The sequence below is a fragment of the Streptomyces sp. NPDC054783 genome (assembly GCF_053611725.1).
The window spans coordinates 56358-112489 of the sequence record NZ_JBSHAY010000003.1; the positions used below are offsets into that span (position 1 = coordinate 56358).

The 56132-nt window shown below is 71.1% G+C and carries 51 protein-coding genes (2 of these 51 cut by a window edge); 13 read left to right on the forward strand and 38 right to left on the reverse strand.

Annotated features, from left to right (window positions below):
- Nucleotides 1–601 carry the 5' end (the start) of an adenylosuccinate synthase gene (locus ACWGJ5_RS07195; RefSeq protein WP_453308772.1) on the reverse strand. The gene continues 683 nt to the left of window position 1, outside the view, so 601 of the gene's 1284 nt are visible here — the first part of the coding sequence; its start codon is at nucleotides 599–601; its stop codon lies off the left edge, out of view.
- Between the two features lie 196 nt (nucleotides 602–797).
- Here ACWGJ5_RS07195 and ACWGJ5_RS07200 point away from each other — a divergent pair, with 196 nt between their 5' ends.
- Nucleotides 798–1643 carry a diacylglycerol kinase gene (locus ACWGJ5_RS07200; RefSeq protein WP_453308773.1) on the forward strand — a complete coding sequence of 282 codons (846 nt, stop codon included), beginning with the start codon at nucleotides 798–800 and terminating at the stop codon, nucleotides 1641–1643.
- Between the two features lies 1 nt (nucleotide 1644).
- Here the strand turns inward: ACWGJ5_RS07200 and ACWGJ5_RS07205 are convergent, their stop codons facing one another.
- Nucleotides 1645–2253, reverse strand: coding sequence for a Uma2 family endonuclease (locus tag ACWGJ5_RS07205; RefSeq protein ID WP_453308774.1), 609 nt, complete (start codon nucleotides 2251–2253; stop codon nucleotides 1645–1647).
- A gap of 211 nt (nucleotides 2254–2464) precedes the next feature.
- On the opposite strand from ACWGJ5_RS07205, the gene ACWGJ5_RS07210 reads away from it, so the two are divergent.
- Entirely contained in the window at nucleotides 2465–3976 is a 1512-nt protein-coding gene (locus tag ACWGJ5_RS07210) for an APC family permease (protein ID WP_453308775.1), read from the forward strand.
- 6 nt (nucleotides 3977–3982) lie between these two features.
- Here ACWGJ5_RS07210 and ACWGJ5_RS07215 read toward each other — a convergent pair whose 3' ends face one another.
- A complete protein-coding gene (locus ACWGJ5_RS07215) occupies nucleotides 3983–4483 on the reverse strand; it encodes a GbsR/MarR family transcriptional regulator (RefSeq protein ID WP_453308776.1) in 501 nt (166 codons plus the stop codon).
- 73 nt (nucleotides 4484–4556) lie between these two features.
- On the opposite strand from ACWGJ5_RS07215, the gene ACWGJ5_RS07220 reads away from it, so the two are divergent.
- The gene (locus ACWGJ5_RS07220) at nucleotides 4557–5459 is read left to right on the forward strand and encodes an ABC transporter ATP-binding protein (RefSeq protein WP_453308777.1); all 903 of its coding nucleotides are present in this window, start codon (nucleotides 4557–4559) and stop codon (nucleotides 5457–5459) included.
- Nucleotides 5456–7057 carry an ABC transporter permease gene (locus ACWGJ5_RS07225; protein WP_453308778.1) on the forward strand — a complete coding sequence of 534 codons (1602 nt, stop codon included), beginning with the start codon at nucleotides 5456–5458 and terminating at the stop codon, nucleotides 7055–7057. Before ACWGJ5_RS07220 ends, ACWGJ5_RS07225 begins: the two co-directional genes overlap by 4 nt.
- Before the next feature lie 84 nt (nucleotides 7058–7141).
- Here the strand turns inward: ACWGJ5_RS07225 and ACWGJ5_RS07230 are convergent, their stop codons facing one another.
- The 19 genes from ACWGJ5_RS07230 to ACWGJ5_RS07320 all read right to left on the reverse strand — a co-directional run bounded on the left by ACWGJ5_RS07230 (nucleotide 7142) and on the right by ACWGJ5_RS07320 (nucleotide 27327).
- Nucleotides 7142–8365, reverse strand: a complete 1224-nt coding sequence (locus ACWGJ5_RS07230) for a cytochrome P450 (protein ID WP_453308779.1) — start codon at nucleotides 8363–8365, stop codon at nucleotides 7142–7144.
- 119 nt (nucleotides 8366–8484) lie between these two features.
- Entirely contained in the window at nucleotides 8485–9150 is a 666-nt protein-coding gene (locus tag ACWGJ5_RS07235; RefSeq protein WP_453308780.1) for a response regulator, read from the reverse strand.
- The gene (locus ACWGJ5_RS07240) at nucleotides 9147–10484 is read right to left on the reverse strand and encodes a sensor histidine kinase (RefSeq protein WP_453308781.1); all 1338 of its coding nucleotides are present in this window, start codon (nucleotides 10482–10484) and stop codon (nucleotides 9147–9149) included. The genes ACWGJ5_RS07235 and ACWGJ5_RS07240 overlap by 4 nt, the downstream gene beginning before the upstream one ends.
- A gap of 97 nt (nucleotides 10485–10581) precedes the next feature.
- Nucleotides 10582–11262: a response regulator gene (locus ACWGJ5_RS07245; RefSeq protein ID WP_453308782.1), complete on the reverse strand. Its 681-nt coding sequence runs from the start codon at nucleotides 11260–11262 to the stop codon at nucleotides 10582–10584.
- Nucleotides 11259–12776 (reverse strand): sensor histidine kinase, encoded by a 1518-nt coding sequence (locus tag ACWGJ5_RS07250; protein WP_453308783.1) that lies wholly within the window; start codon nucleotides 12774–12776, stop codon nucleotides 11259–11261. The genes ACWGJ5_RS07245 and ACWGJ5_RS07250 overlap by 4 nt, the downstream gene beginning before the upstream one ends.
- Nucleotides 12769–14097 (reverse strand): acyltransferase family protein, encoded by a 1329-nt coding sequence (locus ACWGJ5_RS07255; protein ID WP_453308784.1) that lies wholly within the window; start codon nucleotides 14095–14097, stop codon nucleotides 12769–12771. Before ACWGJ5_RS07255 ends, ACWGJ5_RS07250 begins: the two co-directional genes overlap by 8 nt.
- Nucleotides 14090–15325, reverse strand: coding sequence for an alpha/beta hydrolase (locus ACWGJ5_RS07260; protein WP_453308785.1), 1236 nt, complete (start codon nucleotides 15323–15325; stop codon nucleotides 14090–14092). Before ACWGJ5_RS07260 ends, ACWGJ5_RS07255 begins: the two co-directional genes overlap by 8 nt.
- Before the next feature lie 279 nt (nucleotides 15326–15604).
- Entirely contained in the window at nucleotides 15605–16489 is an 885-nt protein-coding gene (locus ACWGJ5_RS07265; RefSeq protein ID WP_453308786.1) for an alpha/beta hydrolase, read from the reverse strand.
- Nucleotides 16490–16745: 256 nt separating this feature from the next.
- Entirely contained in the window at nucleotides 16746–17930 is a 1185-nt protein-coding gene (gene kynU, locus ACWGJ5_RS07270) for a kynureninase (RefSeq protein WP_453308787.1), read from the reverse strand.
- Nucleotides 17923–18771, reverse strand: a complete 849-nt coding sequence (locus ACWGJ5_RS07275; RefSeq protein ID WP_453308788.1) for a tryptophan 2,3-dioxygenase family protein — start codon at nucleotides 18769–18771, stop codon at nucleotides 17923–17925. Before ACWGJ5_RS07275 ends, kynU begins: the two co-directional genes overlap by 8 nt.
- A 159-nt stretch (nucleotides 18772–18930) precedes the next feature.
- A complete protein-coding gene (locus tag ACWGJ5_RS07280) occupies nucleotides 18931–19344 on the reverse strand; it encodes a DUF3151 domain-containing protein (RefSeq protein WP_453308789.1) in 414 nt (137 codons plus the stop codon).
- A gap of 80 nt (nucleotides 19345–19424) precedes the next feature.
- On the reverse strand, nucleotides 19425–20879 hold the full coding sequence (locus tag ACWGJ5_RS07285) for an MFS transporter (RefSeq protein ID WP_453308790.1): 1455 nt from the start codon (nucleotides 20877–20879) through the stop codon (nucleotides 19425–19427).
- Nucleotides 20880–20948: 69 nt separating this feature from the next.
- A complete protein-coding gene (fbaA, locus tag ACWGJ5_RS07290; protein ID WP_453308791.1) occupies nucleotides 20949–21971 on the reverse strand; it encodes a class II fructose-bisphosphate aldolase in 1023 nt (340 codons plus the stop codon).
- A gap of 140 nt (nucleotides 21972–22111) precedes the next feature.
- A complete protein-coding gene (gene pyrE / locus ACWGJ5_RS07295; RefSeq protein ID WP_351209770.1) occupies nucleotides 22112–22660 on the reverse strand; it encodes an orotate phosphoribosyltransferase in 549 nt (182 codons plus the stop codon).
- 10 nt (nucleotides 22661–22670) lie between these two features.
- Complete coding sequence (locus tag ACWGJ5_RS07300; protein WP_453308792.1) at nucleotides 22671–23477, reverse strand: aldose epimerase family protein; 807 nt, start codon at nucleotides 23475–23477, stop codon at nucleotides 22671–22673.
- 64 nt (nucleotides 23478–23541) lie between these two features.
- On the reverse strand, nucleotides 23542–24333 hold the full coding sequence (locus ACWGJ5_RS07305) for an SRPBCC family protein (RefSeq protein WP_453308793.1): 792 nt from the start codon (nucleotides 24331–24333) through the stop codon (nucleotides 23542–23544).
- 54 nt (nucleotides 24334–24387) lie between these two features.
- A complete protein-coding gene (locus ACWGJ5_RS07310) occupies nucleotides 24388–26025 on the reverse strand; it encodes a polyamine aminopropyltransferase (protein WP_453308794.1) in 1638 nt (545 codons plus the stop codon).
- A 98-nt stretch (nucleotides 26026–26123) separates the two neighbouring features.
- Entirely contained in the window at nucleotides 26124–26648 is a 525-nt protein-coding gene (locus ACWGJ5_RS07315; protein WP_453308795.1) for a DUF2617 family protein, read from the reverse strand.
- Between the two features lie 319 nt (nucleotides 26649–26967).
- Nucleotides 26968–27327, reverse strand: a complete 360-nt coding sequence (locus ACWGJ5_RS07320; protein WP_453308796.1) for a hypothetical protein — start codon at nucleotides 27325–27327, stop codon at nucleotides 26968–26970.
- A gap of 118 nt (nucleotides 27328–27445) precedes the next feature.
- Between ACWGJ5_RS07320 and ACWGJ5_RS07325 the strand changes: the two genes are divergently transcribed.
- Complete coding sequence (locus tag ACWGJ5_RS07325) at nucleotides 27446–28630, forward strand: pyridoxal phosphate-dependent aminotransferase (RefSeq protein WP_453308797.1); 1185 nt, start codon at nucleotides 27446–27448, stop codon at nucleotides 28628–28630.
- Nucleotides 28631–28703: 73 nt separating this feature from the next.
- On the opposite strand, the gene ACWGJ5_RS07330 is transcribed toward ACWGJ5_RS07325, so the two are convergent.
- Both ACWGJ5_RS07330 and ACWGJ5_RS07335 read right to left on the reverse strand, forming a co-directional pair.
- Nucleotides 28704–32426: a trypsin-like peptidase domain-containing protein gene (locus tag ACWGJ5_RS07330; RefSeq protein WP_453308798.1), complete on the reverse strand. Its 3723-nt coding sequence runs from the start codon at nucleotides 32424–32426 to the stop codon at nucleotides 28704–28706.
- Nucleotides 32402–32770: a CU044_2847 family protein gene (locus ACWGJ5_RS07335; protein WP_453308799.1), complete on the reverse strand. Its 369-nt coding sequence runs from the start codon at nucleotides 32768–32770 to the stop codon at nucleotides 32402–32404. The genes ACWGJ5_RS07330 and ACWGJ5_RS07335 overlap by 25 nt, the downstream gene beginning before the upstream one ends.
- Before the next feature lie 867 nt (nucleotides 32771–33637).
- Here ACWGJ5_RS07335 and ACWGJ5_RS07340 point away from each other — a divergent pair.
- Entirely contained in the window at nucleotides 33638–34831 is a 1194-nt protein-coding gene (locus ACWGJ5_RS07340; RefSeq protein ID WP_453308800.1) for a mannosyltransferase family protein, read from the forward strand.
- A 7-nt stretch (nucleotides 34832–34838) separates the two neighbouring features.
- Here the strand turns inward: ACWGJ5_RS07340 and ACWGJ5_RS07345 are convergent, their stop codons facing one another.
- On the reverse strand, nucleotides 34839–35369 hold the full coding sequence (locus ACWGJ5_RS07345; RefSeq protein WP_453308801.1) for a YbjN domain-containing protein: 531 nt from the start codon (nucleotides 35367–35369) through the stop codon (nucleotides 34839–34841).
- Between the two features lie 171 nt (nucleotides 35370–35540).
- Between ACWGJ5_RS07345 and ACWGJ5_RS07350 the strand changes: the two genes are divergently transcribed.
- Nucleotides 35541–35978 (forward strand): hypothetical protein, encoded by a 438-nt coding sequence (locus tag ACWGJ5_RS07350; protein WP_453308802.1) that lies wholly within the window; start codon nucleotides 35541–35543, stop codon nucleotides 35976–35978.
- 3 nt (nucleotides 35979–35981) lie between these two features.
- Here ACWGJ5_RS07350 and clpB read toward each other — a convergent pair whose 3' ends face one another.
- Nucleotides 35982–38591 carry an ATP-dependent chaperone ClpB gene (gene clpB, locus ACWGJ5_RS07355; protein ID WP_453308803.1) on the reverse strand — a complete coding sequence of 870 codons (2610 nt, stop codon included), beginning with the start codon at nucleotides 38589–38591 and terminating at the stop codon, nucleotides 35982–35984.
- A 146-nt stretch (nucleotides 38592–38737) separates the two neighbouring features.
- Here clpB and ACWGJ5_RS07360 point away from each other — a divergent pair, with 146 nt between their 5' ends.
- Complete coding sequence (locus tag ACWGJ5_RS07360; RefSeq protein ID WP_453308804.1) at nucleotides 38738–39130, forward strand: pyridoxamine 5'-phosphate oxidase family protein; 393 nt, start codon at nucleotides 38738–38740, stop codon at nucleotides 39128–39130.
- A 157-nt stretch (nucleotides 39131–39287) separates the two neighbouring features.
- On the opposite strand, the gene ACWGJ5_RS07365 is transcribed toward ACWGJ5_RS07360, so the two are convergent.
- Together ACWGJ5_RS07365 and ACWGJ5_RS07370 are read right to left on the reverse strand one after the other, a co-directional pair.
- Nucleotides 39288–39623, reverse strand: coding sequence for a Rieske (2Fe-2S) protein (locus ACWGJ5_RS07365; protein ID WP_228621393.1), 336 nt, complete (start codon nucleotides 39621–39623; stop codon nucleotides 39288–39290).
- A complete protein-coding gene (locus tag ACWGJ5_RS07370; RefSeq protein ID WP_453308805.1) occupies nucleotides 39620–39859 on the reverse strand; it encodes a hypothetical protein in 240 nt (79 codons plus the stop codon). Before ACWGJ5_RS07370 ends, ACWGJ5_RS07365 begins: the two co-directional genes overlap by 4 nt.
- Before the next feature lie 143 nt (nucleotides 39860–40002).
- On the opposite strand from ACWGJ5_RS07370, the gene ACWGJ5_RS07375 reads away from it, so the two are divergent.
- The 3 genes from ACWGJ5_RS07375 to ACWGJ5_RS07385 are packed head-to-tail and all read left to right on the forward strand — an operon-like array spanning nucleotide 40003 to nucleotide 42990.
- Entirely contained in the window at nucleotides 40003–40986 is a 984-nt protein-coding gene (locus tag ACWGJ5_RS07375; RefSeq protein ID WP_453308806.1) for a helix-turn-helix transcriptional regulator, read from the forward strand.
- A 19-nt stretch (nucleotides 40987–41005) separates the two neighbouring features.
- Entirely contained in the window at nucleotides 41006–42004 is a 999-nt protein-coding gene (locus ACWGJ5_RS07380; protein ID WP_453308807.1) for a helix-turn-helix transcriptional regulator, read from the forward strand.
- On the forward strand, nucleotides 42001–42990 hold the full coding sequence (locus ACWGJ5_RS07385) for a helix-turn-helix transcriptional regulator (RefSeq protein WP_453308808.1): 990 nt from the start codon (nucleotides 42001–42003) through the stop codon (nucleotides 42988–42990). Before ACWGJ5_RS07380 ends, ACWGJ5_RS07385 begins: the two co-directional genes overlap by 4 nt.
- Here the strand turns inward: ACWGJ5_RS07385 and ACWGJ5_RS07390 are convergent.
- The 7 genes from ACWGJ5_RS07390 to ACWGJ5_RS07420 form a co-directional block, all read right to left on the reverse strand.
- Nucleotides 42953–43999, reverse strand: coding sequence for a LuxR C-terminal-related transcriptional regulator (locus tag ACWGJ5_RS07390; RefSeq protein WP_453308809.1), 1047 nt, complete (start codon nucleotides 43997–43999; stop codon nucleotides 42953–42955). The two genes, ACWGJ5_RS07385 and ACWGJ5_RS07390, sit on opposite strands and share 38 nt — an antisense overlap.
- A 346-nt stretch (nucleotides 44000–44345) precedes the next feature.
- Nucleotides 44346–45449, reverse strand: a complete 1104-nt coding sequence (locus ACWGJ5_RS07395) for a sugar ABC transporter substrate-binding protein (RefSeq protein ID WP_453308810.1) — start codon at nucleotides 45447–45449, stop codon at nucleotides 44346–44348.
- A gap of 386 nt (nucleotides 45450–45835) precedes the next feature.
- The gene (locus ACWGJ5_RS07400; RefSeq protein ID WP_453308811.1) at nucleotides 45836–46282 is read right to left on the reverse strand and encodes a heat shock protein transcriptional repressor HspR; all 447 of its coding nucleotides are present in this window, start codon (nucleotides 46280–46282) and stop codon (nucleotides 45836–45838) included.
- A gap of 5 nt (nucleotides 46283–46287) precedes the next feature.
- Nucleotides 46288–47460 carry a molecular chaperone DnaJ gene (gene dnaJ / locus ACWGJ5_RS07405; RefSeq protein ID WP_453308812.1) on the reverse strand — a complete coding sequence of 391 codons (1173 nt, stop codon included), beginning with the start codon at nucleotides 47458–47460 and terminating at the stop codon, nucleotides 46288–46290.
- A gap of 36 nt (nucleotides 47461–47496) precedes the next feature.
- Nucleotides 47497–48162, reverse strand: a complete 666-nt coding sequence (gene grpE / locus ACWGJ5_RS07410; RefSeq protein ID WP_453308813.1) for a nucleotide exchange factor GrpE — start codon at nucleotides 48160–48162, stop codon at nucleotides 47497–47499.
- Complete coding sequence (gene dnaK / locus ACWGJ5_RS07415; protein ID WP_453308814.1) at nucleotides 48159–50003, reverse strand: molecular chaperone DnaK; 1845 nt, start codon at nucleotides 50001–50003, stop codon at nucleotides 48159–48161. Before dnaK ends, grpE begins: the two co-directional genes overlap by 4 nt.
- 94 nt (nucleotides 50004–50097) lie before the next feature.
- Nucleotides 50098–51117, reverse strand: coding sequence for an MraY family glycosyltransferase (locus ACWGJ5_RS07420; RefSeq protein WP_453308815.1), 1020 nt, complete (start codon nucleotides 51115–51117; stop codon nucleotides 50098–50100).
- 191 nt (nucleotides 51118–51308) lie between these two features.
- Between ACWGJ5_RS07420 and ACWGJ5_RS07425 the strand changes: the two genes are divergently transcribed.
- On the forward strand, nucleotides 51309–53576 hold the full coding sequence (locus ACWGJ5_RS07425; RefSeq protein ID WP_453308816.1) for a (Fe-S)-binding protein: 2268 nt from the start codon (nucleotides 51309–51311) through the stop codon (nucleotides 53574–53576).
- 63 nt (nucleotides 53577–53639) lie between these two features.
- On the opposite strand, the gene ACWGJ5_RS07430 is transcribed toward ACWGJ5_RS07425, so the two are convergent.
- Nucleotides 53640–53804 (reverse strand): hypothetical protein, encoded by a 165-nt coding sequence (locus ACWGJ5_RS07430; protein WP_453308817.1) that lies wholly within the window; start codon nucleotides 53802–53804, stop codon nucleotides 53640–53642.
- 129 nt (nucleotides 53805–53933) lie between these two features.
- Here ACWGJ5_RS07430 and ACWGJ5_RS07435 point away from each other — a divergent pair, with 129 nt between their 5' ends.
- Nucleotides 53934–54671 carry an SDR family oxidoreductase gene (locus ACWGJ5_RS07435; RefSeq protein WP_453308818.1) on the forward strand — a complete coding sequence of 246 codons (738 nt, stop codon included), beginning with the start codon at nucleotides 53934–53936 and terminating at the stop codon, nucleotides 54669–54671.
- A gap of 361 nt (nucleotides 54672–55032) precedes the next feature.
- Here the strand turns inward: ACWGJ5_RS07435 and sigJ are convergent, their stop codons facing one another.
- Nucleotides 55033–55947: an RNA polymerase sigma factor SigJ gene (sigJ, locus tag ACWGJ5_RS07440; protein ID WP_453308819.1), complete on the reverse strand. Its 915-nt coding sequence runs from the start codon at nucleotides 55945–55947 to the stop codon at nucleotides 55033–55035.
- Between the two features lie 116 nt (nucleotides 55948–56063).
- Nucleotides 56064–56132, reverse strand: the final stretch of a protein-coding gene (locus ACWGJ5_RS07445) for an antibiotic biosynthesis monooxygenase family protein (protein ID WP_453308820.1). 258 nt of this gene lie beyond the right edge of the window; only the last 69 of its 327 coding nucleotides appear in the window; its start codon lies off the right edge, out of view; its stop codon occupies nucleotides 56064–56066.

Sequence of the window (56132 nt, forward strand, 5' to 3'; positions counted from 1 at the left end):
CGACGTACGGCTTGATCTGCTCGGCGTAGCCCAGCAGCTCCTCGACCACCTGGTCGGCGCCGATGGCGCGCCGGTTGTACAGCTTGGTGAGGATCTGGTTCTTGACGTCGAGGGCCGCCTCGACCTTCTGCTGCAGGATCGACTCGTCGTACAGGTCCTGGACCCGGATGCCGACGCGGTTGATCTTGTCGGCGTAGGTCGGGCCGATGCCGCGCCCCGTCGTCCCGATCTTCCGCTTGCCGAGGAAGCGCTCCGTCACCTTGTCGACGGTCACGTTGTAAGGCGTGATGATGTGCGCGTTACCGCTGATCAGGAGCTTGGACGTGTCGACGCCACGCTCGTTCAGACCGCTCAGCTCGGAGAGCAGTACCGACGGGTCGACGACGACGCCGTTGCCGATGACCGGGACACAAGTAGGTGAGAGGATTCCGGAAGGGAGGAGGTGGAGCGCATACTTCTGGTCGCCGACGACGACCGTGTGGCCGGCGTTGTTGCCGCCCTGGTATCGCACTACATAGTCCACCGAGCCACCGAGCAGGTCGGTCGCCTTTCCCTTGCCTTCGTCACCCCACTGAGCACCGAGCAGCACAAGTGCGGGCACGCGCGTACACCCCTTCCGGGTGGGGCATGTCCAAGGTCGGGGGCGTGGGCGTAAGGTTCACCGCCGCGTACCACAGCGACCGCCTTTGGTCGCCGACCGTCGGACCGGATGCCCCGGAATAGACGAAGCCCCTGGCGCAATAGCGCAAGGGGCTCTTGCACAAAGATGCTACCCGAGGAAGCGAGGCAGGACCGAGGTGGCGACTTTCGCGACGTCCGAACAGCTGCTGGTGATCATCGATCCGGCGGCACGGCAGACGGACGGGGAGTCCGTACGGATCGCGAAAGACGTGCTCAGCGCGGGTGCGGCGGCCAAGGTGTGCCTGCCGGACGGGCCGGAGGAATTCGCCCGCGCACTGGGCCGGCGGGGTTCGAGGCGGCCGGTCGTGGTGGGCGACGGTCACGCTCTGGTACGGGCCGTGACCCTGCTGCACCGGGCGCGCGAGCTGGCCGGATGCGCGCTGTCGGTGGTCCCGGTGGGCGACACCGGGCTCGCCGAGTCGCTCGGAGTGCCGGGCGGGGCGGTGGCGGCGGCGCGGGCCGTGCTGGACGGGGCCGAGCGGCGCCTGGACCTGCTGGTCGACGACAGCGACGGGGTCGTCCTGAGCGGGCTGGGCATTCCGCCGCGGCCGGTGGTGCGGGCGGCGGCCGCCGTGCCGGTGACCGCGTCCTCGGGCCGGGCCTGGTACCGCTCCCTGGTCCGCACCCTCGCCCCCCGCCCGCCGCGCCTCGCCGCCGTGCCGTCCCCCGGCCCCGCCCGGCTCCGGGTCGAGGTCGACGGGCAGACGGTGCTCGACCTGGACCAGCCCGTGGAGACCGTGTCGGTCACACCGGGCACCGGCGGGCTCGCGGCGGTGGAGGTACGGCCGCTGTCGGTGGGCGCGGAGGCGACACCGGTACGGGCGTCCGGGCGGACGGTGACGGTGGCCGGCGCGGACTTCCGGTACCGGGCGGACGCGGGGGTGTCGGGGCCGGTACGCAGGCGGACGTGGCGGGTGGTGGAGGGGGCTTGGGGGTTGGTGTTGCCGGAGTCGGCGGGGTGAGTCAGTCCTCGTCGTCCGGCGGCGCCTGGAAGCCGTCGGTGTCGAGCGTGCAGCCGATGGGGTCGGGGATGTAAAGCTTCTCACCGAAGGACTTGCTGAGGCGCCCCTGGTAACCGTTGGGCGTCGGCTCCCAGAAGACGGTGGCCTGCTCTTCTTGCATGTCGAGGAGAAGGTAGATGGGCACGCCGACCTTGCTGTACGCGTCGAGTTTGTCCGTGCGGTCTTCGTCTCGTGTGGCGGGGGAGGTCAGCTCGGCCACGAACGAGAGGGCCTGCCCGTCAAGGCGGTTGCTGGTGGAGCGGCGGGCACGCCGGTGGGCCGCGTGGATGTCGGGGCCGTAGGCGCGCTCGACGCCCGGGAACACGTACAGCAAGGGACCCCAACTGATGCGGTGCTCCTCGGGCAGATGAGGACGCAGCTGATCGCAGACCATGTCCATCACGTCCGCGTAGTACGCCTTCGACCACGGCGACACGACGATGCTCCCCCTGATGATCTCGGCCTTGTAGCCGTCGGGCACGTGCAGCTCGTCGAGGAGGTCCAGGAGCTCCTCGAAGCTGCCGCGGGGTGCGGCGTCGTTCATCACCGGTCGCTCTGCCATCGACGTCATGATGCCCCCTCCCTCCGATGCGAACCAGCGGCCACTCAGCGTATCCGATCAGCTACACATCCGGAGCCTGATCCTCAAAGCCCGATCCGCCAATGGTCTGGTGACAAATATTTAACCGGCCCGACCCCTTCCCGCGCCCCTCCCCCGTGCACCATCCTGCTCCATCAGGACCCACCAGAACCCAGGGACCCGACACGGAAGGGGCCACCCGATGGCAGTGGACGAGGGCGTTGCCCCCGCGGCGGGCACGGCGGACGAGGAGACGGTTCATCGGCTGAAACCCAATGCCGTGGGGCTGCTCGGGGTGGTCTTCATGGCCGTCGCCACCGCCGCGCCGATCACCGCGATGACCGGCAACGTGCCCTTCATGGTGTCGTCCGGCAACGGCATCGGGGCACCCGCGAGCTATCTCGTCGCAATGGTCGTCCTGGCAATCTTTTCCGTGGGTTTCACATCGATGGCGAAGCACATCACATCGACCGGGGCCTTCTACGGCTTCATCTCCTACGGCCTCGGACGTACCGCCGGCCTCGCCTCCGGGCTGCTCGCGACCTTCGCGTACGTCGTCTTCGAACCGGCGCTGATCGGCATCTTCTCCACCTTCGCCACGACCACCCTGAGGGACCAGACGGGCCTGCACGTGCCCTGGTGGGCCTTCGCCGTCCTGATGCTCGCGATCAACGCGACCGGCACCTGGTTCGGGATCAGCGTCGCCGAGAAGCTGCTGGTGGCGCTGCTGGCGACCGAGGTGACCGTGCTGGCGGCCATGGCGGTCTCGGTCGCCTTCCACGGCGGCGGCCCGCACGGGTTCACCTTCGCCCCGGTGAACCCGGTCAACGCCTTCAAGGGCACGTCCGCCGGGCTCGGGCTCTTCTTCGCCTTCTGGTCCTGGGTCGGCTTCGAGTCCACCGCGATGTACGGCGAGGAGTCCCGCGATCCGAAGAAGATCATCCCCAAGGCCACGATGATCAGCGTCCTGGGCGTCGGTGTCTTCTACGTCTTCGTCTCCTGGATGGCCATCACGGGCAACGGCGAGGCCGAGGCCGTGAAGGCCGCCTCCTCCGCCAACCCCCTCGCCCTGTTCTTCGGCCCCACCGATCGGTACGTCGGGCACTGGGCCGTCGACGTCATGCAGTGGCTGATGATCACCGGCTCGCTGGCCTGCGGCATGGCCTTCCACAACTGCGCCGCCCGCTACCTGTACGCCCTCGGGCGGGAGGGCGTCCTGCCGTCGCTGAAGAACACCGTCGGCCGCACCCACGCCCGGCACGGCTCCCCGCACATCGCGGGACTGGTGCAGACGGTGGTGAGCGCCGTACTGATCGCCGCGTTCTGGGTCGCGGGCAAGGACCCGTACAACGCGCTCTACGTCCTGCTGGCCATCCTCGGCACGATGGCGATCCTGGTGGTCCAGGCCGTGTGTTCCTTCGCGGTCCTCGTCTACTTCCGCAGGCACCACCTCGAGAGCCGCCACTGGTTCCGGACCTTCACCGCCCCGCTCGTCGGTGGCATCGCGATGCTCGGCGTGGTCGTCCTGCTGGTGTCCAACATGGGGGTCGCGGCGGGGGCGGAGTCCGGCTCACTGCTGCTCAAGGCGACGCCGTGGCTCGTGGCGCTGGTCGCGGCGACCGGCGTGGGCTACGCGCAGTACCTGAAGCGGCGGGCGCCCGAGCGGTACGCGCTGCTGGGGCGGACGGTGCTGGAGGAGACGAAGGAACGCTGAACGGGCTCAGCGGCCGTACTTCTGCTCCCGATGAGCCCGCCAGCGCTCCATCATCTGCGCCACGTCCTGCTCGATGAACTCGAAGAAGTCCAGCGTCTCGGCCATCCGGCGCCCCGCCGGGGTGTCGGCGCCGAGGCCGGCCACGCCCTCCCGCAGGGCCTCCTCCCAGCGCTTGATGACGGCCTCGCGGCTGGTGAGGGCCTCGTACCACTGGTCGCTGTGCACCCGGTACCGCTCCCGGCGCGAGCCCGGCTCCCGTTCCCTCGACACCATGTGGACCTGCGCGAGATAGCGCACGGCACCGGAGACGGCGGCGGGGCTGATCTGCAGCTGCTCGCCCAGCTCGGCCGAGGTCAGGGCGCCGGTGTCGGAGGCGAGGAGGGCGGCGAAGACCCGGGAGGGCATGCGTGCCATCCCCGCCTCGACCAGCTGCGCCGCGAAGTGCTCCACGAACCGTGAGACCGACTCCGGGTCCCGCTCCGGCGTTCCTGTCCTCGACTCCGTCATGCCCTCACCCTAACCGGGATTCATGGACTTCCTTAACTTCACAAATTTCTGAAAGAAGCGTACGTTCGGATCCATGACGAAGGCAATCACGGTCTCCGGGCTCCACAAGTCCTTCGGCCGTACGCGCGCGCTGGACGGCCTCGACCTGGACGTCGAGGCCGGAGAGGTGCACGGCTTCCTCGGCCCGAACGGCGCCGGCAAGTCGACCACGATCCGAGTGCTGCTCGGGCTGCTGCGCGCCGACGCGGGCGCCGCTCGGGTGCTGGGCCACGACCCGTGGCGGGACGCGGTGGAGGTGCACCGCAGGATCGCCTACGTGCCCGGCGACGTGACGCTGTGGCGCAACCTCTCCGGCGGCGAGGTCATCGACCTCTACGGCCGCCTGCGCGGAGGACTCGACACCCGGCGCCGCGCCGAACTCATCGAGCGCTTCGAGCTGGACCCGGCCAAGAAGGGCCGCACCTACTCCAAGGGCAACCGGCAGAAGGTCGCCCTGGTCGCCGCCTTCGCCTCCGACGTGGACCTGCTGATCCTGGACGAGCCGACCTCGGGCCTGGACCCGCTGATGGAGGAGGTCTTCCAGCGCTGCGTGGAGGAGGAGCGGGAGCGCGGCCGTACGGTCCTGCTCTCCTCGCACATCCTGAGCGAGGTCGAGGAACTCTGCGACCGGGTCAGCATCATCCGCAAGGGCCGCACGGTGGAGAGCGGGTCGCTGGCGGACCTGCGGCATCTGACCCGGACCAGCGTGCGCGCCGAACTCGCCGGGCCGCCCGACGGACTGGCCCACCTGCCGGGCGTACACGACCTCGACGTGCAGGGGCACCGGGTCCGCCTCCAGGTGGACACCGACCGACTGGACGCCGTACTGCGCTCGTTGACCGCCTCCGGGGTGCGCTCGCTGACCTCGACGCCGCCGACCCTGGAGGAGCTGTTCCTGCGGCACTACCAGGACGAGCCGGGCGAGGTGACGGTGTGACGCGCCAACTGACCGGCACCGGGACCTTGTTGCGGTTCGCGCTGCGCCGCGACCGCGTGCTGATTCCGGTCTGGGTCGCGGTGAACGCGCTGATGGTCCTCTCCATGCCGAAGACCCTGAAGGGCCTGTACGGCACCCCGGCCGCCCGCGCCGACCTGATGCACCAGGTGGCGACCAACACCTCCCTGCGCGCCATGGTCGGACCCGTCTTCGACGACTCGCTCGGTGCGCTGACGGCCTGGCGGGTCGGGGTGTACGCGGGCGCCCTCGCCGCCGTGACGAGCCTGCTCGTCGTCGTACGGCACACCCGGGACGAGGAGGAGAGCGGGCGGCAGGAGCTGGTGTCCTCCGGAATGGTGGGGCGCCGGGCTCCGCTCACGGCGGCCCTGCTGACGGCGGCCGTCGCGAACGCGGCCCTGTGCGTCCTGCTCGTGGCGGGACTGGCCGGACAGGGCGCACCGGGTGCCCTGGCCTTCGGGCTCGGAGTGGCGGGCGTGGGCATGGTCTTCGCCACGATGGCGGCGATCGTCGCCCAGCTCACGGAGAGCGCCCGGCTGGCCCGGGGGCTGACGGCGGCCGTGCTGGGCGCGGCGTTCGTGCTGCGCGCGGCGGGCGACTCGGCGTCGGATGGGGGCACCTCCCAGGCCTTCGGCACTGGGAGAGGTGCGTCGGTACTGACCTGGCTGTCCCCGCTGGGCTGGCTGGAGGACCTGCGCGCCTTCGCGGCCGAACGCTGGTGGGTGCTGCTGCTGTTCGCCGCCGCTGCAGCCCTCCAGGCGGTGATCGCCTACGAGTTGGCCGGACGCCGGGACATCGGCATGAGCTTCCTGCCGACCCGGCCGGGACCGGCGGCCGGCCGCCTCGGCACGGCGGCCGCGCTGGCCTGGCGCTTGCAACGCGGCAGCGTGCTCGGCTGGTCGATCGGCTTCTTCCTCGCCGGGGTCGTCTACGGCGGAATGACGGACGGCGCGGCCAAACTCGTCGGCGACAACGCCAAGGCGCGGGAGATCTTCCAGCGGATGGGCGGCCAGTCGGGGCTGACGGACGCGTTCCTCGCCGCGATGGTCGGCATGCTCGGTCTGGTCGCCGCGCTCTACGTCGTCTCCTCCGTGCTGCGGCTGAGCGGTGAGGAGACCTCCGGACGGGCCGAACCGGTGCTGGCCGCGGCCGTGGGCCGGCTGCGCTGGGCCGCCGGCCACCTGGTCATCGCCTTCGGCGGCTCGGCCCTGCTGATGCTCCTGGTCGGCCTGGGCTTCGCCGTCGGCTACGGCCGGCAGATCGGCCCGGTACTGGGGGCCTGCCTGCTCCAGGTGGCCGCGGTATGGGTCATCGGCGGCATCGCCGTCCTGCTCTTCGGCGTCCTGCCACGGGGCGCGGTCGCGGCGTGGGGCGTGGCCGGTGCGGTCCTGCTGATCGGCTGGATCGGCCCCGCGCTGAACGCGCCACGAGCGGTACTGGACCTGTCCCCCTTCGGGCATCTGCCGAAGTTGCCGGGCGGGGGGATGGAGTGGGGGCCGGTGCTGGTTCTGCTGGGACTGGCCGTGGTGCTGGTGGCCGGCGGGCTGGCGGGCGTGCGGCGCCGTGATCTGGCGGGCTGAGGCTCAGTCGACGTACTGCTTCAGCTCCTCGGTGTCGAGCTCGATGCCGACGGGATCGGGGAGTGCGATCATCCGAACGAGAGGTCAACCCACCTCGACGCTCAGCCCCTCCAGCCCCCGGATCACGAAGTTCGGCTTGCGCCGCGGCTCCGCCGCCAGGGCCAGCGTGGGGGCCTGCCGGAGGAGGGCCGTCATCGAGGCGGCCAGCTCGATGCGGGCCAGCGGGGCGCCGATGCAGTAGTGGATGCCGGCGCTGAAGGAGATGTGCGGGTTGTCGGTGCGGGTCAGGTCCAGTCGGCCGGGGTCGGCGAAGACGGCCGGGTCGTGGTTGGCGGAGCCGAAGAGCATCGCGATCTCCGAGCCCCTCGGGACGGTCGTGCCGTCGATCTCGATGTCGTCCAGCACCCAGCGTTCGAAGAGCTGGAGCGGGGTGTCGTAGCGCATCAGCTCCTCGATCGCGGACGGGACCAGGGAGTGGTCGGCGCGCAGGGCGGCCAGCTGTCCGGGGTTGCGGAACAGCGCCCACCAGCCGTTCACCGTGGCGTTGACCGTGGCCTCGTGACCCGCGTTGAGCAGCAGGACCGCCGTGGAGATCATCTCCTGCTCGGTCAGCCGGTCGTCGTCCTCGTCGTGCGCCGCGATCAGGCCGGAGACGAGATCCTCGCCCGGCTCCTTGCGACGCGCCGCGATCAGCATCCGCAGATACTCCGAGAACTCCACCGAGGCCCCGACCGCCTGCGCGGCCGTCTCCTCCGACGGGGTCAGCTCGTACATCCCGCAGATGGCCGCCGACCAGGGGCGGAGCTGGGCGCGGTCCGCCTCGGGGATGCCGAGCATCTCGGCGATCACGGCCACCGGCAGCGGCTCCGCGACGTCGGTCAGCAGGTCACCGCCGCCGTTGTGGACCAGCCCCGCCACCAGGTCGTTCGCCAAACCGTGCACATACGGCTTCAGACGTTCGACCGTGCGCGGTGTGAACGCCTTCGACACCAGGCGCCGGATCCGGGTGTGGTCCGGCGGCTCCAGGTCGAGCATCCCGTGGTCGTTGAGGGTGTGGAAGGGCTCGTGCTCCGGCGGGGGCGACGTCCGCCCGAACTCCTCGTGCGAGAACCGGTGCTGATACGTCCGCCCCAGCCGCCGGTCCCGCAGCAGCGCCGAGACATCCGCGTGGTGCGGCACCAGCCACTGGTCGGTCGGCTCGTACCGGATCACCCGGCCCCGCGCCCGCAGCTCCGCGTAGGCCGGGTACGGGTCGGCCACGAACGCCGGGTCCCAGGGGTCGAAGGTCAGGTCGGTGGTGCCAGCCATGCGGGGACGCTAACGCGCCGGGCCGAGGTCTGACCAGGGGGAGCGGCGCGACTCCGTGTGGCGGGTCGAGCAGGAGATCCATGGCCTTGGTGTTTCCGGTCCTGCCTGCTCGGGCGCCGTCAGCCCGGTGTCACCAGGCGTGCCTCGTACGCGAACACCGCTGCCTGGGTGCGGTCTCTGAGGCCCAGTTTGACCAGGATGCGGCTCACGTGGGTCTTGATCGTCGACTCGGCCACCACCAGGCGCTCGGCGATCTCCGCGTTGGACAGGCCCTGGGCGATCAGGATCAGGACCTCCGTCTCCCGCTCGGTGAGTTCGCCGTAGGCCGCTTGGCCCGACGGGACCAGGCGCGGGGGGTCCGAGAGGCGGGAGAACTCGGTGAGCAGGCGTTTGGTGACCGAGGGAGCCAGGAGGGCCTCGCCCGCGGCCACCACGCGCACGGCGTCCGCCAGCTGGCGGGCCGAGGCGTCCTTCAGCAGGAAACCGGAGGCTCCCGCGCGCAGCGCCTGGTACACGTACTCGTCCAGGTCGAAGGTCGTCAGGACCAGCACCTTCGCGGTCGCGTCCGCCGCCACGATCTCCCGGGTGGCCTCGATGCCGTTCAGCTCCGGCATGCGGATGTCCATCAGGACGACGTCCGGGGCGAGTTCACGAACCCGGTCCACCGCCTCCCTTCCGTTGACGGCCTCGCCGACGACCTCGATGTCCGGCATCGCGTTCAGCAGGACGGAGAAGCCCTCGCGGACCATCATCTGGTCGTCCGCGATCAGTACGCGGATGGTCATGCGTCCCCTTCACTCGCGGTGACCGCCGGCACCGGCAGGAACACCGTCACCTCGTAGCCCCCGTCCTGCGAAGGGTCCGCCGTCATCTCGCCGTTCAGCATCGACACGCGCTCCCGCATACCCGTGATGCCGTGCCCCGCGCCCGGCGAGGGCTTCACGAGGTGCGGCGCGGGCGGCGGGGTGTTGAGTATGCGCAGGCCCAGGCCGCCGAGAACATAGCCGATCTCCACGCGGGCGCTCGCTCCCGGCGCGTGCCGCAGGGTGTTGCTCAGGGCCTCCTGCACTATTCGGTACGCCGACAGCTCCACGCCCTGCGGCAGTTCACGCACCGCTCCGGTCACCGCCTTGTCCACCGTCAGGCCGGCCTCCCGCACATTGGCCAGCAGCCCGTCGAGATCGGCCAGGGTCGGCTGGGGGGCGTCCGGCGCCTCGTAGTCCTCCGCGCGTACGACCCCGAGGACCCGGCGCAGCTCGGTCAGGGCCGCCACCGCGTTCTCCCGGATGGTGGCGAACGCCTTCTCCAGCTCCTCCGGCGGGTTCTCCACCCGGTAGGGCGCGGCCTCCGCCTGGATGGCGACCACCGACATGTGATGGGCGACCACGTCGTGCAGCTCACGGGCGATCGTCGTGCGCTCCTCCAGGAGGGTGCGGCGGGAGCGTTCGTGCTCGGTGACCGTCTGCTGGGCGGTCACCTCCTGCTGGGCCTGACGGCGGATGTGCCGGAGCGAGACGGCCAGCAGGATCAGGGCCGACACGAGCAGCATCGGGGGCACGTTCGTGTCGTAGCGGCGCCAGCCGAAGAGGCCTCCGGCGACGAAGCCGTAGACCGCGGTCATCACCCACATCGAGGCCGCGGTGCGCGGGCGGGTGCGCAGCGCGACGACCGTGAGCACCACCAGGTGGGACAGGAAGCTGCCCGGCAGCCAGGGCCAGTCGCTCCCGTCGCCCCGGCCGATCACGGCGGCGACCGTGCTCGCGCCCAGCGAGAACCAGAAGGCCCCCACCGGACGCGCCAGCGTCAGCAGGACCGGCGCCAGGGCCAGCAGCCCGCACAGCAGGGCGGCCGGCCCGGAGTCGGAGCTCGCCATGGCCAGGGAGAACGCCATCACGCCCAGCGCGGCCACCACCGCGTGCGGCAGCCGGCCCACGCCGGACAGACGACGGGTGCGCGGGCCGTCGGTGCTCAGGCGGGGCAGCGGGCGATAGGCGAAGGCGTCGTCGAACAGGTCCTGCCGCAGGCCGCGCAGGGCGTCCGCGGCGAGCCGGAACTCCGGGCTGCGCGGCCGGCCGGCCGGGCCGGGCGGTGTCGTCTGCGTGTGCGTCGTCTCGGTCACGAGGAAAACGGTAGGCGGGGCCGGGGGCGCGGTCGTCACCTTGGAGGCGGGTTCTCGCACATCCCCCTCAGGTACTACGGGTCGCCCCTTGCGGGTGTCACCGTCCACCGGGGCGAACCACGCCGGACTCGTAGGCGAAGACCGCCGCCTGGGTGCGGTCGCGCAGGCCCAGCTTCACCAGGATCCGGCCCACATGCGTCTTCACGGTCTGCTCGGCCACGACCAGCCGCTCGGCGATCTCCGCGTTCGACAGGCCCTGCGCGATCAGCGCCAGCACCTCCGTCTCCCGCTCGGTGAGGTCGCCGACGCGCTGCTTGAGCGGGGCGCGGCGGCTGCCGTCCAGACGGGAGAACTCGGCGATGAGACGGCGGGTGATGCCGGGCGCGAGCAGGGCGTCGCCCGCGGCCACGACCCGGACCGCCTCGGCCAGCTTGTCCGCGGAGGCGTCCTTCAGCAGAAAGCCGGAGGCCCCGGCCCGCAGCGCCTCGTACACGTACTCGTCCAGGTCGAACGTGGTCAGCACCAGCACCTTGACGGCGGGATGCTCGGCGGTGATCCGGCGGGTCGCCTCGATGCCGCCGAGCTCGGGCATCCGGATGTCCATCAGCACCAGGTCCGGGGTCAGTTCGGCGGTCTGCACGATCGCGTCCAGACCGTCCACCGCCTGCCCGACCACCTCGATGCCGGGCTGGGCGCCGAGCAGCACGCCGAGACCCTGCCGGACCATCTGCTGGTCGTCGGCGATGAGTACGCGGATGGGACCGGCGCCGCTCGTCATGTGTCCTGTTCTCCTGTCGGGGGCTCGGGCGGGTACGGATCGGGGGTGGAGCCGGATGGCAGCTGCCTCCGCAACGCGGCGGGCAGGGCGAGGTCGGTCGGGACCGGGGTACCGTCACGCGGGAGGAACGCGCTCACCCGGAAGCCGCCTTCCTGCTCCCCCGTCGCGACGACGTGCCCGCCCAGCATCGCCGCCCGCTCCCGCATGCCGAGCAGACCGTGACCGCTGCCCGGGGACGGCGGGGCGGGCCGGCTGGGCCGGGAGTTGGTGATGTCCAGGCACAGCCCGTCGGCGTGGTGGACGACCACCACGTCGGCCTTCGCGCCCGGGGCGTGCCGCAGCACGTTGCTCAGGGCCTCCTGGACGATCCGGTACGCCGACAGCTCCACGCCCGGCGGATAGCCGCGGGGCTCGCCCTCGACCGACTTGACCACGTCCAGGCCGGCCGCCCTGGTGTTCTCCAGCAGGGCGTCCAGACGGGCGAGATTCGGCTGCGGGGCGTCGGGGGCCGGGCCGGTGCCGGGGGCGGACAGCCGGTGGGTCTCCTCGACGGCCTCGGGGTCGTCCGGGCCCTCCGACCGCAGCACGCCGAGGACCCGACGCAGCTCGGTCAGGGCCTCCAGGGCGTTGTTGCGGATGCCGGCGAGGTTCTCCTTCAGCTCCTCGGAGGGGCTCTCCACCAGGTGCGGGGCCACCTGGGCCTGGATCGAGATCACCGACATGTGGTGCGCGACCACGTCGTGCAGCTCGCGGGCGATACGGCTGCGCTCCTCCAGGAGCGTGCGCCGGGCCCGCTCCTCGGCGGTGATCGTCGTCTGCTGGACCAGTTCGGTGCGGGCCTCGCTGCGGCTGCGCAGGGCCCCGCCGATGGCGGCGGCGATCGCGAACAGGCCGACGGCGACGACGCCTGTCGGGGAGTAGCGCACGGCTCCCAAGCCGCCCTCCACCACGGCGGTCACCAGGGCGGTCGTGACAAGCGCGGCGACCGTCCCGCGGAGCCGGACGCGCAGGGCCAGGAGCAGCAGTACGGCCATGTGGGCCAGCAGGACGGGTGTGGTCCAGGGCCAGTTGGGGCCGGGCGGCCTGAGTCCCGGTGTCGCCAGCTGCTGGCGGGCGAGCAGCGCGGTGGCGACGGCGCCGGTCAGGGACACGGCCCAGGCGGGTACCGGGCGCCACAGGGCCAGGACGACGGCGGCGGCCTGGAGGAACGTGCTGAAGTACGCCACGGCCGGAGTGAAGCCGTGGCTGTTGGCCAGCTCCTCGCCGCCGCCGAGGGCGATGCCCAGGGCGAGGTAGAAGGTGAGCAGGTAGGTGAGGAGGCGGACCCAGCGGTGCCGGGAGAAGGGGGGTGAGTTCGGCGTGGGGTTCTCGCCGAGCCAGGTACGCAGTCTGCGCCGGCGGGTCCTGGGGGTGAGTGCACCGGCGGTCGCGGGTGCGTGGTCGGGTGCGGATGGCCCCTGGGGGGCGTTCTCACCGTCGGCGGCCGCGGGCTTCACGGAGTCAACACTAGGCATTGCGCGGGTTCTTTGCTGGGGGCAGATGGTGGCGGACCACATGGGACCTGCGGTTTCGGGGGCGGCGGGGACCCTGTTCGTGGTGGCGGAAGGCCGTCAGGCACAGGGCGAGGGTCAGGGTGAAGACCGGAAGCCAGGCGAGGCGGTACGGCACCCAGCCCAACGAGTCGGGTGAGGTGTGCAGTCCGGGCAGCCGGCCGGCGAGGAGGCCCGTGGCCGTCGTGGCCATCATGGCCGTCTGGTGCCACAGGTAGATCGTCATCGCGGAGAGGTTGACCAGGGCCACCGCCGCCCAGAGCAGCGGGCGGGCCATCGCACGGCGGAGCCGGTCGCGAAGGAGGAGGGCGAGCCCGCACTGGGCCAGGCCGAAGGTGACGGCCGCCAGGGTCGGGGGGTCGAGGTTGGAGATCCGCGCGCCGGGGACGCCGACCATGGACGCCGGGTATCCGGCGCAGCCGACGAGGACGGCCGTGGCGGCCGTACCGCCGAGGAACAGGACCCGGGCCGCGCGGCGGGTGTCCAGCTCGCCCCGCGTCCACGCCGCGCCCAGGGTGTACGGGACCAGCCAGCCCGCCGGGAGGTTCAGCCAGCCGAGCCAGGACGGGCCGGTGTGCAGGCCGAAGCGGAGCAGGTCCACGTGCAGGACGACGGCCAGGGGCCAGAGCGGGTTGAGGCGGGTGAGGAGCGGGGTGGCGGCCGTCAGCCCGGCGAAGACCAGCAGGAACCACAGCGGTGACAGGGCCAGCTTGAGCAGGGCCTCGATCGTGGCGAGAGGGGTGCCGGTGAGGAGGAGGGCCGTGGCGGCCACCGCCCACAGGCACAGGAGTGCGGCCACCGGGCGGAGGAGGCGGGTCAGGCGGGCGCGCAGCCAGGAGCCGTAGGTCTCGCCTCTGTCGCGGGCGGTGGCGAGGCTTCGGGTTGCCACATGACCGCCGACCAGGAAGAACACGGCCAGGGTCTGGAACAGCCAGGAGATCGGGGCCAGCCAGGGCATGTGCTGCAGCGGGCTCGTGGTGTGCAGTCCGCCGTCCTTGGCCACGAGTGCCGTCACCAGCCAGTGGCCCAGGACGACCCCGAGGATCGCTGTCGCCCGGAGGGCGTCGACGGCTCGGTCCCGGGAGGCGGGGGTGAGGGTGTCGAGGTGGCGGGCGGATCGGCGCAGGGCATGGAGGGGGCTGGTGGTGTGGGGCGCCTTCGACGGGATCCGGGTTCCCACCGGCACCGCCCGTGACGGTTTCGTCGTCGGGTGCGGGTGGCCCTCGGCCGGGGGGCTGGGATCAGTGGTGCGGTGGGGGGTGTGGGGTGCGGTCGGGTCAGGCATGGGGCACCTCCGAGGTCTCGCCGAGGGTGATCCGGGCGAGGTTGGCGAGGGCCGCCGAGCCCGGGGTGAAGTAGCCGCTGTGGTCGGCGTCGCCCGCGTCGAAGACCCGGGCGCCGAAGGCTCGGGAGACCGGGTCGGCGCCCAGACCGACGGTGGTGCCGAAGAAGGTGGCGCTGACGTGCGGCACATTCGCGATCCAGTCCTCGCTGCCGCGGGCCGCCCACACTCTTGCGCGGGTGTGCAGGGCCCCGACGGAGTCCGCGCCGGTGCCGGGGCTGCCGACGAGGGCGATGTCGTCGGCGTCCAGGCCATGGGCGGCTCGGCCGCAGACGGCCGTTCCGTAGGAGTGGCACAGCAGGGAGAGGTGCGCCTGCGGTGGGGTCGCGGTGCGCAGGTCGCGTACGAAGGCGCGCAGGCGGGGGCCGGCTTCCTCGGCTCGGGTGGTCGTGGTCACCGTGGTGCTGACGGTGGCCGGTGTCTCGTAGCCGAGCCAGGCGACGACCGCGGTGCGGGTGCCTCGCGGGGCGCGCTGGGTGAGGTCCGTGTACAGGGCCGAGGCCGCCTTGTGGAAGCGGGCGTAGGTGTCCAGGGAGGTGTCCGAGCCGGGGACCAGGACGGCGATGTGGTCGGCGTGGGCGAGGTCGCCGAGCACCTCCGTGGCCCGGCCGGCGCCTCGGCCGTCGAAGGTGAGGAGGTGGCGGGACGGGGCGGCCAGGGTGCGGTCGGCGGCGGCGCGGTGGGTGTCGCCGTGTGCGGCGGCCATGTCGGCGGCGCGGGTGGCGTTGGCACGGTTGGCCGCGTAGGCCGACTGGAGGGTGGTCGCCGTGAGCTTGGGGAGGGCAGCGGGGGCCGGGGCCGGAATCTGACGGCGGGCGGCGCCGGAGAGGGGGACGGCTATGGCTGCGGTGAGGAGGGTGGCGAGGAGGGCGCGGCGCCATTTTTGAGTGCGGGTGCGCGGTGGCTTCGGCGGGATTCGGGTCCCCACCCGCACCACCCGTGACAGTTCCGTCGTCCGGTGCGGAATCGCCGTCGGCGGCTGCGGGTCGGTGGGCACGGAGTCCATGACCGTGGGCACGGAGTCCATGACCGCGGGCAGGGAGTCCATGACCGTGAGCAGCTGCCGCTCCGTGGAGGAGGGGTCCGTGCCCGTCGCCCGTACCCCGGCCGCGGAGCCGGACGGTGTGTTCGTCGGTGGGTTTGAGGGTGTGGTGCGTCGGGTGTGCCCCATGGGCGGGCTTCCTTTCAGATTGCCCGGCCATCGGGCTTGTCCGAGAAGGAAGTTATGGATCGGGGCGTGTCGTCGGCGTCCCGCCAGGGAGCCGTTCTGCGAGGTAGCTCTCAGGTATTACGGGTATCACCGGGGCGGACCCGCAGGGGTCGGCCCCACGAGTCGGCCCCACGAGTCGGCCCCACGAGTCGGCCCCAGGAGTCAGCCCTACGAGTCGGCCCCACGAGTCGGCCCTACGAATCGACCCCATGAATCGGCCCACGCATCGAACGCCCCCTGTCACCAGGCCAGTTGTGCGATCTCCTCCGCGACCACCGCACACGCGTCCGCCGCCGGGTCGATGAGGGGGAAGTGGCCGACGTCCTCCAGCAGCGTCAGGCCCACCACCTCGCCGGCCTTCGCCGCCGCGGCCGCGTAGGACTCGGCCACCGCCTGGGGCACCACCAGGTCCGTACAGCCCTGGACCAGCGTCGTCGCGATGCCCGTCGGGAGGAGCAGAACCGGGTCGGCGCAGGGGCGGCGCTCGGCGAAGGTGTCGTGGCCGCCGAGGAGTTGCAGGCTCGCGTTGCCGCAGACGTCCAGCTTCTCCGCCACCTCGAAGTCCGCGATCGGCGCGAGGGCGACGACACCACGCAGCGGGGCGGGCTCGTCGATGCGCCAGGGCGCGTCCGCGGGCAGGACGTGGCGGGCGGCGGCCCACAGGGCGAGGTGGCCGCCGGCCGAGTGGCCCGTCAGCACCGTACGGCCGCGGTCGGCCTGCGGGAGCGCCTCCCGTACCAGGGCGGGCAGCGCGTCCAGCGCGGCCGCGATGTCGTCGAAGGTGTCGGGCCAGCGGCCGGCCGGAGGGGTGGTGTCGCCGGTCTCCTCGGTGAGCGGGTCACCGCCGCGGCGGTACTCGACGTTGGCCACGGCGAAGCCCCGGCGGGCCAGATAGTCCGCGAAGGGGGTGATGTGGCGGCGGTCGTAGCGGGCGCGCCAGGCACCTCCGTGCAGGACCACCACCAGGGGGGCCGGGGCGTCCGGGGCGGTCCGGGGAGCGTAGAAGTCGATCACCTGGTCGGGGTGGCTGCCGTAAGCGGACGTGACGTCGGGGTCGACCGGGGGGTGCGAGAAGGCCGACTCCTCTTCGGCGGCGGCGCGGGCTCCTGCGGCGTCGTCCGGCATGCTCCAACCTCTCAGCGACGGAACCTGTTTGGCGTCTGGCGGACCAAGGGGTGGCGGACCAGGTGGGGGATTCCCGTTCGCCGTTGGCGGGACGGTATCAGGCCGGTGACGTGCGGGGACATGGGGATGTCACGCAGGGTGAGGAATAAACGGTTCTGTAGGGAAAGGCCAGGGCCGGGTCTGAGCGGGATACCCCCTCCCAGACCGGCCCTCGGCCCCTCGCCCACGCCTCGCCTATGCCTGGTCCACGCCTCCCCTACGCCAGCTCCTCGCCCAGGATCCGCGCCGCCCGCTCGGTCTCGCCGAAGCCGACGTAGAGCGGGGTGAAGCCGAAGCGGAGGATGTCGGGGTGGCGGAAGTCGCCCACGACGCCCCGGGCGATCAGGCGTTTCATCACCTCACCCGCGTCGTCACAGCGCAGGGCGACCTGGCTGCCGCGCTCCTCGGGGCGTTCCGGGGTCACGGACTCCACGCGCCCCGGCCCGGTGTACGCCCGCACGCACCGCAGGAAGAAGTCCGTCAGCGCGAGGGACTTGGCGCGGACGGCGGAGACGGACACGTCGTCCCAGACGTCCAGGGCCGCTTCCAGGGCCAGCATCGACAGGATGTCCGGGGTGCCCACGCGGCCACGCAGGGCGCCCGGCGCCGGGGCGTACGACGGGCTCATGCCGAAGGGGTCGGTGTGCGAGTTCCAGCCGGGCAGCGGGGAGTCGAAGCGGGGCTGGAGCTCCTTGCGGACGTACAGGTACGCCGGGGAGCCCGGGCCGCCGTTCAGGTACTTGTAGGTGCAGCCGACCGCCAGGTCGACCCCGTGCTCGTCCAGGCCCACCTCCAGCGCGCCCGCGCTGTGGCACAGGTCCCAGACCGCGAGGGCGCCCGCGGCGTGGATCGCCGAGGTGAGGGACGGCAGGTCGTGCAGGCGTCCCGTGCGGTAGTCGACGTGGTTCAGCAGCACCGCCGCCGTACGGTCGCCCAACTCCCCAGGCACCTCCGCCGGCGTCACCGCGCGCAGCGTGCGGCCGGTCAGGCGGGCCGCCGACTCGGCGATGTAGCCGTCCGTGGGGAAGGTGGTGGCGTCGACCAGGATCTCGGTTCGGTCCTCGCCCGCCATCCGTACGGCGGCCACAAGTGCCTTGAACACGTTGACACTTGTGGAGTCGCCCACGACGATCTGCCCGGCCGCCGCGCCGACCAGCGGGGCGATCCGGTCGCCGATCCGTTCCGGCGCGGTCCACCAGCCGCTCTCCTCCCAGGAGCGGATGCGCAGTTCGCCCCACTGCCGGCGCACCACGTCGGCCACGCGGTCCGGGACACCCGTGGGGAGCGCGCCGAGCGAGTTGCCGTCCAGGTAGACCACGTCATCGAGGACGAAGCGGGAACGCAGCGGGGCGAGCTCGTCGGCCGCGTCCAGCTTCTCTGCCTCCAGGGCGAGTTCAGACATGGGACCTCGCCGTCCAAAGCTCCGGGAACACGTTCTTGCGGGCACGCTTCTCCAGCCAGGCCACGCCGGCCGAGCCGCCCGTGCCGGGCTTGGCCCCCATGGCTCGGCGGGTGGCCACCAGGTGGTCGTTGCGCCAGCGCCAGACCAGTTCGGCCACGTCGGTCAACGCCTCGCCCAGCCGGGCGAGTTCGGCGTCCTGGTCGCCGGAGTAGATCGCCGCCCAGGCCCGCTCGACCCCGTCGGAGGGCTCGTAGCGCTGGGACACGTCACGGCGCAGGACGGACGCGGGGACCGGATGCCCGCGCCGGGCCAGCAGCCGCAGCACCTCGTCGTACAGGCTCGGCTCGTGCAGCGCCTTCTCCAGCTCCGCGTGCGCGCGGGGGGCGCCGCGGTGCGGTACGAGCATGGACGCGGACTTCTCGCCGAGCAGGAACTCCATGCGGCGGTACATCGCCGACTGGAAGCCGGAGCCCTCGCCGAGGGCGGAGCGGTACGAGTTGAACTGCGCCGGGGTGAGCTGGCCGAGGGGCGTCCAGGAGGCGTTGAGGGCCTCCAGTTCCCGTACGGAACGCTTCAGCGCGGCGATCGCGGTCGGTACGTCGTCGCCGCGCACGGCGGCCGCCGCGGTCTCCCACTCATGGACGACGACGGTGAACCACAGCTCCATGACCTGGGTCGTGACCAGGAAGACCATCTCTCCGGGATCGTCGGAGAGGGTGTGCTGGAGGTGGGTGAGCACGTCCGCCCTGACGTAGTCCTCGTACGGCGTCGTGCCCGCGAAATCGAGATGCGGAGTCTCGGGCTCCTGAGTCTCCAAGGACTGCTGAGCCGGTTGGGACATCGCTGTCTCCTGTTGTAGCTCCGGGTAGCGGTCCGCCCCTGCCGATGCCGGCACGGGGGCCCCGGTCCCCACCGGCATCCTCCGCAATCGACCCGGATCCGGCAAGGCCCGTCCGCTGCCAGACGGGCCACACCGGTCACTGCCGTCGCTCCGGCCGGGCTAGCCGAGGCTCTGGGCCGCCGTGGGCGAGGAGTCGTTCAGGAACTGCGTGCAGCGCTCGTACTCCTCCTGCTCGCCGATCGCCTGGGCGGCGCGGGCGAGGGCGTGCAGGGCGCGCAGGAAGCCGCGGTTCGGCTCGTGCTCCCAGGGGACCGGCCCGTGCCCCTTCCAGCCGCTGCGGCGCAGGGCGTCGAGGCCGCGGTGGTAGCCCGTGCGGGCATAGGCGTACGACTCCACGACCGCGCCGCGCTCGAACGCCTCGTCGGCCAGCTGGGCCCAGGCGAGAGAGGAGGTCGGGTACTTGGCGGCGACGTCCGCGGGAGCGATGCCGGCCGCGAGCTGTTCGCGGGGCTCGGGCTCGTCGGGGAGGTGGGTGGGGGGCGGACCGCCGAGGAGGTTCTGGTGAATCGTCATGGGGTCCAGTCTGGCTCACCCCACGGTTTCCCGTGCTGGTGGCATGTGCCCCGTGCCGCCCCGCACCACGAGCGCGCCGGCTAGGTACGCCGCTCCCCCTCCAACGGCGGCGCCGTCACGCAGCCGTGTACGTGGCATTCCGGGTGGCGGCAGTCGGGGGGCGGGCGGCGGACCATGGTGAAGGCCAGCAGGGATCCGGCCACCAGCACCCCCGCACAGATCGGCATCGCACGGTTGAACGCCGCGTCGAAGGCCGACGGGACCCGGTACGCCTCCGGCCCCATCCCCGCCAGCAGCGGCAGCGCGGCGACCGCGATCAGGCCCGCCGCCCTCGCCGCCGCGTTGTTGATGCCGCTCGCCAGGCCCGCACGCGCGCTGTCGACCGAGGCGAGCACCGTCGCCGTCAGAGGGGCTACGAGAGTCACCATGCCCGCGCCCATGACCAGCAGGGCCGGAAGCACGTCGGTGAGATAGTCGGCGCCCTTGCCCACCCGCAGCATCAGCAGCATCGCCGCCGCGCAGAGCAGGGGACCGACCGTGAGCGGAAGGCGCGGGCCGGTACGGTCGGCCAGGGCGCCGGAGCGGGCGGAGAAGAGGAGCATCAGGGCCGTCGTCGGCAGCAAGGCTGCGCCGGCCTGCAGCGGTGAGTAGCCCGCCACCACCTGGAGCTGCAGCGCGGTGAGGAAGAAAAAGCCACCGAACGCCGCATAGACGCACAGGGTGACCAGGTTGACTGCCGTGAACTGGCGCGAGGCGAAGATGTCCGGCGGGAGCATCGGGTCCGGGCGGTGCCGTTCGACGTGGACGAAGGCCACCGCCGCGAGCACACCCGCCGCCCCGGTCAGGGCCACCGCCAGACCGCCCGCCCGCGCCTCGATCAGCGCGTACGTCACCAGGGCCAGGGCCAGGGCGCCGAGGGCCGCGCCGAGGACGTCGAAGCGGCCGTGCTGTCCGCTGTCCCTCGACTCCGGGACGTGCCGCAGCGCCACCGGCACGCACAGCAGCGCCAGCGGGACGTTCAGCAGGAACACCCAGCGCCAGCCGGGGCCGGCCACCAGCCAGCCGCCCAGGAACGGGCCGACAGCCGCGCCGATCCCGCCGAAGCCGGACCACAGGCCGACGGCCCGGCTGCGGTCGTCGCGGTGGAAGGACGCCTGGATGATCGCCAGGGAGCCGGGGGTCAGGAGCGCACCGCCGATGCCCTGCAGGGCACGAGCGGCGATCAGCACCGGCGGGTTCGGCGACAGGCCGCACAGCAGGGACGCGGCGGCGAACCACACCACCCCCAGCACGAAGATCTTCCGCCGGCCGTAGTGGTCGCCCAGCGAGCCGCCCAGCAGGATCAGCCCGGCCAGCGTGACCATGTACGCGTTGACCGTCCATTGCAGGGCGGCCAGGCTCGCGCCCAGGTCCTCGCCGATGCGCGGGAGCGCCACGTTGACGACGGTCGAGTCCAGCAGGGCCATGCTGGAGCCGAGGACCGTGGTGAGCAGGATCCCCTTGCCCTGGGGCGAGGCCAGCCGGACGTCGGGCACGTCCCCAGGTATACAGCGGCCCGGCGACCGAGAACAGCCGCCGGGCCCCTTGCGGATCGGACGTACCGCTTACTTGATCTTGTTGCCCGCCGAGCGCAGGTTCTGCGTGGCCTCGACGACACGCGCGGCCATGCTCGCCTCCGCCAGCTTGCCCCAGGTGCGCGGGTCGTAGGCCTTCTTGTTGCCGACCTCGCCGTCGACCTTCAGGACGCCGTCGTAGTTCTGGAACATGTGGGCGGCGACCGGACGGGTGAAGGCGTACTGGGTGTCCGTGTCGAGGTTCATCTTCACGACGCCGTTCTCCAGCGCGGTCAGGATCTCCTGCTCGGTGGAGCCGGAGCCGCCGTGGAAGACGAAGTCGAACGGGGAGGCCTTGCCGAACTTGGCGGCGACGCCGTCGTTCAGCTCCTTCAGCAGGTCGGGGCGGAGCACGACGTTGCCCGGCTTGTACACGCCGTGCACGTTGCCGAAGGAGGCGGCCAGCAGGTAGCGGCCCTTCTCGCCGAGGCCCAGGGCCTCCGCCGTACGGATCGCGTCCTCGACGGTGGTGTAGAGGGAGTCGTTGATCTCGTGCGAGACGCCGTCCTCCTCGCCACCGGTCGGGGTGATCTCCACCTCGAGGATGATGTGGGCGGCGCGGGTGCGCTCCAGCAGTTCCTGGGCGATGGCGAGGTTGTCGGCGAGGGTCTCGGCGGAGCCGTCCCACATGTGCGACTGGAACAGCGGGTTCCGGCCGGCCTTCACGCGCTCCTCGGAGACCGCGATCAGCGGACGTACGTACCCGTCGAGCTTGTCCTTCGGGCAGTGGTCGGTGTGCAGCGCGATGTTGACGGGGTACTTCTCGGCGAGGATGTGCGCGTACTCGGCGAGGGCGACCGCGCCGGTGACCATGTCCTTGCTGTACTGGCCGCCGAGGAACTCGGCACCGCCGGTCGAGATCTGGACGATGCCGTCGCTCTCCGCCTCCGCGAAGCCGCGCAGCGCCGCGTTCAGGGTCTGGCTCGAGGTGACGTTGATGGCCGGGTAGGCGAACTTGCCTGCCTTCGCCCGGTCGAGCATCTCGTTGTAGACCTCGGGGGTTGCGATGGGCATCTGTCCGCTCCTTGTGTTGCGGGTGGATTGCTGCGTTACGGCCCTGACCTAGACCTGGGGGGTGACGTCGTCGTCGGCCCCATCTTTCCAGACACGGGATGCTGGTCGGCGCCCCGCCAAGTCCAGGTCACCGGGGCGTGTCAGTCCAGACCCAGTTCATCCTTCGAGAAGGCGAAACGGTACGGAACGCCCGCGCCGGCCTCGATCTTCTCGGCGGCACCGGTGGCCCGGTCCACGATGGTCGCGACGGCGACGACCTCGGCGCCGGCCTCGCGCACGGCCTCGACGGCGGTGAGCGGGGATCCGCCGGTGGTGGAGGTGTCCTCGACGACGAGCACCCGCCGACCGGCGATGTCCGGACCCTCCACGCGCCGCTGCAGGCCGTGCGCCTTGGCGGCCTTGCGGACGACGAACGCGTCCAGTCGCTGCCCGCGCGCGGCGGCGGCGTGCAGCATGGCCGCGGCCACCGGGTCGGCGCCCATGGTCAGGCCGCCCACCGCGTCGAACTCCAGGTCCGCGGTCAGATCCAGGAGCACCTGGCCGACCAGCGGGGCGGCCTCGCCGTCGAGGGTGATGCGGCGCAGGTCGACGTAGTAGTCGGCCTCCAGACCCGAGGAGAGGGTCACCTTGCCGTGCACCACGGCCTTGTCCTTGATCTGCTGCAGCAGAGCGCCGCGTACGTCCGTCATGCCGACCAGCTTAAGGGCGCCGCCAGCTCCAGGTGGTGCTCGCCTCCAGCGGCTCCAGCGGGGTGACCAGGTGCGGGAGGGTGTTCAGGCCGTTGGGCGGGCCTGTCTGCGGCTCCACGCACACGGCCTCGGCCTGCTCGTCGTAGACGACCACCCACTCCTCGCGGCTGGTCACCTTCAGCTCCAGTTGTCCGGGCCAGGTGAGGGTGACGTCGACGCCGCCGGGCATGCCGAAGCAGTCGTCCCAGGGGCCGGGCTTCGGGTCGATCCTGTTCCCGGTGGGCAGATGGTCCTCCCCGCGCTCCTCCTGCCAGGCGGGCTCGAAGCCGACCGTGACGTCCTCGCCGACTGCACCGTCCTCGCCGGCGAGGGTCCGGTTGAACCAGGGGTGCCAGCCGATCTGCGCCGGGAAGGAGTCGTCCCGCGCCTCCACCGACATCGTCAGCGTCAGGCCGTCCTCGGCGAGCGTGACGACGTGGGTGACGCGGCCGGGGTGCGGCCAGGGGTCGACCAGGTCGTACGTGATCACCGCCTCGTTCTCCGAGACGCGCGCGGTGCGCCAGGCGCCGTCGCGGGTGGTGCCGTGGATGGCGTGGGGCGGGGAGTTGAGCGGCATCTGACGGACGGTGCCGCCGTCCAGGAAGCGGCCGTCCCGGATCCGGCCGCACCACGGCACCATGGGGAAGCAGCCGTAGCGGGGCCCTTGCCTCAGCAGTTCGAGGGCGTTGACCTTGACGCTGCTGATACGGCCGCCGTTGGCGGGGCTGACGTGTACTTCTGCGTTGCCTGCGGTCAGCGTGATGTCTTCGTTACTCACGAGAAGAGGCTACTGGGGGGCGGCTCGCCACAGGGGCTGAGCGCCGTACCCACTTCGGGGGTGCTCACCGGCGTTTGCGCAGTGCCCTGCTCACGACGATCGCCGACGCCACGACCAGCGCCGCCGCCGGTGCCGCCCAGCGCAGTGCCGATGTCGCCGTCACCGTCTGGGGTGCCGGCACGGGTGCGTAACGGCCCCGCGGGGGCGCGTGGTCGACCTCCTCCGCGCTGCGGCCGATCATCGTCCGGCGCGCGTGCGCGGCCTCGGCCGGGGGCTCGCCGGTGTCGGCGAAGTCCTCGGCGAGGCGGTCGGCCGCCGGGTCCAGGGACGACGGCGGGATCTCGGTGTCGAAGACGGAGGGCTGCCCGGCCTCGGGCTCGGGTGCCGCCTCAGGCTCCGGTGCCGGCTCTTCCCTCTGCTCCGAAGCCACCGCAGGCTCCGGCGTCGCCAGGTTCTCCAGGAAACGGTTCAGCAGGCGGGTGGCCGCCGCGTGCACCGCGTCCCCGGGGAGCTCGGCGATCCGGCCGTCCGTGCCCGCCGTGCCCTCGACCGTCACCGTCGTGCCGTCTCCGGTGTCCGCGAGGCGCAGGGTGAGGGCGAGTTTCACGGCGCCGGTGCCGCGGGCCTCGGTGGCGTCGGCCTCGAGGGCGTACGTGCCGTCGTCGCGGGCGGCCACCCGTGCCGTACCCCGGTAGGTGACCGAGTGTCCCTGGACGCGGAGCTTCAGGCGCCCGGTGACGGGTTCGGCACCGGCGTCCTGTTGCAGGCCGGGGACCGCGCGGGCGATGCGCGCGGGGTCGGCGAGGGCGGCTCTGAACGACTCGAGCGGTACCGGGACGAAGACCTGGTGCTCCATGTCCGGTGAGCCTACCCAGGTGTGACCGGAATTCACTCCTACCTGACCGGGTCGTCAGTACCGCGGATGCACCAGCGTCGACGCGGGCAGCCCGCCGATCCGGGTCCGTTCCGCCGCCCGCGCGTCCGCGGTCAGCTCCGCCTGCGTCAGGGAGTGCGGCGGCCCGGGGGCCAGGCGCAGCGGTGGTGGAACGGCCCCCGGGCTCGCCAGCAGGAAGGCCCAGTCGTGCGGGGTTCCGGGCGTGCCCGCCGAGCGGTCGGGGCCGGCCGGGAAGCCGGTGTCGTGGCCGAGGACCCGGTAGGCGCAACCGGCGAAGCCGGCGGCGCGCAGGGTCGCGGCGACCGTCCAGAAGGCGCGGGGCCGGGTGGTGACCGAGCCGGCGTGGACGACGAGCCGGCCGCCGGGGGCGAGGACGCGGCGGGCGAGGCCGTAGAACTCCTGGGAGTACAGCTTGGTGCTGGCGGTGATGCCGGGGTCGGGGAGGTCGGCGATCACCACGTCGTATGCCGAGGACGGTGCGCCGCGCAGCCAGCCGAGGGCGTCGGCGTAGGTGACGTGGACGCGGGTGTCGTCGTAGGCGTGGCCGTTGGCGGCGGCGAGGCCGGGGTCGTGGCGGGCCAGGCGGACCAGGCCGGGGTCGATTTCGACGACGTCGACGCGGCGCACTGCGCCGTGGCGCAGCACCTCGCGGGCGGCCAGGCCGTCGCCGCCGCCGAGGATCAGCACGCGCGCGTGGGGGCCGCCGGACATGGCCGGGTGGACGAGGGCGTCGTGGTAGCGGCGTTCGTCGCGGCCGCCGACGCGGAGCCGGCCGTCCAGGAAGAGGTCGAGGGGCCTGCCGTCGGTGCCGCCGGCGAGGACGACCTCCTGGACGTCGGTCTGTTCGGCGACCCGGACGTCCTTGCCGTAGACGGCGTGCCGGGCGGCGCGTTCGAACTCGTCGGCGAGGGCCGCGGCGGAGGCGAGGACGCCGAGGACGGCGACGCCGACGAGAAGCAGGGTCCAGCGGGCCCGGCGGGTGAGGTCGCGGCGGAAGAGGCCGAGGACGAGGGCGCCGCCGGCCACGACGTTGACCGTGCCGGTGAGCAGCGCACCCGTCAACTGGCCCAGAACGGGCAGGAGAAGGAAGGGAAAGGCCAGACCGCCGACCAGCGCGCCGACGTAGTCCGCCGCGAACAGGTCGGCCACCGCGCCGCCCGCGTCCTGGTGGCGGATGCGCTGGATCAGCTCCATCAGCAGCGGCACCTCGGCGCCGATGAGCAGGCCGATGGCGAGGGAGAACGCGACCAGGAGGCAGCGCGGGCCCTCGCCCCACAGCCCGCCCCAGCCGCCGGTCCAGGCGAAAACGGCGTACAGCGCCATCGCGCTGCACCCGCCGATCAGCGCGAGGGCGGTCTCGATGGCGCCGAAGCCGGCCGCCGCGTGCCAGCGCAGCCGTTTGGCGCCGAGGGAGCCGATGCCCATCGCGAACACCATCACGGACAGCACGACGGAGGCCTGGGTGACGGAGTCTCCCATCAAGTACGAGGCGAATGCGACGAGTTCGAGTTCGTACACGAGTCCGCAGGCCGCGCAGACGAAGACGCACACGAGGACCAGGAACCGCCCGGTGCCGGGCCGGACGGGCAGCCGGGCGGGGGCTGTCCAGGACGGCGGGCAACCCGGGGGCGCGGGAGCGTGCGGTTCGATCACTCTGCGACGTTACGTCACACGCGCGGTACGCTTCGTCACCCACACGTGTGGATCTGGGGGCAGTTGACGTCTGGGGGTTTATCTCCGCGCGGGCGTGCTCAGCTCAGGTGTGCGGTCTGTACCCGTGCCCCTACCCGGGTCCGGGTTGCCACCAACTGCCCGTCCTGCGGGTAGGCGTGCCAGGTGCGCCAGTGCACCTGGCCCTCGTGGCGCTGGGCGAGCATCGCGGTGAAGGCGTGCGGGCTGCCGGGGAAGACGCCGGCGAGGCCGTGCGGATGGTCGGAGACGAGGTCGAGCAACTCCTGGGCGCGGCCCGCGAACGAGCCGGGGGTGAGCACCTCGACGCGCGCGGCGAACTCGTACTCCCAGTCGCCGACGCGCTTGGCGACGCCGAGCGGCAGCGGGGTGCTGGAGCCGGGGATGCAGGCGACCGTCTCCGAACAGCCGCCGCGCTCCTCGTCCAGCAGCACCTGATGGGAGGCGCCGAGGAGTCTCAACTGGAGCTTCGCGCCGGTGAGTTCCAGATCCAGGGTGGCCAGCGCCGGCAGCGGCTCGCGTCCCAGGGCCCAGGCCAGGTCGGCGGCCCGCGTATCGGTGTAGGAGGTGTTCAGGGTCGTGAGCATGGATCGGCTCCGCTAACACGCGATGAGGGGGAGATCGGCCATGTCAGCCCAGCCGGCTCGGCCGGGGCGGGAGTCTCAGTGAGGTTCCGGGGGGCTGCGTTGGCGGTTTAGAGGGAATCATGAACAGAGGCGCCCCCACAGCGTTTTTACCCAACTTCACCGGGTTTCCATCCCTCAGAGGGCTCCACAGCTCAACTGTTCAACTATGGCGTACGCCAGGCGCTGAAAACCAACGGCGAGCGCCCGCCGGTCGTCCTGCCCGGCGGGCGCTCGCATGCGGCCCGGATACGGCTCCCCCGACGAGCTCGGCTGCCCCGTGTCAGCTGCCTCCCCCGCATCCTCCCCCGCCGCCGCAGGACGAACCCCCGCCGCAGGACGAGCCTCCGCCGCAGGACGAGCCCCCGCCGCAGGAGGAGTGACCTCCGCAGGAGTGGCCGCCGTGGTGGCCCCCGTGGTGCCCGCCCGACGAGCCGGAGTCGACGCTGCCCGCCCACCAGCTGCCGCTGCCGTCGTACGACGAGGACGAGGACGAGGACGACGAGCGGTACGACCGGGACCGGCCGCGGCCGCTCTTGCCGAGCGACACCTTGCGCTGCCGGTTCCCGGACCGGGCGCCCGCCAGCGCCGTGACCGTCACGAACGCGGCCACCACCAGGATGAAGATGATGCCGACGACCATGGCGTCACCCTCCTTCCAATCCCCCTGGGCGGCCCCCCGTGGACCGCGGTGACCGGCAGATGCCCGGCCGTACCGGGGCTCAAAGCGGAGTTGAGGAAGTCCAGAGCTTGGGCGCAGGATGGCCGCCATGACCTCCAGCGCACGCCCTCACCTCAATCGCCGGCTCGCCGAGTTCGGGACGACGATCTTCGCCGAGATGTCCGCGCTCGCCCTGTCCACCGGGTCGATCAACCTGGGCCAGGGCTTCCCCGACGCCGACGGGCCCGAGGAGGTCAGGGAGGCGGCCGTACGGGCGCTGCGCGACGGCCGCGGCAACCAGTACCCGCCGGGGCCGGGCATCCCGGAGCTGCGCACCGCGATCGCCGCGCACCAGCTGCGCCACTACGGGCTGTCGTACGACCCCGGCACCGAGGTGCTGGTCACGACGGGCGCGACGGAGGCGATCGCGGCCGCGGTGCTGGCGCTGGTGGAGCCGGGCGACGAGGTCGTGGCCCTGGAGCCGTACTACGACTCCTACGCGGCGAGCATCGCCATGGCGGGCGGCAGGCGCGTGCCGGTGACCCTGCGCCCGCACGACGGCGGCTTCCGCCTCGACCTGGACGAACTGCGCGCCGCCGTCACCGGCCGCACCCGGCTGCTGCTGATCAACACCCCGCACAATCCGACCGGTACGGTCCTCACCCGCGCGGAGCTGGCCGCGATCGCCGAGCTGGCGGTCGAGCGGGACCTTCTGGTGGTCACGGACGAGGTCTACGAGCACCTGGTCTTCGACGACGCCGAGCATCTGCCGCTCGCGTCCTTCCCCGGGATGCGCGAGCGCACGGTCACGATCGGCTCGGCCGGCAAGACGTTCTCCTTCACCGGCTGGAAGGTCGGCTGGGTGACGGCCGCGCCGGAGCTGGTCACGGCGGTGCGTTCGGTGAAGCAGTTCCTGACGTACGTCTCCTCCGGCCCCTTCCAGTACGCGGTCGCCGAGGCGCTCGCGCTGCCCGACGCGTACTTCGCGGAGTTCCGCCGGTCCATGCTGGCCCGCCGGGACATCCTCGCGCAGGGCCTGGCGGAGGCGGGTTTCGCGGTCTTCCGGCCGGCCGGCACGTACTTCATCACCACCGACATCCGCCCCCTCGGCGAGAAGGACGGCTTCGCCTTCTGCCGTGCCCTGCCGGAACGGTCCGGCGTGGTGGCGATCCCGAACGCCGTTTTCTACGACGACCGGGAGGCGGGGGCGCCGTTCGTGCGGTTCGCCTTCTGCAAGCGCGAGGAGGTCCTGCGGGAGGCGGCGGAGCGGCTGCGGCGCATGTGAGCCCTGTCCGGGGGCTGTCGCCCCCGGACTCATCGGCGCCGAAGAGGGATCACCGCTTTCGGCGCCTAGTTGATCACTTCCTTCTGAACCGCAAGGGATTGCTCACCGCCTCGCGCGCCTTGAACCGGGCCAGACGGCCGATCCTGTCATCGGCCGCCAGCTCGGTCAGCAACTGCTTACCGGACGGATTTCCCAGCCGATCCAGGGCTTTGGCCGCATCGACCCGGTCGCCACCCTTCCCGCCTGTGTCAGATGCCAGAACGAACAGGACATCGGCTCCGCGGGAATCACCGAGCCGGCCCAGTGCCTCAGCAGCCTGGATACGCTGCGGGTCTGCGATCCGGGGAGCCGATGCAACGGCATGGAGGGCGGCGATCCCACGTGGGTCACCCGCCTCATCGAGCAGCTGGGCGGCACGAATCCGGGAGCCGACGTCGAATGCCGGGTCCGAGGCCAGGGCCGCAAGCGCGTCGGGACCGCGTGCATCCCCCATATCCGTCAGTGCCTGGGCGGCATCGACCCGATGCGAGTTCTCCAGTTGCCGCGACCGCGCGAGCGACTCAAGGAGATCGGCGCCGCGAGGATCACCGAGTTCGGCGAGGACCCGCGCCGCCGCGATACGGTGTCCCGCCGCCAGCGTAGAGGCGATGGCGAGCGCGCGGAGCGCATCGCCGCCGCGTGGGTCACCGAACCGCGCCAGAGCCGCAGCGGCCTCGATGCGGTGAGCACCGTCGATGCCTGGGCTGGCAGCAAGCGTGTTCAACGCTTCCGCCCCCCGCGGGTCAGCGGATTCCATGAGGAAGGCGGCGGCCCGTATGCGCTGGGCGGCAGGCAATCCGTCCAGGGCGGCGAGGTCGGCAAGAAGGTCGGCGCCACGGGGATCCCCGAGGCCCTGCAGCGTACGAGCCGCCTCAACCCTACGCCCCGCGGTCAGGGTTGCGTCGGCTGCAAGCCCCGCCCACGCGTCCCGCGCCCAGGGGTCACGCAGGCGGGTGAGTTCATTCGCCGCCCCGACTCGGTACACGTCCTCCAATCGCTGCTCCACGGTCAGCGCGCACAGCACGTCCCGGCCGCGCGACGGAGCGAACCGTGTCAACTCCGTGGCCGCGCGGAGTCGCTGTCCGCCTCCGAACCGATCGTCCGCCGCCTGGGCACCGAGGAGGGCTGTGCCCCGACCGTCACCGCATTCCGCCAGTGCCACCGCTGCTGTCACCCTGTTGCCGTCCGGCAGGTTCGGGTCAGTGGCCAGTCCGCCGAGCAACTCCGCACCTCTCGGATGCGCGATACGCAGCAGTTGGGTGGCGGCCTCGACCCGGTGGCTCCCGCTCAGAGCCGAGTCGCGGACGAACGCCTCAAGGAGGGCCGGCCCGCGAGGATCCCCGGCTCCCGCGAGTGCCGCTGCGGCGGCCACCCGGTGTGCGGCCCGGTTCTTGGTGTTCTTGGCCAACGACTCGAGGAGGTCGGCTCCTTCCGCGTCACCCAGCATGAGCAGGGCACGCGCGGCAGGGATACGTCGGCCGCCACGAAGCGGATTGCGCGATGACGCAGCCGACTTCAGGGTTGCCCTTGCGGAGTCGACCACGTCAGGCCCCAACTGGGCACCCTCCTGGACTTGCGCTGCCAGGAACTGAGCGCCGGAATAGTGACCTGCAAGACGTCGCAGGATCCTGGTAAGTCCAGGATTGCTGCCCCAGGCGGCCATCAGAAAACCATTGAAAGAGTTGGCCTGGGGTGTCCGGCCCACCAATCTGAAGCCCGCTGCGACACCGAACAGTTTCCGCATTGTGGCGGCACTCAGGGCGTCGTCTTCGGCGATCCGCCGAGCTGCGAGAAATTCCATCATGGTCTGGTGCTGGAACTCGAAATCCTCGCCGCGTTGCACGAACACGCCACTGCGTCGTAGCAGGTCAGCGATCAGAGAATCCCATTCCTGTAATGCGGGGCGTGGAAGCCGTGCTCCGCCGGACCATTCGACCGCAAGCGTCCGAATGGCACGCAGGTCGCCGTTGTAGCGGGCCAGGGCCACATGACCGATCAATTCATGCGAGCGTCCCTGGACATCAGCAGCCATGTTTTCCACGAGTTTACCGAACTTTTCGAACTTGTCTCGAACCTGCTGCGACAGCCCCGAAGCCTTGTCCGTGTACTGCTGGTTGATCAGGAGGTCGATGAACGCCTCGTACACGCCGAAGCGGCCGCCGGTCGGCAACGATCCACCAGCGATGTAGAGCTGGCACAACATCGTCGCCATCAGCGGCGTGTTCGTCACAGCGTCCAGGCGGACGCGAGCGATCTCCGCGGTGAATTTCTCGGCTGTCCGGGCGGGATCGGACAGCTTCAAGGCGGTGAACCAGGCAGTGGCAAAGGCTGTCAGCTGCCGGGGTTCGAAGGGCAGCAGCGTCAGGCGTACGGCCCTCTTGCTGAACTTGTCATCGAGTTCGCTCGCCGGAAGCGGTCGAGTGCATACGACGAAGCGCGCTCTGGCAGCCGTCTCCGCAGCCGCTGCCGCGACCCTTCCCAGCACCCGGTTACGGGCTTCCACGCTCACGATCTCGTCCAGTCCATCGACGAGGACGAGCCATCGGGCCCCGGCCACAGGGGCTTCCTGGAAGAATTCCGCTGTCCAGCCCTGCCAGAGGCCCATCGGTTCCAGGTCGTCCCGAACGCCGGCCGCGATGGCCTCGTAGAGCGCTCCCCGGTCCAGGTCAGCGGCCGATACCCGCACCGGTACGAAGCGGTTGCCATGGGTGTCGCCCTGCCAGTTCCTGGCAAGTTCGGCGAGCCCGCGCCGCAAGAGGGTCGACTTGCCCGCTCCCGCGCTGCCCGTCAGCAGGCAGTCGCCGTCCAGGTCGAAGAGCTCCATGGCGGGGAGGCGTTCCACCGACCCCCCGTCCCGCTCCTCCTCGGCCGCAGTCGTGTCGTCGGCCGACTGCGTCCGTCCGGTCTGTTGCTCCATGTAGACCGCGGACAGCGGCGGCAGTGTCCCTCCCGGCACGACGCCGGGATACGGGTGTTTCTCCGCGACACGCTCCACGGCTGCCAGGTAGGCACGCAGTTGCGGCCCCGGAAACGGGACGCCTCCGTCGCGCAACTGGGCGTCGGACAGGGTCCGCAGCCAGCTCGTGTGCGCGTGCACCGCAGCCTGGGCACTGCGGGCTTCGGGGCACCAAGCCAGGATCTCCGCGGCCGACAGGAGATGAGCCCCGCCCATGAGGTTCGACCTGAACAGCATTCCGCAGACCGCGCCGGTACGTTGATTGACCACCGCGCTGCCGCTGAATCCGGCGCCCACCGGAGTGCCGCGCAGTCTCGGCAAGCCGATGGCCTCGGCCTCTCCACTCTGCCGGGAAACCCCTTCGAAGGTGAAGGTCGCCGGCTGTCCCCCGTCACGGTATTCGTTGTCCGGATGCCCGTACGTCCACAGGTCGTCCCCCACCTCTGCTGCGGCACCCAACCACACCGGGATCACCGGCGCCTCGTCATCGCTGGAACCTGTCACCCGCAGCAGTGCCAAGTCCAGTCCTGTTGCGGAGTCGCGATGGAAACGCTCGGGGTGTGCCTCAAGTCGCCATTCTCGGCCGCGCGCGAACGCTCGGACGACGACAGACTCGCTCGATATGCCCGGCGAGATCACGTGAGCACAGGTGGCCACGATGTCTGGTGTGATGAAGAAACCGGTTCCCTTCCCGGTGTTGACGGATCCCTGCCCTGGCACGTCAAGAGCAACGGTCGCGTTCGTGAGCAACTGCTCCCACCCACGGCGACCGGAACTCAGGAATTCGCCGGTCTCTCCCATTCCAACCCCACCTTGAAAGAAGAGCGTGTGCTGGCCTTGCCGACGACGGCAACGAAGGTTCCCGTCTCCAGAGCGAAGTCGCAGCCGAACTCGACGACGACGCGTGAGGCGTCGGACTCCTGAAGTCGGGCTCCCATGGCCCGCGCGAGGCCGGTGAGGCCGTCCAGAGCCTGTTCCAAGGTAGGTCTGCGCGACGAGATCTCGGTCTCCCGGAACTCATCGAACTCGGCGTGGCTGCTTCCCCCCAACTCCTGCACCGACAGATAGACCGAGGTCCCGTCGATTTCGAGCGGTATCAAGGTGGACCGGAGTTCATCCCCCACGCCGCTGATGTGCTCAGCCATGTCCCTCCCGCACTCAGACATTTACTACGCCTGGTCGAGCAGGGTAGCGATCCGCATGCATCGCCGATACCGAAAGTCACAATTCCGGACGCCCTACTTGCGGGTATCTCGTCGATGAGGGTGGCGACGTGGGACAGCCGAGGCTATTCGGTGTCCTTCGGGTGTCGCGGGGAAGCGTACACAGGGATCACCGTCGAGGTGTCAGGGCTGACCAGGTAGCGGACTCTGCCGCCGTCGGAGTTGGTGCTGGCGGTTCCGGTTGGCCCGCGACAGCGGGTCTGCGCGAAGGGCTTCCGGGCGGCGATGCGCGTCACGCCCCACCTGTCCGAAGCAGTCCTTGACGTGCCACGCCACGCCGCACCACGGCCGTGGACTCTGCCGAGGACGAGCAGCCCGCTGCCTCGGGGCGGTACGTGGGCAGTCACCCCCGCCGACCACGGCCAGTCGCGCCCGACCCGGAACGACCACGTCCGACGAGGGCCGTGCCAACGGCACGGCCACACCGGGAGTCCTTCGTCAGCGGGCGTCCGCCTCGGGCTCCGGACGCGGGAGCTCGTCGAGGTCGAGGGTGAAAGTGCGACCATCTTCATGCCCACATCATGTGCGCCGGGTGACCGTCCCCGGAACCCGCGTCGGGATGCCGGGAATTGAGCGCGGACCGGCACGGCCGGGCCCGGCGAACGGGGCGGGCCGACCGGCGGTGGCAGGCACCTCGACGCCGAAGCCCCGAAGCCCCGAGCCCCGTGCACAGGGCCCCGCGCCCCGCCCCCTTCGGGACACCCGACGTACTCGACACAGGTGAACCCACCCCGCACTCGGCCGTCACCTGCTCGCATCCGCGGCCCCGCCCTTGCAGGGTGCTCAGATGTGACCCACGCCAGTACCACCCTCGCCACGCCCGTAGCCGCCCCCGCGCCGGCGCCACGCGCCCGGACCGGGCCGTCACTCCTGCGAGCGAGCGGGGTCGCCGTAGGCCTCTTCCTCGGCGTCCGCCTCACCGGGGTGGCCGTGCTCGCCCTCGTCGCGCATGTCGCCGGCCGGCACCCGATGACCCTGCTCGCCCGGTCCTGGGACTCGGTCTGGTACCTGGGCATCGCCGCGCACGGCTACGGTCACGACCTGCCCTCCTCCGACCCGTACCCGCACAGCGACCTGGCGTTCTTCCCGCTGTATCCGGTGCTGCTGCGGGCGGTGACCGCGCTGGCGCCGGTCGGCGGTGGCGCCGCCGGGCTGCTGATCTCGTGGACCGCGGCCGCGCTGGCCGCCGCCGGGATCCACGCGGTCGGCTCCCGGCTGCACGGGCGGGCCACCGGTATCGCGATGGTGCTGCTGTGGGGGCTGCTGCCGCACGCGGTGGTGCTGTCGATGGCGTACACCGAGCCGGTGCTGTCCGCGTTCGCGGCCTGGGCGCTGTACGCGCTGCTGGCCGGGAACTGGCTGTGGGCGGGCGGGCTCGCGGCGCTCGCGGGGCTGGCCCGGCCGAACGGGCTCGCGGTGGCCGCCGCGGTGCTGGCCACGGCCGCGGCCGAGGTGTGGCGGCGGCGCGGAAAGGTTTCCCACAGGCTGTGGACGGGCGCGGCGCTCGCCCCGCTGGGCTGGACGGCGTACGTGCTGTGGGTCGGGCGGCGGAAGGGGGATCTGCTCGGCGGCTATTTCGAGGTGCAGCGGCTGTGGGGGTCGACGTTCGACTTCGGGTACGGCTCGCTGCAGTTCCTGCGCGAGCTGCTGCTGCACGGCAGCCGGTTCGTGTTCCCGATGGCGCTGGTCCTGGTCGCGGCGGCGACGGTGCTGTACGCGCTGCTGCTCCTGGACCGCGCCCCGCTGCCGCTGCTCGTCCACAGCGGGGTGCTGCTGCTGATCGCGCTCGGCGGGTCCGGCTTCTTCGAGTCCAAGCCGCGGTTCCTGCTGCCGGCGTTCCCGCTGCTGCTGCCGCTGGCCCAGGGGCTGGCACGCACGGCGAAAGCCCGGCCCTGGCATGCGACCGTGCTGGTCGCAACCCTGGCCGGGCTCAGCTATGTCTACGGCGCGTACCTGGTGGTGTACGCGCAGGCACCGCTGTAGAGCGGGGTTACTCGTCCTCGCCCTCGGGCTTGTCCGCCTCGTTGACCTCCTCCTCCAGGCCGAGCTGCTCGACGAGCCACCGGTCGAACTCGATCGCGGCCCGCACCCAGCTGACGGTCGAGGAGACGAAGTGGTTGATGTCGACGCCCGTGCCGATCAGCATCTGGGCCTCGCCGATCAGACGGACGGTGCCGTCGTCGTGGGTGTGGGTGTACACCTTGGGCCACAGGGTGCGGCGGTTCCAGTCGTCGACGGACTCCAGCAGCTGCGGCTTCTCGTCGATCTTGTGGGGGCGGTCGTAGAACGTCCGCACCGAGAAGACCGCCTGCTCGGCCTCTCCCCGGAACATGAAGTACGTGCGGAACTGCTCCCACGGAGCCGCGAGGTCGCCCTCCTCGTCGACGACGTACTTCAGCTCCATCTGGTCGAGGAGCTGCTTCACAAGATCCTGATCCGGGACGACGGGGCCCGCCGGTCCTTGGGGCTGCGGTTCGGGCTGGCCCCCGAAGTTCGGAATCGAGGACGGGTCGATGCTCACCGTGAATTTCCCTTCATGCGGATTCCGCCATCCTCCCCCATGCGGGGAGGGGGGTGGCAAGCCCTGGCGGCGCCTGTCAGCCTTTGGCCGACATGATTACGGCTGCCGGGTCGGCGGGCCGTGGGCGGACGGGGAGCAGAGGTGGCGGAACGGGGACGGACCAGGTGGGGGATGGTCGCGGCGATCCTGGCGCTGCCCGTGCTGATCATGGCCGGGTCGGCCGTGATGGTGGTGAGGTTCGCGACCTCGGACTACCCGCTGGGCGGGGCCCCGGAGAAGGCACCGTGCGCGGAGGCGCTGGACTTCGGCGGGGCGAAGCTCCCGCACGGGGCGTTCGAGGACGCGTGCACGGTGCAGACCTGGATGGACACCGACTACCGAGCCGAGTTCCGCATGCCCCGGGCACAGCTGTGGGCGTGGTTGCGGCACACCTACCCGGGTGCTCCCGAGCCGGACACCGACCTCTGTTCCTACGGCGCGGACTTCTGCGTGAACATGAACAGCCAGGACACCGTGCCGCCCGGCATCGCCGCGAACGCGGTGGAGATCGACGTGACGTACGAGGGCCCGGACCAGGCCCTCGTACGGTTCACCGCGTACACGGTGTGAGCGTCACAGCGTCTTCCCCGTCGCCGGCCCCACCAGCAGGCCCTCGCCGAAGCGGTCGACGCGGACCGTGTCGCCGTCCTTGATCTCACCGGCGAGGATCTCCCTGGCGAGGCGGTCACCGATGGCGGTCTGGACCAGGCGGCGCAGCGGGCGGGCGCCGTAGGCCGGGTCCAGGCCCTCCTCCGCGAGCCAGGCCAGCGCCTCCGGGGTGACCTGAAGGGTCAGGCGCCGCTCGGCCAGCCGCTTGCCGAGGCGGTCGATCTGGAGCTGGGCGATCCGCTCCAGCTCGGGCTTGGTCAGTGCCGAGAAAACCACCAGGTCGTCGAGCCGGTTGAGGAACTCCGGCTTGAAGGACGCCCGGACGGCCTCCAGGACCTGCTCCTTCTTCTCCGCCTCGGACGTCAGAGGGTCGACCAGGAACTGGCTGCCCAGGTTGGAGGTGAGCACCAGGATGGTGTTGCGGAAGTCGACCGTGCGGCCCTGGCCGTCCGTCAGGCGGCCGTCGTCCAGCACCTGGAGCAGGATGTCGAAGACCTCGGGGTGGGCCTTCTCCACCTCGTCCAGCAGGACGACGGAGTAGGGGCGGCGGCGGATTGCCTCCGTGAGCTGGCCGCCCTCCTCGTAGCCGACGTACCCGGGAGGCGCGCCGACCAGCCGGGCCACGCTGTGCTTCTCGCCGTACTCCGACATGTCGATGCGGACCATGGCCCGCTCGTCGTCGAAGAGGAAGTCCGCCAGGGCCTTCGCCAGCTCGGTCTTGCCGACGCCGGTCGGGCCGAGGAAGAGGAAGGAGCCGGTGGGGCGGTCGGGGTCGGCGATGCCCGCGCGGGAGCGGCGTACGGCGTCCGACACGGCCCGTACGGCCTCGCTCTGGCCGATGAGCCGCTTGCCCAGCTCGTCCTCCATGCGCAGCAGCTTCTGCGTCTCGCCCTCCATCAGGCGGCCGGCCGGGATGCCGGTCCAGGCGGCGACGACGTCGGCGATGTCGTCGGAGCCGACCTCCTCCTTGACCATGGTTTGCTTGCCCCGGAGTGAAACGGCCTCCTCCTCGGCCTGAGAGGCGGCCTCCAGCTCCTTCTCCAGCTGCGGGATCTCGCCGTAGAGCAGCTTGGCGGCGGTGTCGAAGTCGCCGTCGCGCTGGGCGCGTTCGGCCTGGCCGCGCAGGTCGTCCAGGCGCTCCTTGAGCTCACCGACCCGGTTGAGGGACTGCTTCTCCTTCTCCCATCGGGCGGTGAGGTGCCGCAGCTCCTCCTCCTTGTCGGCGAGGTCGCGGCGCAGCTTCTCCAGGCGGGCGACGGAGGCCGGGTCGGTCTCCTTGGCGATCGCCAGCTCCTCCATCTTCAGCCGGTCGACGGCGCGCTGGAGTTCGTCGATCTCGACGGGGGACGAGTCGATCTCCATGCGCAGTCGGGAGGCGGACTCGTCGACGAGGTCGATGGCCTTGTCGGGCAGGAAGCGGGAGGTGATGTAGCGGTCGGAGAGGGTGGCCGCCGCGACCAGCGCGCTGTCGGCGATCTGGACCTTGTGGTGGGCCTCGTACCGGCCCTTGAGGCCGCGGAGGATCGCGATCGTGTCCTCCACCGTCGGCTCGGCGACCAGCACCTGCTGGAAGCGGCGCTCCAGCGCGGGGTCCTTCTCGATCCGCTCCCGGTACTCGTCCAGGGTGGTGGCGCCGACCATGCGCAGCTCGCCGCGGGCCAGCATGGGCTTGAGCATGTTGCCCGCGTCCATGGCGGAGTCACCGCCGGCACCGGCGCCGACGACGGTGTGCAGTTCGTCGATGAAGGTGATGATCTGGCCGTCGCTCTCCTTGATCTCGGACAGCACGGCCTTCAGCCGCTCCTCGAACTCGCCGCGGTACTTGGCGCCGGCCACCATCGCGCCCAGGTCGAGGGCGACCAGCCGCTTGTCCTTCAGCGACGAGGGCACGTCACCCTTGACGATCCGCTGGGCGAGCCCCTCGACCACGGCGGTCTTGCCGACACCCGGCTCACCGATGAGGACGGGGTTGTTCTTCGTACGGCGGCTCAGCACCTGTACGACCCGCCGGATCTCCTGGTCCCGGCCGATGACCGGGTCGAGCCGGCCCTCCCGGGCGGCGGCGGTGAAGTCGGTGCCGAACTTCTCCAGGGCCTTGTACTGGCCCTCGGGGTCGGCGGTGGTCACGCGGCGTCCTCCCCTGGCCTTCTTGAAGGCCTCCAGCAGCTTCCTGGCATCGGCGCCCTGCGCCTGGAGCAGTTCGGCGACGCGGCCGCCCTTGGCGGCGATGCCGATGAGCAGGTGCTCGGTCGACAGGTACTCGTCACCGAGCTCCTTGGCGCGTTCATCGGCGTCGGCGAGCACGGCCAGCAGCTCGCGGTTGGGCTGCGGGGGCGCGACCGTGGATCCGGTCACGCTGGGCAGTGCGGCCAGGATCTTCTCGGCGCCCGCGCGCACGGCGGCCTGGTCGGCTTCGACGGCCGCGAACAGGTCGGTGATGTTCTCGTTGTCCTGCCCCTGGAGCAGAGCCAGCAGCAGGTGAGCAGGGGTGAGGTCCGGGTGCCCCTCGGTCACGGCCCGGTTGCCGGCCGCGTTGATCGCGTCCCGGCTCCTGTTGGTCAGCTCGGCGTCCACGTTGTCCGTTCTCCTCCTCGGCCGCACTCTCCACTGCTGACTTAGCCAGCGTACACAAAGTTGAGTCTATTCCGCTCAAGGCGGGAGGGAAGAGCCTTGCGGGACCAGGTCGCGGGAACCGGTTCGCGTGGGACTAGGTTGCGGTCATGGCGAAGCATTCTGAGCAGTACCTGGAGTTCTGGCGAGAACGTCACCTGTGCACCCTGACGACACTCCGGCCCGACGGCAGCCCGCACGTGGTGCCGGTGGGCGTGACGTACGACGCGGAGGCCGGGCTGGCACGGGTGATCACCGGCAAGTCGAGCGCGAAGGTCCGCAACGTCCTGGCGGCCGGGCCCGAGGGCGCCCGGGTCGCGGTGTGCCAGGTGGACGGCCGGCGCTGGGCCACGCTGGAGGGGCGGGCGAGGGTGCGCACGGAACCGGAACGGGTCGCGGAGGCGGTACGGCGCTACGCCGAACGCTACGAGCGGACACCGAGGCCGAATCCGGCGCGCGTGGTGATCGAGATCACGGTCGAGCGGACCTTGGGGAACGGCTGACATGACCGAAAACTTTCAGCCACCCTGGCGGCGGCCCCATACCGCGACATGCCATGGAATATCACCAGAAACTGCAGCGGCGTCACCGTGTTCAGGTCACGGTGACGCCGCTGCGGGGGGAAGCACCTGAGCGATCTTTTACGACGGGGGAATCGCGTCAGGCGCTGCGGGGGGTGGCTGAAATGGTCCTGAGGTTCTGGTCCGTCGGCTCGGCGAGCCGGTGGTCCCGCTGGTCAAGGTTCACAAAGATCATTCCGTACCGGACGGCACACCGCACCGGCTGGGGCGCACCGCGCGGCTTGCGCAGGCACCGGTACGCCCGCACGTCCTCGTCCTCGTCCCGCGTCACGACGACCGGCTCACCGAACACGGTCACCATCAGCGAGTCACCGCTGTGGGGGATGGCGGTGACCAGGTCGATGAAGTGCCAGCCGGAGCGGTAGGCCGTGGCCATTTCGCGGCGGAAGGACCGGTCGTCGGGTGGGGTGGTCATGACCGCACGGCCCAACTGCTGTCGGCGGGGGCGACCCACGAGCTGTCGGCAGGAGCGAGCCACGAGCTGTCGCCCGGGGCGGCGGACGCCGCGATCACCCAACTGCTGTCGCCGGGCGCGGCCTTGACCAGCCAGCTGCTGTCCTGTGCGGCATCGCTCTTCGCGCCCGCATGACCGGTCATCACTCCGAAGGCCAGCACGGCGGAGAAGGCGGCGACAAGCGCCGAGCGAAGCATTCTCTTATGCATAGTCGGCTTCGTCCTCATTTGAAGGTCACCTCTCCCCCGTCCGAATACGACGATGGCCCATTCCGGCACGTCATGGCCACACAATCGATGCATCATGTTCCTGCACGTTCAGGACCCTGGGGGGTGGAGATTTGGCGATAAATGAGACTAAGCGGACACATCCCCACGGGCTGACCGACCTGTGCGAGGACGGGCGCCGCCTGTACGGCAACGCTCTCCGGACGGGACGCCTAGCCCGTGCGGAGGTGGAACCCGCGCCGTGTTTGATGGAGTTCGCCCTCCTTCATCCCGACCCCGACGACCCGAACTGGCTACGCCCGGTCCCCCCATCCATTGCCCTGGCCCAGCGGCTCAACCCCATCGAGCAGGAGATCAGCCAGCGCAGGCGGCAGTCCGTCGAACTGGCCGACGCCTTCGAGCCGTTCATGAGCATCAGTGCCCAGCCCACGGCGACCACGCACTCCATCACCGTGCTGGAGGGCCTCGACCGGATCAACGCGGCACTGGATCTGGCCACCTCCCAGTGCCAGACCGAGATGCTCACCGTCCAGCCGAGCCGCCGCCGTCTGGAGCACACCCTCACCAAGGCACTGGAGCGCGACCGGCCGATGATCGAGCGCGGCTGCCGCATCCGCACCCTCTACCAGCACCCGGCCCGCTACAGCCCGGAGACGCTCGCGTACGTGGCCCAGTTCACCGACGGCAAGGTGGAGTACCGGACCATCGACGAACTCGTCGAGCGACTGATCATCTGCGACGAGACCGTGGCCTTCATCCCGACGCGCGACGACGGGGAGATCGCCCTGGAACTCCGGCATCCGGGGCTCGTCCGCTACCTGGTCAAGGTCTTCGAGTTCATGTGGGCCCGCGCGGTCCCGCTGAGCGCCGGCGCCCCCTACGAGACCGCCCCCGACGGCATCACCGAGATCCAGCACTCCATCGCCAAGCTGCTGGTCGAGGGACACGTGGACGAGGCCATCGCCCGGCGCCTGGGCATGAACGTCCGCACCTGCCGGGCCCACATCGCCAAGCTCGCGACGGCACTGGGCAGCGGCAGCCGGGCCCAGCTGGGCTTTCTCATAGCGCAGTCGGGCATCCTGGACCAGGACCTCTGAGTCCGGGAGGGAGGGCACGATGGCCCGGGCCACGCATGTGGCACACGGTGCGGAGGAGGTGTGCGCCGAGGGAGCGGCGCTGTACGCACGCGCGCTGCGCGACGGCCACCTGCGCGCCGGGGACGCCGAGGGGGCGCCCTGCCTGGTCGAAATCGGCCTGCTGCGGCCGTCTGCCGGGGCCCCGGACAGACTGGAGCCCCTCGCGCCCGCCGTCGCCCTGCACCGGTTGCTGCGCGCCTCGGAGGACCGCATCGCCGACGAACGGCGGCGCGAGGCCCGGCTGGCCGAGCTGTTCGAACCCCTGCTGCGGATCGACGGCCGGCGCACCGGGGCCGACGACCCGCCGGCGGTCACCGTCCTCACCGGACTCCCCCGCATCGGCCGGGCCATCGCCCGGGCCATGGCCGACAGCCACGGCGAACTGCTCGCCGTCCAGCCGCACGTGAGTCACACCCGGACGCCCGCCGAGGCGCGTGCCGAGGCACTCGCCCGCGACCAGGACTTCCTCGACCGCGGCGGCCGTATCCGCACCCTCTACCAGCACACCCTCCGGCACGCTCCCTCGGTCGTCGCCCGCTACGAGCAGCTGAGAGGCGCCGCCGAGGCCCGCACCCTGGACGAGATCACCGACCGCCTCATCGTCGTGGACCGCACGGTGGCCTTCATCCCGGCGAACGCCGACCGCACCCTCGCCCTGGAGATCCGCCATCCCGCCCTCGTCGAGTTCCTCGCCACCGCCTTCGACCGCCTCTGGCGCCTGGCCACCCCCATGCACCCCGAAGCCGCCCAGCCCCCCACCCTGAACGGCGTCACGCCCCGCCAGCGCGCCATCGCCGCCCTCCTGATCGAAGGCCACACCGACGCCGACATGGCGGAGAGACTCGGCATGAACATCCGCACCGCCCGCCTGCACATCGCCAAACTCGCCGCCACCCTCGGCAGCGACAGCCGGGCCCAGCTGGGATATCTCATCGGGCGGTCCGGGATCCTCGACGAGCAGGGGGAGGCGGGCCGGTGACGCACCGGGAACACGGGGTCGAGGAGTTGTGCGCCGCCGGGGAGGAGGTGTACGAGCGGGCCCTGCGGGAGGGCCGGATACCCGTCGGCGAGGCCGCCGAGGTGCCCTGCCTCACCGACTTCGGGCTGCTCCACCCGGCCCTGGACGACGTCGGTCTGCTCGAACCGGTCGCACCCGCCGCGGCACTGCACCGGCTGCTGCGCGCCTCCGCGGCACGGGTCGCCGCGGAACGGCGGCGCGAGGACCGGCTGGTGGAGCGGTTCGGCCGGCTCCTGCGGATCGGCGTACGGCAGACGCCCGGCACCGGCACCGGGCCGGCGATGCTGCGGCTGCTCAGCGGCACCGAGCAGATCAACCGGGCCATCACCGACGCGATGGTCGACGCCACCGAGGAGTCCCTGACCATCCAGCCGCACTCCGGCCTCACCGGGGCGCGCGGCGAGGCGGCCCGCGACGCCGCCTTCCTGCGCGACCAGGCCCTGCTGGACCGCGGCGGCCGCATCCGCGTCCTCTACCAGCACACCCTGCGCCATGTGCCGCTCGTGTACGGCCCGCTGGAGCACTTCCGGCACGGCGACACCGAGGCCCGCAGCCTGGACGAGGTGCCGGACCGGCTCATCGTCATCGACCGCAAGATCGCCTTCCTCCCGGCCAACGAGGACGGCACCCTCGCCCTGGAGGTCCGCCACCCGGCCCTGATCAAGTACTTCGTCACCACCTTCGACCGGCTCTGGCGGCTGGCCACGCCGATGTTCCCGAAGGCGGTGCAGCCGCCGTCGGTGAACGGCGTCACGCCCCGCCAGCGCGCCATCGCCGCCCTGCTGGTCGAGGGCCACACCGACGCCGTCATCGCCGACCGCCTGGGCATGAACATCCGCACCGCCCGCCTGCACATCGCCAAACTCGCCGCCACCCTCGGCAGCGACAGCCGGGCCCAGCTGGGCTACCTCATCGCACGCTCGGGGATTCTTGATCAGGAACCGTGAGCGCGCGGGCCGGCAGGCCGGCCCCGCGGTGGCCGTCCAGGCCGACCTGGGCGATCCGGACGCCCAGCTGGGTACGGCTGGCCGCGCCGAGGGTCTCCGACAGCCGGGCGATGTGGGCGCGGCAGGTGCGCACGCTGATGCCGAGCCGCTCGGCGATCACGGCGTCCTGGTGGCCCTCGGCGAGCAGCGCGGCGATGGACTGCTCGCGGTGCGAGATGCCCTCGATACCGGTGTCGGGGAGGGGCGCCGTCAGCGGGATGGCGAGGCGCCAGAGCCGCTCGAAGACCGTCACCAGGTATTCGACCAGGGCCGGGTGACGCAGTTCCAGGGCCATCGTGCGGTCGGCGTTGGCGGGGATGAAGGCCACCGTGCGGTCGAAGAGGATCAGCCGGTCGATCACCTCGTCCAGGGTGCGGGCCTCCACCGTGTCGCCCATCAGCTCCAGGTAGTTCAGCAGGCCCTGGCCGTGCCGGGCCACATGCGTGTACAGGTCGCGCATGCGCACGCCCCGGCCGCGCAGGGCCAGCGCCCGGTGCAGCCCCTCGGTCAGCTCGGCCTCCCGGCGGATGCCGCCGGGCTGCACGGTGAGCACCTCGGTCGTGCAGGCCTCGGTCGCCTCGTCCATCGCGGCCTGGATCCGGGAGAGCCCGTCCAGCACCCGGATAGCGCTGCCCTCGGCCGGTGCGGCCAGTGCGCCCAGCTGACGGCCGAGTCCGGCGTACCACTCGAAGGCGGCCACCGCCGAGCCCACCCGCCGCTGGCTCTCGCTGACCTCGTCGTAGACCCCGCGCAGCAGCCTGGTCATGACCTCCTGCGGGGAGGTCGGCACCAGCCAGTCCATGTCGTCGGGGTCCGGGTGCAGCAGGGCCAGTTCCAGCAGGCAGGGCACCGCCTCGGCATCAGTGCGCGGCACGCGCCCCCGGCGTACGGCCCGGGAATAGATCCGGTCGCCGGCCGCGCACAGTCGGTCGGCGCCGTGTGGATGTTCCTCCGCCCCGCGCCCGGCCATCGCCCATTCCACCCCCGGTGTGCTGCCACTTCCGCAGCGCAACTATGCGCGGCGCCGACCGGGTCCGCAACACGGCTCACCACAACAGAGCTGCCGTTAAACGCTGTTATGTCCGGGTATCGGTCAGGCTCCGCCCCTCGCATTGCAACAAGCTGACGGTGGTGGCCCGGACTGCGTCACGGCATCGTTGGTCCCACTTCCCCCGGGTGTCACACCGGCAAACCCGAGGGATCCCGTAGGGGCTCGCGCCCCGCGCCCACGGGGGTGGCGCGGGGCGGGCCCGCTCCGCCGGAAAGCCGCATGCCCGTCACAACCCCGCGCCCCTTCGGGCGCGGGGATTCGTGCCCTACTTCAAGCCCAGCGCCGCGCACGCCGCCCTGTACTTGGGGGTGCAGATGTCGGCCACGGTGTAGATGCCGTCCGCGACGACCGTGGACTTGATGTTGCTCTTGGTCAGGGCGACCGGCTGGATCAGCTTGGACGGGATGCTCTTGGTGGTGGGGCTGTCGACCTTGTCCTGGGTGAGCGCGTCGAACTGGATGTCCTTGCCCTGAACCTTGGCGACGGCCATCTGTGCGGCGGCCTCGGCCTCGTCCGGGTAGGCCTTGTAGACGCTCATGTACTGCTCACCGGCCACGATCCGCTGGACGGCGTCGAGTTCCGCGTCCTGGCCGGTGACCGGCGGCAGGTTCGTGACGCCGGCGGCCTTCAGGGCCTTGATGACACCGCCGGCCATGCCGTCGTTGGCGGCGTAGACGCCGGCGATGTTGCTCTTGCCGATCGCGCTGATGGCCCTGGCCATCTCGGTCTCGGCGAGCTCCGGCTTCCAGTCCGTGGTGTCGTACGTCGCCGCGATCGTCGCATGGCCGGTCAGCTCGGAGAGCGCGCCCTGCTTGAACTGCTTGGCGTTCGGGTCGGTGGGCGAGCCGTTCACCATGACGATCTTGTGGGAGCTGTCGGCCGAGCCGAGGGCCTCCAGCAGGGTGCGGCCCTGCACCTCGCCGACGAGCTCGTTGTCGAAGGAGACGTAGGCGTCGATCGGGCCCTCGGCGAGACGGTCGTAGGCGATGACCGGAATACCCGCGTCCTTGGCCTTCGTGACCTCGGGGGCGATGGCGTGCGAGTCGACCGCGTCGATCATGATGATGTCGACCTTCTCGTCGATCATCTTCTGCATCTGCGAGGCCTGCTGGGAGGCGTTCGCGTCGGCGTTTTCGTACTCGACCTTGCCCTGCTTGCCGGTGAGTTCGGCCACCTTGTCCTTGATGATGGGGTAGTCGAACTTGTCGTAACGGGTGTTCGCCTTCTCCGGCAGCAGAAGGCCCACGGTGATGTCGTTGCCCTTGCTCGGGCTCGCGCTCGCGCCGTCCCCCGTTGCTCCCAGCACGCCACAACCGGCGAGCGAGAGGGTCATCGTGGATGCGGCCACGGATATGGCGATACGACGCATTCGAGGGCTCACTTCAGGTGCGTTCCGGACGTAGGGCTGCTATACGACCCAGGTGTCTGAAAAGACAACGCGGAGGCCCCACCCGGCGTCAAGCGGAATCACTTAACGAGTCCGCAACACCACGCTCGGCTGACCCTGTGAAGGAGGAGCGGAATCATCTCCAAACACTCTTTACGGACCCTCCATTCAAAGGGAGTTCACGGATCGGCAAAGATCGGTGCAACCAGCCGGGTTCTCCGCGAGTCGTGATCACCGGCGGTCGTGCGCCGCTTCCCCGACTCGACCAGACGACCGAACGAACCCAGCCAGGCTCCGTGCGGCTCCTGACACGGTGAAGGGGCCCGCGGAAGACCGCGGGCCCCTTCACCGTGTTCGCTCAGTCCTGCTCAGTCCTGCTGCCGCTTCGGCCGCCACACCACCAGCGCGGTGGTCTGCTGGACCTCCTGGTACGGGACCAGGTCGCGGCGGTAGGAGGCGTGGACGGCGGCCTCGCGCTGCTGCATCGCGGCCGCCGCGCCGTCCAGGGCCGCCTCCAGCTCCGCGACGCGGGACTGCAGGGCGGCGACCTGGTTCTCCAGTTCGATGATGCGCTTGATGCCGGCCAGGTTGATGCCCTCGTCCTGCGACAACTGCTGCACCTGGCGGAGCAGTTCGATGTCACGGGCCGAGTAGCGGCGGCCCCGGCCCGCGGTGCGGTCGGGGGAGACCAGGCCCAGGCGGTCGTACTGGCGCAGCGTCTGCGGGTGGAGTCCGGAGAGCTGGGCCGCCACCGAGATGACGTAGACCGGGGTCTCCTCGGTCAGTTCATACGGGTTACGTCGACGGCCGTCCATCTCTCTCAGTCTCCCTTCGCGGCCTCGAACAGCTCCGCCCGCGGATCCTCGCCCGCGGTCGCCTCGCGATACGCCTCGAGCGCGTCACGAGCCTTCCCCGACACGTCCTTGGGCACACGCACCTCGACGGTGACCAACAGGTCGCCGCGGGTGCCGTCCTTGCGGACCGCGCCCTTGCCCCGGGCGCGCATGGTGCGGCCGTTGGGCGTGCCGGGCGGCAGCTTGAGGGTGACGGGCGGGCCGCCCAGGGTGGGGACCCGCACCTCGCCGCCGAGCGCGGCCTCGGCGAAGGTCACCGGGACGGTCACCGTGAGGTTGTCGCCCTTGCGCCCGAACACCGGGTGCTCGCCGACGTGTACGACGACGTAGAGGTCGCCCGCCGATCCGCCCCGCTCGCCGGGCGCGCCCTTGCCGCGCAGCCGGATGCGCTGGCCGTCGGTCACCCCGGCCGGGATGCGGACCTGCATGGTGCGCGAGGACTTGGCGCGTCCGCTGCCCTTGCACTCCATGCAGGGGTGCTCGGCGATCAGGCCGCGGCCCTTGCAGTCGGGGCAGGGGTCGGTGAGCGAGAAGCCGCCGCCGGAGCCCCGGGCGACCTGCCCGGTGCCGACGCAGGTCGGGCACACGCGCGGTGTGCCGTTCTTGTCGCCGGTGCCCGAGCAGGCCTTGCAGGGCGCCTGGGAGGACATCCGCAGGGGCACCGTGGCGCCCTCGATGGCCTCCGTGAAGCTCAGCGTGACCTCGGACTCGATGTCCTGGCCGCGCCGGGGCTGGGTCCGCGTGCCGGCGGTGCCGCCGCGGTTGAACAGGCCCCCGAAGACGTCACCGAGTCCGCCCCCGAAGCCTCCGCCCTGGGTGGTGGTCCCGCCGCCTCCGAAGAGGTCGCCCAGGTCGAAGTTGAAGGAGCCGCCGGCGCCCGGCCCGGGGCGGAAGCCGCCGTTGCCGAACAGGGCGCGAGCCTCGTCGTACTCCTTGCGCTTCTTGGGGTCGCCGAGGACGTCGTTCGCCTCGGAGATCTCCTTGAAGCGCTCCTCGGCCTTGACGTTGCCCTTGTTGGCGTCCGGGTGGAACTCGCGGGCGAGCTTCCGGTACGCCTTCTTGATCTCGGCCTCGGTGGCGTCCTTGGGGACGCCGAGGACCTTGTAGTAGTCCTTCTCGATGAAGTCCTTGGTGCTCATCCCCGACGTCCCTCCTTCCCCTCAGTGGTCTTCACGTCAGCCCTCGTCCGGGCCACCGTTCTCCTTGTCGTCGGCCTGCTTCGCCTCGGTGGTGTCCTCGGCGCCCTCGGCCTTGACGGTCTGCGCACCCGGCTGCGGCTCGGCGACGGCCACCCGCGCGGGGCGGATGGTGCGCTCGCCGATGCGATACCCGGGCTGCAGGATCGCCACGCAGGTCGTCTCCGTGACGTCCGGCGCGTAACTGTGCATCAGGGCCTCGTGGATGGTCGGGTCGAAGGGCTCGCCCTCCTTGCCGAACTGCTGCAGGCCCATCTTGGCCGCGACGGTCTCCAGCGACTCGGCCACCGACTTGAAGCCGCCGACCAGTTCGCCGTGTTCCCGCGCGCGGCCGATGTCGTCGAGCACGGGCAGGAGCTCGGTCAGGAGGTTCGCGATGGCGATCTCCTTGACCGTGATCCGGTCCCGCTCGACCCGGCGGCGGTAGTTCTGGTACTCGGCCTGGAGCCGCTGGAGGTCCACCGTGCGCTCGTGCAGCGCGGTGCGCACCTGGTCCAGCTGGGCGACCAGACCGGCACTTTCGTTTCCGTCCCCGGCCGGGGCCGCCCCCTCCTGGGAGGAGGCGGCCTTCGGCTCGGCGTCGTCGGAGGTGGCGCCGGAGGGGACGTCGGGCTTCTCTTCAAAGCCCGGGGTCTCCTCCGTCACGCGGCACCGTCCTTGCGCTCGTCGTCCACGATCTCGGCGTCCACGACGTCGTCGTCGGCGGCCTTGGCGCCACCGGCGGCGGCACCCTCCGGGCCGGCCTGCGCGGCCTGGGCGTCGGCGTACATGGCCTGGCCCAGCTTCTGCGAGACGGCCGCGACCTTCTCGGTGGCGGTGCGGATCTCGGCGGTGTCCTCGCCCGTGAGCTTCTCCTTCAGCTCGGCGACGGCCTCCTCGACCTCGGTCTTGATCTCGCCCGGGACCTTGTCCTCGTTGTCCTTGAGGAACTTCTCGGTCTGGTAGACGAGCTGCTCGCCCTGGTTGCGGGTCTCGGCGGCCTCGCGGCGGCGGTGGTCCTCCTCCGCGTACTGCTCGGCCTCCTGGCGCATCCGGTCGACCTCGTCCTTCGGCAGCGAGGAGCCGCCGGTGACGGTCATCTTCTGCTCCTTGCCGGTGCCGAGGTCCTTCGCCGTGACGTGCATGATGCCGTTGGCGTCGATGTCGAAGGAGACCTCGATCTGCGGGACGCCGCGCGGCGCCGGCGGCAGACCGGTCAGCTCGAACATGCCGAGCTTCTTGTTGTACGCCGCGATCTCGCGCTCGCCCTGGTAGACCTGGATCTGCACCGACGGCTGGTTGTCCTCGGCCGTGGTGAAGATCTCGGAGCGCTTGGTCGGGATCGTGGTGTTGCGCTCGATCAGCTTGGTCATGATGCCGCCCTTGGTCTCGATACCGAGGGACAGCGGGGTGACGTCGAGCAGCAGGACGTCCTTGACCTCGCCCTTGAGGACACCGGCCTGGAGCGAGGCGCCGATGGCGACGACCTCGTCCGGGTTCACGCCCTTGTTGGCCTCCTTGCCGCCGGTCAGCTCCTTGACGAGCTCGGCGACGGCGGGCATACGGGTGGAGCCGCCGACGAGGACGACGTGGTCGATCTCGTTGATGGAGATGCCGGCGTCCTTGATGACGTTGTGGAACGGCGTCTTGCAGCGCTCCAGCAGGTCGGCCGTCAGCTGCTGGAACTGAGCCCGGGTGAGCTTCTCGTCCAGGTGCAGCGGGCCCTCGGCGGACGCCGTGATGTACGGCAGGTTGATCGAGGTCTCGGTGGAGGAGGACAGCTCGATCTTGGCCTTCTCGGCGGCCTCGCGCAGACGCTGCAGGGCCATCTTGTCCTTGCCGAGGTCCACGCCGTGGCCGGCCGCGAACTGCTTGACCAGGTAGTCGACGACGCGCTGGTCCCAGTCGTCACCACCGAGGTGGTTGTCACCGTTGGTGGCCTTCACCTCGACGACACCGTCGCCGATCTCCAGCAGCGAGACGTCGAAGGTACCGCCACCGAGGTCGAAGACGAGGATCGTCTGGTCGTCCTTGTCGAGGCCGTAGGCCAGCGCGGCCGCGGTCGGCTCGTTGACGATGCGCAGGACGTTCAGACCGGCGATCTCACCGGCCTCCTTGGTCGCCTGACGCTCGGAGTCGTTGAAGTACGCCGGGACGGTGATGACCGCGTCGGTCACCTTCTCGCCCAGGTAGGCCTCGGCGTCCCGCTTCAGCTTCTGCAGGATGAACGCGGAGATCTGCTGCGGGTTGAAGTCCTTGCCGTCGAGCTGGATCTTCCAGTCGGTGCCCATGTGGCGCTTCACCGAGCGGATGGTCCGGTCCACGTTCGTGACCGCCTGACGCTTGGCGACCTCGCCGACGAGCACCTCACCGTTCTTGGCGAAGGCGACGACGGACGGCGTGGTCCTGGCACCCTCGGCGTTGGTGATGACGGTGGGCTCGCCGCCCTCCAGAACGCTGACGACGGAGTTAGTCGTGCCCAGGTCGATGCCGACCGCACGTGCCATGGTTGTTTCCTCCAGCTGACTTGAGTGGAACGGACTCAAGTGTGCACGACGGCCCGCGCCCGGTCAACAGACCTGAGTCAGCAGGACTCAAGTCTTATCCGTTCCTTACACGCAATGGGCCGCTGACCTGCGTCGATGGCACCTGTCGGGGTTGCTGGACAGGGATGCGAAGGGCGACACCGACGATCAGCAGCGCCCCTCCGGCCACCCACAGCACGGCCCCCTCGCCGGTCCATCCGGTGTGCACGAGCACCCCGACGAGCGCCGAGGAGAAGGTGCCGGCCCCCAGGAGCACGACGGATCCCTGCGGGGTGAGACCGAGCGGGCGCAGCCGGTGCACGAGATGGTCGGGGCCGCGCCGCAGCAGCGGGCGCCCGGCCAGCCGCCGGGCGAGGACCACGAGGACGGCGTCGGCGACGGCCACCGCACTGAGGCAGAACATCACCGCCACGCTCGGCACGAGACCGTACCCCGCGCGCGTGAAGACGAGGGACGACGACAGCAGGAACCCGGTGAACAGCGAGCCGCAGGCGCCGAGCCCGATCCGTGCGGGATGCCAGTTGTGCATCAGGAAGCCGGTCAGGGCGGCGGCGAGGACGCTCAGCAGGACCGCGAGCCCGTCCATCAGTTCGGCGGCCGCGCAGGCCCCCGCCCCGAACGCGGTGACGACCCCGACGGTCCCCGCGAGCCCGTCCGCGTGATCCAGCCCCCTGAAGGCGAGGGAGGCGACGACGATCCACCCCACGGCGAGGATCCCGCCCAGCACGCCCGTCTCCTGGTACGGCACCACACAGGCCGCCGCCACGGCCGTACCCGCGACGAGCACGCGCGCGCGGATCCGCCAGACGTCGCCGACCAGGCCCAGCGCGGCGACCGAGGCGGCGGCGACCAGCAGCCGGTCGACCCCGTCCCCGAGCGGCGCGATCGCGGTGCGCTGCCCCACCCAGGCGACGAGACAGGTGACAACCACCACGGCGAGCCCGCCGAGCAGCGGCAGCCGCCGCTGACGGCGCCGGTCGACGATGCCCGCCCGCAGCGCGGGCACCCTGAGCAGCGCCGAGAGCAAGGCGGCGAGGAGCAGGGCGGCGGTAGCGGCGGCGATCCCGTAGAGCACGGCTCTAAGGTAGGGGCGAAAGGAGCGATTAGGTACGAATAACACGATCCGATCAGCCGTGGGATGATGCGCATCACCCCGCGCCCGGCTGCATCCCGCAGGAAGATGGGGGTAGTCTCAGACGGACCGCATAAGTTACCGCTTAGTAATAATTCCCTCGAAGAACCCCTCGCAGGCCCGAGGAGCCCCACATGCAGCTCGCCGCGATCATCGTGTCGCTGGTACTCGCCGTGGTCGGCGTCGCGTTGTTCAGCCGCGCCATCGCGCAGATCTACCGGTTCGTCCGGCTCGGGCAGGACGTCCCGGCGGGTACCCGGACCAACGACTGGACCGCCCGCACCGCCACAGTGATCCGGGAGTTCCTCGGCCACACCCGGATGAACCGGTGGGGCGTCGTCGGCGTCGCGCACTGGTTCGTCGCCGTCGGCTTCTTCTCGCTCGTGCTGACGCTGGTGAACGCCTTCGGCCAGCTCTTCCAGGCCGACTGGACGTTGCCGGTCATCGGGCACTGGCTGCCGTACGAGCTGTTCGTCGAGTTCATCGGCATGATGACCACGCTCGGCATCCTCACCCTGATCGTCATCCGCCAGCTGAGCCACCCGCGCAACCCGGGGCGCAAGTCCCGGTTCGCGGGCTCCAACTTCGGCCAGGCCTACTTCGTCGAGTCCGTCATCCTCATCATCGGCCTCGCGATCATGACCCTGCGCGGCCTGGAGGGTGCCCTCGCCGACGTGCACGGCTACGAGGCCGCGTACTTCGCCTCGTACCCCCTGGTGCTCGCGTTCAAGGGCCTGAGCGTCTCCGCGCTGCAGAACCTGGTCTACCTCACCGCCATGATCAAGATCGGGACGTCCTTCGTATGGATGATCACGGTCTCGCTGATGACGGACATGGGCGTGGCCTGGCACCGCTTCCTCGCCTTCCCGAACATCTGGTTCAAGCGCAACGCGGACGGTGAGACCTCCCTCGGCGCCCTGCTGCCGATGACCTCCGGCGGCAAGCCGATCAACTTCGAGGACCCCGGCGAGGACGACGTCTTCGGTGTCTCCCAGGTCGAGCAGTTCTCCTGGAAGGGCCTGCTGGACTTCTCCACCTGCACCGAGTGCGGCCGCTGCCAGTCGCAGTGCCCGGCGTGGAACACCGGCAAGCCGCTCTCCCCGAAGCTGCTGATCATGTCCCTGCGGGACCACGCCCACGCCAAGGCGCCGTACCTGCTGGCCGGTGGCGGCAAGACCGTGGAGGGCGAGGAGAAGGCCTCCGAGGAGCAGCTGAAGGACGTCCCCGCCGCCGCGCTCGCCGAGGCCGAGCGCCCGCTGATCGGCACCGCCGAGGAGAACGGCGTCATCGACCCGGACGTGCTGTGGTCCTGCACCACCTGCGGCGCCTGCGTCGAGCAGTGCCCCGTGGACATCGAGCACGTCGACCACATCGTCGACATGCGCCGCTACCAGGTCATGATCGAGAGCGCCTTCCCCTCCGAGGCGGGCACGATGCTCAAGAACCTGGAGAAGAAGGGCAACCCCTGGGGCCTGGCGAAGAAGCAGCGCCTGGAGTGGACCAAGGAGGTCGACTTCGAGGTCCCGGTCGTCGGCAAGGACATCGAGGACCTCACCGAGGTCGAGTACCTGTACTGGGTCGGCTGCGCCGGCGCCCTGGAGGACCGCGCCAAGAAGACCACCAAGGCCTTCGCCGAGCTGCTGCACATCGCGGGCGTCAAGTTCGCGATCATGGGCGGCGACGAGAAGTGCACCGGTGACTCCGCCCGCCGCCTGGGCAACGAGCCCCTGTTCCAGGAACTCGGCATGGAGAACGTGGCCGCGCTGAACATGGCGTTCGGCGAGGACGACGAGGACGAGTCGACCAAGAAGCCGAAGTCGGCGAAGAAGATCGTCGCCACCTGCCCGCACTGCCTCAACACGATCGGCAACGAGTACCCGCAGCTCGGCGGCGACTACGAGGTCATCCACCACACCCAGCTGCTGCAGCACCTGGTGGACGAGGGCAAGCTGATCCCGGTCACTCCGGTCGAGGGCATCATCACCTACCACGACCCGTGCTACCTGGGCCGGCACAACAAGATCTACACACCCCCGCGCGAGATCATCGGCAAGGTCCCGGGCCTGCGCAACGAGGAGATGCACCGCCACAAGGAGCGCGGCTTCTGCTGCGGCGCCGGCGGCGCCCGGATGTGGATGGAGGAGCGGATCGGCAAGCGCATCAACAACGAGCGCGTCGACGAGGCCCTCTCCCTCAACCCGGACATCGTCTCCACCGCCTGCCCGTTCTGCCTCGTCATGCTGACCGACTCGGTCAACGGCAAGAAGAACGAGGGCAAGGCCAAGGAGTCCATCCAGGTCGTGGACGTGGCCCAGCTGCTGCTCGACTCGGTAAGGACCCCGGTCGACCCGGCCGGCGAGACGGAGAGCGAGACCGAGCCGGAGCCCGAACCGGTGAAGTGACGGCGGCTGTCCAGGTCGTACGGCGCCCCCTGCCCCGCACAGGCAGGGGGCGCCGTCATGTCCTCACCGGTTCGGACAGGACAGTACGGCCGGCACCCGGCGGTGGGTCTCCTCGGAGGCGGTGATGCCGGGCTTGCCGAAGATGCTCGCCCAGCGCTTGCCGACGGCGCTCACGCTGACGCACGGCCGGGCGGCGCCGGCACGGTTGATCGCGGGGCGCACCGACACCCGAACGCCCCGCCCGGCTGTCACAGATCCGGCCGCTGCCCTGTCCTGCTGGTGTGCGTGCTCACGCACCGGGTCCGGCGGATGGCGCCGGCACCCGCCGGAAGGTCCGGTCAGCGAACGGAGACAGTGATGCAGATCGTGGTTGTCGGCGGTACGGGGCTCATCGGCTCACAGGTGGTCGCGCGCTTGCGCGAGGGCGGTCACGAGGCCGTGCCGGCCGCTCCCTCCACGGGGGTGAACGCCCTCACCGGCGAGGGCCTGGCAGACGCGCTCAAGGGCGCGGACGTGGTCGTGGACGTCTCGAACTCCCCGTCCTTCGACACCGAGCCCGCGCTCGACTTCTTCACCCGCTCGGCACGGAACCTGTTCGCGGCCGAGAAGGAGGCGGGCGTGCGCCACCACGTCACGCTGTCCATCGTCGGCGTCGACCAGGTGCCCGACTACGGCTACTACCGGGCCAAGGTCGCCCAGGAGGAGGCCGTGCGCGACAGCGGCGTGCCCTACAGCATCGTGCGCGCCACGCAGTTCTTCGAGTTCATCGCTCCCGTGATGGACATGTGCACCGAGGGCACGGAGGTGCACCTGCCGTCCGTGCGGCTGCGTCCCATGGCCTCCTCCGACGTCGCCGCCGCCGTCGCGGAGGCGGCGCAGGGCGGGCCGTCGAACGGCGTGCGCAACATCACGGGCCCCGAGATCCAGCGGCTCGACCGGTTCGGCGAGATCACCCTGGCGGCGAAGCCGGACGGCCGTACCGTCGTCACCGACGAGACCGCCGGACCGTTCGCGGGCATGCCCGACGTACTCGTGGGCGACACCACCGCGCACCTCGCCGCCACCCGGTACGAGGACTGGCTCGGGCGGAACTAGCCGACGGCCGACCGCCGCGGGTGCGCCAGGGGCGGCCGAGAGGTCTGCGGTGTCGCGCGTGCGTCACGGGCGGCCTGCGGGCCTGCGGGCGGCCGACGGCCCTGCAGCGTCGCCCGGGCGTCGCGGCCGGCCGACCGCCCTGCGGTGGCGGACGTGCGCCACGGGCGGCCTGCGGGCCTGCGGGCGGAACGCTCGCAGACCCGCAGCTCGTCACCCGTCACGGGCGACCGACGGGGCCCGCGGCATCACCCCGTCCGCTACGCCCCCCCCCGGTCGGCCGGGACGTCGCCCGCGCGCCGCCGGCGGCCGACAAACCTGCGGCGTCGCCGCCGGACGACCGCCCTGCGGTGGCGGACGTGCGTCACGTGTGGCCTGTGGGTCTGCGGGCGGACCGCTCGTAGGCGCGTAGCTTGTCGGGGGCCAGGATCCAGTACAGCCCGTCGATGCCGTCCGGGCCGGCCGTGACGCCGACCAGGGCGACGGTGGACCCGTCCCGCGTGAGACGTATGCCGGGACGGCCGTTGGCCTCGACGACGCCGTACTCGGCGCCGGGGAAGAACTTCCGGGTGAAGGCGCTGATCCTGGCCACGCGTCCGGCCCCCACCACCGCCAGCCGGGCCACACCGCGCATGCCGTTGCCGTCCGCGTAGGCGACGGCGTCGGCCGACAGCACGCTCTCCAGGGCCGCCACGTCACCGTGCCGCGCGGCGGCGACGAAGGCCTCGACCAGCCGTCGGTGCTGTGCCGCCGCCACCGGCTCGCGGCGCTCGTCGGACAGGCGTTTGCGGGCCCGGCTGATGATCTGCCGCGCGTTGGCCTGGCTCAGCTCCAGCATGCCCGCGATCTCGCCGTACGAGTACGCGAACGCCTCGCGCAGCACGTAGGCCGCCCGCTCGACTGGGTTCAGCTTCTGCAGGACCACCAGCACGGCCAGCTCCAGCGCCTCACCACGCTCCGCGCCGACCTGCGGATCCACGCTGGTGTCCACCGGCTCGGGCAGCCACGGTCCCACATAGGCCTCACGGCGGACCCGCGCCGACTGGGCCACGTTGACGGCCAGCCGGGTGGCGACCGTCGCGAGGAACGCCCCGGGATCCAGCACCGCGCCCCGGTCGACGCCCTGCCAGCGCACCCACACCTCCTGGACGACGTCCTCGGCCTCCGCGACGCTGCCCAGGATGCGGTAGGCGACCCCGAACAGCCGCGGCCGCAGCCGCTGAAACACCTCCGCCGCCTCCTCCAGCGATGCTTCGGTGTCCTGCTGTCGCTCGTCCATGGTGCCGATGCCTTTCGAGGATGGTCAGCGGACAACAACAGGTCACAGGCAGACCCCATGCACCGCGAGGACGTCTGCCAACACACCCTGCTGCCAAGGCAGTTGCCGACCCGCGGCTACGCCTCCTTCGGCCCCGCCTGCTGCACCACCTCGAAGGACCACAGGGTGGAGCCGGAGGCCGCGGG

What these genes read in the sequence shown, in the direction of transcription:
- ACWGJ5_RS07380 (WP_453308807.1), top strand. Translation starts at nt 41,006, where the DNA reads ATGGCCCGGGCCACGCATGTGGCACACGGTGCGGAGGAGGTGTGCGCC.
- ACWGJ5_RS07335 (WP_453308799.1), bottom strand. Translation starts at nt 32,770, where the DNA reads ATGGCTGAGCACATCAGCGGCGTGGGGGATGAACTCCGGTCCACCTTG.
- ACWGJ5_RS07220 (WP_453308777.1), top strand. Translation starts at nt 4,557, where the DNA reads ATGACGAAGGCAATCACGGTCTCCGGGCTCCACAAGTCCTTCGGCCGT.
- ACWGJ5_RS07275 (WP_453308788.1), bottom strand. Translation starts at nt 18,771, where the DNA reads ATGTCCCAACCGGCTCAGCAGTCCTTGGAGACTCAGGAGCCCGAGACT.
- ACWGJ5_RS07230 (WP_453308779.1), bottom strand. Translation starts at nt 8,365, where the DNA reads ATGGCTGGCACCACCGACCTGACCTTCGACCCCTGGGACCCGGCGTTC.
- kynU (WP_453308787.1), bottom strand. Translation starts at nt 17,930, where the DNA reads ATGTCTGAACTCGCCCTGGAGGCAGAGAAGCTGGACGCGGCCGACGAG.
- fbaA (WP_453308791.1), bottom strand. Translation starts at nt 21,971, where the DNA reads ATGCCCATCGCAACCCCCGAGGTCTACAACGAGATGCTCGACCGGGCG.
- pyrE (WP_351209770.1), bottom strand. Translation starts at nt 22,660, where the DNA reads ATGACGGACGTACGCGGCGCTCTGCTGCAGCAGATCAAGGACAAGGCC.
- ACWGJ5_RS07260 (WP_453308785.1), bottom strand. Translation starts at nt 15,325, where the DNA reads ATGGGGCACACCCGACGCACCACACCCTCAAACCCACCGACGAACACA.
- ACWGJ5_RS07305 (WP_453308793.1), bottom strand. Translation starts at nt 24,333, where the DNA reads ATGGAGCACCAGGTCTTCGTCCCGGTACCGCTCGAGTCGTTCAGAGCC.
- ACWGJ5_RS07255 (WP_453308784.1), bottom strand. Translation starts at nt 14,097, where the DNA reads ATGCCTGACCCGACCGCACCCCACACCCCCCACCGCACCACTGATCCC.
- ACWGJ5_RS07215 (WP_453308776.1), bottom strand. Translation starts at nt 4,483, where the DNA reads ATGACGGAGTCGAGGACAGGAACGCCGGAGCGGGACCCGGAGTCGGTC.
- ACWGJ5_RS07265 (WP_453308786.1), bottom strand. Translation starts at nt 16,489, where the DNA reads ATGCCGGACGACGCCGCAGGAGCCCGCGCCGCCGCCGAAGAGGAGTCG.
- ACWGJ5_RS07390 (WP_453308809.1), bottom strand. Translation starts at nt 43,999, where the DNA reads ATGGCCGGGCGCGGGGCGGAGGAACATCCACACGGCGCCGACCGACTG.
- ACWGJ5_RS07395 (WP_453308810.1), bottom strand. Translation starts at nt 45,449, where the DNA reads ATGCGTCGTATCGCCATATCCGTGGCCGCATCCACGATGACCCTCTCG.
- ACWGJ5_RS07365 (WP_228621393.1), bottom strand. Translation starts at nt 39,623, where the DNA reads ATGACCACCCCACCCGACGACCGGTCCTTCCGCCGCGAAATGGCCACG.
- ACWGJ5_RS07330 (WP_453308798.1), bottom strand. Translation starts at nt 32,426, where the DNA reads ATGGGAGAGACCGGCGAATTCCTGAGTTCCGGTCGCCGTGGGTGGGAG.
- ACWGJ5_RS07315 (WP_453308795.1), bottom strand. Translation starts at nt 26,648, where the DNA reads ATGCTCACGACCCTGAACACCTCCTACACCGATACGCGGGCCGCCGAC.
- ACWGJ5_RS07350 (WP_453308802.1), top strand. Translation starts at nt 35,541, where the DNA reads ATGGTCGCGGCGATCCTGGCGCTGCCCGTGCTGATCATGGCCGGGTCG.
- sigJ (WP_453308819.1), bottom strand. Translation starts at nt 55,947, where the DNA reads ATGGACGAGCGACAGCAGGACACCGAAGCATCGCTGGAGGAGGCGGCG.
- ACWGJ5_RS07360 (WP_453308804.1), top strand. Translation starts at nt 38,738, where the DNA reads ATGGCGAAGCATTCTGAGCAGTACCTGGAGTTCTGGCGAGAACGTCAC.
- ACWGJ5_RS07370 (WP_453308805.1), bottom strand. Translation starts at nt 39,859, where the DNA reads ATGCTTCGCTCGGCGCTTGTCGCCGCCTTCTCCGCCGTGCTGGCCTTC.
- ACWGJ5_RS07205 (WP_453308774.1), bottom strand. Translation starts at nt 2,253, where the DNA reads ATGACGTCGATGGCAGAGCGACCGGTGATGAACGACGCCGCACCCCGC.
- ACWGJ5_RS07425 (WP_453308816.1), top strand. Translation starts at nt 51,309, where the DNA reads ATGCAGCTCGCCGCGATCATCGTGTCGCTGGTACTCGCCGTGGTCGGC.
- ACWGJ5_RS07245 (WP_453308782.1), bottom strand. Translation starts at nt 11,262, where the DNA reads ATGACGAGCGGCGCCGGTCCCATCCGCGTACTCATCGCCGACGACCAG.
- ACWGJ5_RS07235 (WP_453308780.1), bottom strand. Translation starts at nt 9,150, where the DNA reads ATGACCATCCGCGTACTGATCGCGGACGACCAGATGATGGTCCGCGAG.
- ACWGJ5_RS07210 (WP_453308775.1), top strand. Translation starts at nt 2,465, where the DNA reads ATGGCAGTGGACGAGGGCGTTGCCCCCGCGGCGGGCACGGCGGACGAG.
- dnaJ (WP_453308812.1), bottom strand. Translation starts at nt 47,460, where the DNA reads ATGAGCACCAAGGACTTCATCGAGAAGGACTACTACAAGGTCCTCGGC.
- ACWGJ5_RS07280 (WP_453308789.1), bottom strand. Translation starts at nt 19,344, where the DNA reads ATGACGATTCACCAGAACCTCCTCGGCGGTCCGCCCCCCACCCACCTC.
- ACWGJ5_RS07250 (WP_453308783.1), bottom strand. Translation starts at nt 12,776, where the DNA reads ATGCCTAGTGTTGACTCCGTGAAGCCCGCGGCCGCCGACGGTGAGAAC.
- ACWGJ5_RS07435 (WP_453308818.1), top strand. Translation starts at nt 53,934, where the DNA reads ATGCAGATCGTGGTTGTCGGCGGTACGGGGCTCATCGGCTCACAGGTG.
- ACWGJ5_RS07400 (WP_453308811.1), bottom strand. Translation starts at nt 46,282, where the DNA reads ATGGACGGCCGTCGACGTAACCCGTATGAACTGACCGAGGAGACCCCG.
- ACWGJ5_RS07325 (WP_453308797.1), top strand. Translation starts at nt 27,446, where the DNA reads ATGGCCGCCATGACCTCCAGCGCACGCCCTCACCTCAATCGCCGGCTC.
- dnaK (WP_453308814.1), bottom strand. Translation starts at nt 50,003, where the DNA reads ATGGCACGTGCGGTCGGCATCGACCTGGGCACGACTAACTCCGTCGTC.
- ACWGJ5_RS07320 (WP_453308796.1), bottom strand. Translation starts at nt 27,327, where the DNA reads ATGGTCGTCGGCATCATCTTCATCCTGGTGGTGGCCGCGTTCGTGACG.